At 71.0% G+C, this 55,601-nt stretch carries 54 protein-coding genes (2 of these 54 running past the window's edge); 39 read left to right on the forward strand and 15 right to left on the reverse strand.

Annotation, left to right across the window (positions count from 1 at the left end; all coding sequences use genetic code 11):
- A protein-coding gene (locus Q9R13_RS15200) for a DHA2 family efflux MFS transporter permease subunit (RefSeq protein WP_397218303.1) crosses the window boundary here: on the reverse strand, positions 1–47 show its start. Its footprint begins 1,498 nt before the window's first position; 47 of the gene's 1,545 nt are visible here — the first part of the coding sequence; the start codon lies at positions 45–47; its stop codon lies off the left edge, out of view.
- A gap of 24 nt (positions 48–71) precedes the next feature.
- Between Q9R13_RS15200 and Q9R13_RS15205 the strand changes: the two genes are divergently transcribed.
- From Q9R13_RS15205 to mctP, 3 genes are read left to right on the forward strand one after another with little or no spacing between them, the layout of a single operon-like run.
- Positions 72–494 carry a DUF3151 domain-containing protein gene (locus Q9R13_RS15205; protein ID WP_310962016.1) on the forward strand — a complete coding sequence of 141 codons (423 nt, stop codon included), beginning with the start codon at positions 72–74 and terminating at the stop codon, positions 492–494.
- A gap of 42 nt (positions 495–536) precedes the next feature.
- On the forward strand, positions 537–803 hold the full coding sequence (locus Q9R13_RS15210) for a DUF3311 domain-containing protein (protein WP_310962017.1): 267 nt from the start codon (positions 537–539) through the stop codon (positions 801–803).
- Positions 800–2,485: a monocarboxylate uptake permease MctP gene (gene mctP, locus Q9R13_RS15215; protein ID WP_310962018.1), complete on the forward strand. Its 1,686-nt coding sequence runs from the start codon at positions 800–802 to the stop codon at positions 2,483–2,485. Before Q9R13_RS15210 ends, mctP begins: the two co-directional genes overlap by 4 nt.
- 6 nt (positions 2,486–2,491) lie before the next feature.
- On the opposite strand, the gene Q9R13_RS15220 is transcribed toward mctP, so the two are convergent.
- Positions 2,492–3,412: a diacylglycerol/lipid kinase family protein gene (locus Q9R13_RS15220; protein ID WP_310962019.1), complete on the reverse strand. Its 921-nt coding sequence runs from the start codon at positions 3,410–3,412 to the stop codon at positions 2,492–2,494.
- 155 nt (positions 3,413–3,567) lie between these two features.
- On the opposite strand from Q9R13_RS15220, the gene Q9R13_RS15225 reads away from it, so the two are divergent.
- The 4 genes from Q9R13_RS15225 to Q9R13_RS15240 are packed head-to-tail and all read left to right on the forward strand — an operon-like array spanning position 3,568 to position 7,936.
- Entirely contained in the window at positions 3,568–4,851 is a 1,284-nt protein-coding gene (locus Q9R13_RS15225; RefSeq protein ID WP_310962020.1) for an adenylosuccinate synthase, read from the forward strand.
- The gene (gene purD / locus Q9R13_RS15230; protein ID WP_310962021.1) at positions 4,848–6,119 is read left to right on the forward strand and encodes a phosphoribosylamine--glycine ligase; all 1,272 of its coding nucleotides are present in this window, start codon (positions 4,848–4,850) and stop codon (positions 6,117–6,119) included. The genes Q9R13_RS15225 and purD overlap by 4 nt, the downstream gene beginning before the upstream one ends.
- Positions 6,120–7,538, forward strand: a complete 1,419-nt coding sequence (gene purB, locus Q9R13_RS15235; RefSeq protein WP_310962022.1) for an adenylosuccinate lyase — start codon at positions 6,120–6,122, stop codon at positions 7,536–7,538.
- 50 nt (positions 7,539–7,588) lie between these two features.
- Positions 7,589–7,936, forward strand: a complete 348-nt coding sequence (locus Q9R13_RS15240) for a hypothetical protein (RefSeq protein WP_310962023.1) — start codon at positions 7,589–7,591, stop codon at positions 7,934–7,936.
- Between the two features lie 58 nt (positions 7,937–7,994).
- On the opposite strand, the gene Q9R13_RS15245 is transcribed toward Q9R13_RS15240, so the two are convergent.
- Entirely contained in the window at positions 7,995–8,549 is a 555-nt protein-coding gene (locus Q9R13_RS15245) for a DUF421 domain-containing protein (RefSeq protein ID WP_310962024.1), read from the reverse strand.
- Between the two features lie 28 nt (positions 8,550–8,577).
- Positions 8,578–8,886 carry an antibiotic biosynthesis monooxygenase family protein gene (locus Q9R13_RS15250; RefSeq protein ID WP_310962025.1) on the reverse strand — a complete coding sequence of 103 codons (309 nt, stop codon included), beginning with the start codon at positions 8,884–8,886 and terminating at the stop codon, positions 8,578–8,580.
- A gap of 208 nt (positions 8,887–9,094) precedes the next feature.
- Between Q9R13_RS15250 and Q9R13_RS15255 the strand changes: the two genes are divergently transcribed.
- The 5 genes from Q9R13_RS15255 to purQ all read left to right on the forward strand — a co-directional run bounded on the left by Q9R13_RS15255 (position 9,095) and on the right by purQ (position 13,071).
- Positions 9,095–9,994 (forward strand): phosphoribosylaminoimidazolesuccinocarboxamide synthase, encoded by a 900-nt coding sequence (locus Q9R13_RS15255; protein WP_310962026.1) that lies wholly within the window; start codon positions 9,095–9,097, stop codon positions 9,992–9,994.
- 68 nt (positions 9,995–10,062) lie between these two features.
- Entirely contained in the window at positions 10,063–11,631 is a 1,569-nt protein-coding gene (locus Q9R13_RS15260) for a long-chain-fatty-acid--CoA ligase (RefSeq protein WP_310965104.1), read from the forward strand.
- Positions 11,628–12,101 carry an SRPBCC family protein gene (locus tag Q9R13_RS15265; protein ID WP_310962027.1) on the forward strand — a complete coding sequence of 158 codons (474 nt, stop codon included), beginning with the start codon at positions 11,628–11,630 and terminating at the stop codon, positions 12,099–12,101. Before Q9R13_RS15260 ends, Q9R13_RS15265 begins: the two co-directional genes overlap by 4 nt.
- Positions 12,102–12,142: 41 nt before the next feature.
- On the forward strand, positions 12,143–12,406 hold the full coding sequence (purS, locus tag Q9R13_RS15270; RefSeq protein ID WP_310962028.1) for a phosphoribosylformylglycinamidine synthase subunit PurS: 264 nt from the start codon (positions 12,143–12,145) through the stop codon (positions 12,404–12,406).
- A complete protein-coding gene (gene purQ / locus Q9R13_RS15275) occupies positions 12,403–13,071 on the forward strand; it encodes a phosphoribosylformylglycinamidine synthase subunit PurQ (RefSeq protein WP_310962029.1) in 669 nt (222 codons plus the stop codon). The genes purS and purQ overlap by 4 nt, the downstream gene beginning before the upstream one ends.
- Before the next feature lie 33 nt (positions 13,072–13,104).
- On the opposite strand, the gene Q9R13_RS15280 is transcribed toward purQ, so the two are convergent.
- Positions 13,105–14,493 (reverse strand): glycoside hydrolase domain-containing protein, encoded by a 1,389-nt coding sequence (locus Q9R13_RS15280; protein ID WP_310962030.1) that lies wholly within the window; start codon positions 14,491–14,493, stop codon positions 13,105–13,107.
- Positions 14,494–14,657: 164 nt separating this feature from the next.
- Here Q9R13_RS15280 and Q9R13_RS15285 point away from each other — a divergent pair, with 164 nt between their 5' ends.
- The 3 genes from Q9R13_RS15285 (at position 14,658) to purL (ending at position 17,960) form a co-directional block, all read left to right on the forward strand.
- On the forward strand, positions 14,658–14,972 hold the full coding sequence (locus Q9R13_RS15285) for a WXG100 family type VII secretion target (protein WP_310962031.1): 315 nt from the start codon (positions 14,658–14,660) through the stop codon (positions 14,970–14,972).
- On the forward strand, positions 14,972–15,634 hold the full coding sequence (locus Q9R13_RS15290) for a hypothetical protein (RefSeq protein WP_310962032.1): 663 nt from the start codon (positions 14,972–14,974) through the stop codon (positions 15,632–15,634). The genes Q9R13_RS15285 and Q9R13_RS15290 overlap by 1 nt, the downstream gene beginning before the upstream one ends.
- A gap of 67 nt (positions 15,635–15,701) precedes the next feature.
- Positions 15,702–17,960 carry a phosphoribosylformylglycinamidine synthase subunit PurL gene (gene purL / locus Q9R13_RS15295; protein ID WP_397218320.1) on the forward strand — a complete coding sequence of 753 codons (2,259 nt, stop codon included), beginning with the start codon at positions 15,702–15,704 and terminating at the stop codon, positions 17,958–17,960.
- Between the two features lie 162 nt (positions 17,961–18,122).
- Here the strand turns inward: purL and Q9R13_RS15300 are convergent, their stop codons facing one another.
- Positions 18,123–18,527, reverse strand: a complete 405-nt coding sequence (locus tag Q9R13_RS15300; protein WP_310962034.1) for an antitoxin — start codon at positions 18,525–18,527, stop codon at positions 18,123–18,125.
- A 286-nt stretch (positions 18,528–18,813) separates the two neighbouring features.
- On the opposite strand from Q9R13_RS15300, the gene Q9R13_RS15305 reads away from it, so the two are divergent.
- Genes Q9R13_RS15305 through Q9R13_RS15315 form a run of 3 tightly spaced genes read left to right on the forward strand, consistent with a single transcriptional unit; the run spans position 18,814 to position 22,332 of the window.
- Complete coding sequence (locus Q9R13_RS15305) at positions 18,814–20,646, forward strand: hypothetical protein (protein WP_310962035.1); 1,833 nt, start codon at positions 18,814–18,816, stop codon at positions 20,644–20,646.
- Positions 20,646–21,299 carry a hypothetical protein gene (locus tag Q9R13_RS15310; RefSeq protein WP_310962036.1) on the forward strand — a complete coding sequence of 218 codons (654 nt, stop codon included), beginning with the start codon at positions 20,646–20,648 and terminating at the stop codon, positions 21,297–21,299. The genes Q9R13_RS15305 and Q9R13_RS15310 overlap by 1 nt, the downstream gene beginning before the upstream one ends.
- A 28-nt stretch (positions 21,300–21,327) precedes the next feature.
- On the forward strand, positions 21,328–22,332 hold the full coding sequence (locus Q9R13_RS15315) for a hypothetical protein (protein WP_310962037.1): 1,005 nt from the start codon (positions 21,328–21,330) through the stop codon (positions 22,330–22,332).
- Between the two features lie 17 nt (positions 22,333–22,349).
- Here the strand turns inward: Q9R13_RS15315 and Q9R13_RS15320 are convergent, their stop codons facing one another.
- Complete coding sequence (locus tag Q9R13_RS15320; RefSeq protein ID WP_310962038.1) at positions 22,350–23,618, reverse strand: MFS transporter; 1,269 nt, start codon at positions 23,616–23,618, stop codon at positions 22,350–22,352.
- Positions 23,619–23,701: 83 nt separating this feature from the next.
- On the opposite strand from Q9R13_RS15320, the gene Q9R13_RS15325 reads away from it, so the two are divergent.
- The 3 genes from Q9R13_RS15325 to Q9R13_RS15335 all read left to right on the forward strand — a co-directional run bounded on the left by Q9R13_RS15325 (position 23,702) and on the right by Q9R13_RS15335 (position 25,746).
- The gene (locus Q9R13_RS15325; protein ID WP_310962039.1) at positions 23,702–24,301 is read left to right on the forward strand and encodes a helix-turn-helix domain-containing protein; all 600 of its coding nucleotides are present in this window, start codon (positions 23,702–23,704) and stop codon (positions 24,299–24,301) included.
- Positions 24,288–25,310: a hypothetical protein gene (locus Q9R13_RS15330; protein WP_310962040.1), complete on the forward strand. Its 1,023-nt coding sequence runs from the start codon at positions 24,288–24,290 to the stop codon at positions 25,308–25,310. The genes Q9R13_RS15325 and Q9R13_RS15330 overlap by 14 nt, the downstream gene beginning before the upstream one ends.
- 76 nt (positions 25,311–25,386) lie before the next feature.
- Positions 25,387–25,746, forward strand: coding sequence for a sterol carrier family protein (locus Q9R13_RS15335; protein ID WP_310962041.1), 360 nt, complete (start codon positions 25,387–25,389; stop codon positions 25,744–25,746).
- Here the strand turns inward: Q9R13_RS15335 and Q9R13_RS15340 are convergent.
- On the reverse strand, positions 25,727–27,532 hold the full coding sequence (locus tag Q9R13_RS15340; RefSeq protein WP_310962042.1) for a chloride channel protein: 1,806 nt from the start codon (positions 27,530–27,532) through the stop codon (positions 25,727–25,729). The genes Q9R13_RS15335 and Q9R13_RS15340 overlap by 20 nt on opposite strands.
- Positions 27,533–27,594: 62 nt before the next feature.
- Here Q9R13_RS15340 and Q9R13_RS15345 point away from each other — a divergent pair, with 62 nt between their 5' ends.
- The 5 genes from Q9R13_RS15345 to Q9R13_RS15365 all read left to right on the forward strand — a co-directional run bounded on the left by Q9R13_RS15345 (position 27,595) and on the right by Q9R13_RS15365 (position 33,562).
- On the forward strand, positions 27,595–28,032 hold the full coding sequence (locus tag Q9R13_RS15345) for a MarR family winged helix-turn-helix transcriptional regulator (RefSeq protein WP_310962043.1): 438 nt from the start codon (positions 27,595–27,597) through the stop codon (positions 28,030–28,032).
- Between the two features lie 10 nt (positions 28,033–28,042).
- A complete protein-coding gene (locus Q9R13_RS15350; RefSeq protein ID WP_310962044.1) occupies positions 28,043–29,386 on the forward strand; it encodes a dipeptidase in 1,344 nt (447 codons plus the stop codon).
- 7 nt (positions 29,387–29,393) lie between these two features.
- On the forward strand, positions 29,394–30,575 hold the full coding sequence (locus Q9R13_RS15355; RefSeq protein ID WP_310962045.1) for a PucR family transcriptional regulator: 1,182 nt from the start codon (positions 29,394–29,396) through the stop codon (positions 30,573–30,575).
- Positions 30,576–30,728: 153 nt separating this feature from the next.
- Complete coding sequence (locus tag Q9R13_RS15360; protein ID WP_310962046.1) at positions 30,729–33,077, forward strand: molybdopterin cofactor-binding domain-containing protein; 2,349 nt, start codon at positions 30,729–30,731, stop codon at positions 33,075–33,077.
- Positions 33,078–33,085: 8 nt separating this feature from the next.
- A complete protein-coding gene (locus Q9R13_RS15365; RefSeq protein WP_310962047.1) occupies positions 33,086–33,562 on the forward strand; it encodes a (2Fe-2S)-binding protein in 477 nt (158 codons plus the stop codon).
- A gap of 13 nt (positions 33,563–33,575) precedes the next feature.
- Here the strand turns inward: Q9R13_RS15365 and Q9R13_RS15370 are convergent, their stop codons facing one another.
- Positions 33,576–35,360 carry an ATP-binding protein gene (locus Q9R13_RS15370; protein WP_310962048.1) on the reverse strand — a complete coding sequence of 595 codons (1,785 nt, stop codon included), beginning with the start codon at positions 35,358–35,360 and terminating at the stop codon, positions 33,576–33,578.
- Positions 35,361–35,447: 87 nt separating this feature from the next.
- On the reverse strand, positions 35,448–36,650 hold the full coding sequence (gene rocD, locus Q9R13_RS15375) for an ornithine--oxo-acid transaminase (RefSeq protein ID WP_310962049.1): 1,203 nt from the start codon (positions 36,648–36,650) through the stop codon (positions 35,448–35,450).
- A gap of 137 nt (positions 36,651–36,787) precedes the next feature.
- Here rocD and purF point away from each other — a divergent pair, with 137 nt between their 5' ends.
- The 3 genes from purF to Q9R13_RS15390 all read left to right on the forward strand — a co-directional run bounded on the left by purF (position 36,788) and on the right by Q9R13_RS15390 (position 39,757).
- Entirely contained in the window at positions 36,788–38,338 is a 1,551-nt protein-coding gene (purF, locus tag Q9R13_RS15380; protein ID WP_310962050.1) for an amidophosphoribosyltransferase, read from the forward strand.
- The gene (gene purM, locus Q9R13_RS15385; RefSeq protein WP_310962051.1) at positions 38,335–39,393 is read left to right on the forward strand and encodes a phosphoribosylformylglycinamidine cyclo-ligase; all 1,059 of its coding nucleotides are present in this window, start codon (positions 38,335–38,337) and stop codon (positions 39,391–39,393) included. The genes purF and purM overlap by 4 nt, the downstream gene beginning before the upstream one ends.
- Positions 39,394–39,568: 175 nt before the next feature.
- Positions 39,569–39,757: a DUF3073 domain-containing protein gene (locus Q9R13_RS15390; protein WP_310962052.1), complete on the forward strand. Its 189-nt coding sequence runs from the start codon at positions 39,569–39,571 to the stop codon at positions 39,755–39,757.
- A gap of 32 nt (positions 39,758–39,789) precedes the next feature.
- Here Q9R13_RS15390 and Q9R13_RS15395 read toward each other — a convergent pair whose 3' ends face one another.
- On the reverse strand, positions 39,790–40,857 hold the full coding sequence (locus tag Q9R13_RS15395; protein ID WP_310962053.1) for a Glu/Leu/Phe/Val family dehydrogenase: 1,068 nt from the start codon (positions 40,855–40,857) through the stop codon (positions 39,790–39,792).
- Between the two features lie 233 nt (positions 40,858–41,090).
- Here Q9R13_RS15395 and Q9R13_RS15400 point away from each other — a divergent pair, with 233 nt between their 5' ends.
- Complete coding sequence (locus Q9R13_RS15400; RefSeq protein WP_310962054.1) at positions 41,091–41,306, forward strand: BldC family transcriptional regulator; 216 nt, start codon at positions 41,091–41,093, stop codon at positions 41,304–41,306.
- Positions 41,307–41,309: 3 nt separating this feature from the next.
- On the opposite strand, the gene Q9R13_RS15405 is transcribed toward Q9R13_RS15400, so the two are convergent.
- On the reverse strand, positions 41,310–42,074 hold the full coding sequence (locus Q9R13_RS15405; protein ID WP_310962055.1) for a crotonase/enoyl-CoA hydratase family protein: 765 nt from the start codon (positions 42,072–42,074) through the stop codon (positions 41,310–41,312).
- Between the two features lie 169 nt (positions 42,075–42,243).
- On the opposite strand from Q9R13_RS15405, the gene Q9R13_RS15410 reads away from it, so the two are divergent.
- A complete protein-coding gene (locus tag Q9R13_RS15410; protein WP_310962056.1) occupies positions 42,244–42,459 on the forward strand; it encodes a hypothetical protein in 216 nt (71 codons plus the stop codon).
- Positions 42,456–43,409 carry a TIGR03557 family F420-dependent LLM class oxidoreductase gene (locus tag Q9R13_RS15415; RefSeq protein ID WP_310962057.1) on the forward strand — a complete coding sequence of 318 codons (954 nt, stop codon included), beginning with the start codon at positions 42,456–42,458 and terminating at the stop codon, positions 43,407–43,409. Before Q9R13_RS15410 ends, Q9R13_RS15415 begins: the two co-directional genes overlap by 4 nt.
- A gap of 18 nt (positions 43,410–43,427) precedes the next feature.
- On the opposite strand, the gene Q9R13_RS15420 is transcribed toward Q9R13_RS15415, so the two are convergent.
- Positions 43,428–44,123 carry an HAD family hydrolase gene (locus tag Q9R13_RS15420; RefSeq protein ID WP_310962058.1) on the reverse strand — a complete coding sequence of 232 codons (696 nt, stop codon included), beginning with the start codon at positions 44,121–44,123 and terminating at the stop codon, positions 43,428–43,430.
- 58 nt (positions 44,124–44,181) lie between these two features.
- Here Q9R13_RS15420 and Q9R13_RS15425 point away from each other — a divergent pair, with 58 nt between their 5' ends.
- The 4 genes from Q9R13_RS15425 to Q9R13_RS15440 all read left to right on the forward strand — a co-directional run bounded on the left by Q9R13_RS15425 (position 44,182) and on the right by Q9R13_RS15440 (position 47,852).
- A complete protein-coding gene (locus Q9R13_RS15425; RefSeq protein WP_310962059.1) occupies positions 44,182–44,868 on the forward strand; it encodes a GAF and ANTAR domain-containing protein in 687 nt (228 codons plus the stop codon).
- A gap of 96 nt (positions 44,869–44,964) precedes the next feature.
- Positions 44,965–45,906, forward strand: coding sequence for a cytochrome P450 family protein (locus Q9R13_RS15430; protein ID WP_310962060.1), 942 nt, complete (start codon positions 44,965–44,967; stop codon positions 45,904–45,906).
- 216 nt (positions 45,907–46,122) lie between these two features.
- Entirely contained in the window at positions 46,123–46,893 is a 771-nt protein-coding gene (locus tag Q9R13_RS15435; RefSeq protein ID WP_310962061.1) for a sigma-70 family RNA polymerase sigma factor, read from the forward strand.
- On the forward strand, positions 46,890–47,852 hold the full coding sequence (locus Q9R13_RS15440; RefSeq protein ID WP_310962062.1) for an SDR family oxidoreductase: 963 nt from the start codon (positions 46,890–46,892) through the stop codon (positions 47,850–47,852). The genes Q9R13_RS15435 and Q9R13_RS15440 overlap by 4 nt, the downstream gene beginning before the upstream one ends.
- On the opposite strand, the gene Q9R13_RS15445 is transcribed toward Q9R13_RS15440, so the two are convergent.
- Complete coding sequence (locus Q9R13_RS15445; RefSeq protein WP_310962063.1) at positions 47,842–49,572, reverse strand: glycoside hydrolase family 15 protein; 1,731 nt, start codon at positions 49,570–49,572, stop codon at positions 47,842–47,844. The genes Q9R13_RS15440 and Q9R13_RS15445 overlap by 11 nt on opposite strands.
- A gap of 108 nt (positions 49,573–49,680) precedes the next feature.
- Between Q9R13_RS15445 and Q9R13_RS15450 the strand changes: the two genes are divergently transcribed.
- A complete protein-coding gene (locus tag Q9R13_RS15450) occupies positions 49,681–50,010 on the forward strand; it encodes a plasmid stabilization protein (protein ID WP_310962064.1) in 330 nt (109 codons plus the stop codon).
- 52 nt (positions 50,011–50,062) lie between these two features.
- On the opposite strand, the gene Q9R13_RS15455 is transcribed toward Q9R13_RS15450, so the two are convergent.
- Positions 50,063–53,083, reverse strand: coding sequence for an FAD-binding and (Fe-S)-binding domain-containing protein (locus Q9R13_RS15455; RefSeq protein ID WP_310962065.1), 3,021 nt, complete (start codon positions 53,081–53,083; stop codon positions 50,063–50,065).
- Between the two features lie 63 nt (positions 53,084–53,146).
- Between Q9R13_RS15455 and Q9R13_RS15460 the strand changes: the two genes are divergently transcribed.
- Both Q9R13_RS15460 and Q9R13_RS15465 read left to right on the forward strand, forming a co-directional pair.
- Positions 53,147–54,097, forward strand: coding sequence for a cation diffusion facilitator family transporter (locus Q9R13_RS15460; RefSeq protein WP_310962066.1), 951 nt, complete (start codon positions 53,147–53,149; stop codon positions 54,095–54,097).
- Between the two features lie 9 nt (positions 54,098–54,106).
- Positions 54,107–55,601 carry the 5' portion of a thiamine pyrophosphate-requiring protein gene (locus tag Q9R13_RS15465; protein WP_310962067.1) on the forward strand. The gene runs 293 nt beyond the window's last position, so 1,495 of the gene's 1,788 nt are visible here — the first part of the coding sequence; the start codon lies at positions 54,107–54,109; the stop codon falls past the right edge of the window.

Raw genomic sequence — 55,601 nt, forward strand, 5'->3', positions numbered from 1 at the left:
CGAGCAGGGACAATTAGTCCAGTCGAATTCCGCCGTGGCTCGCCCATGGTCGAGTGGCTACGGTGGGCGCCGTGACCCACGAAGACCTGATGGCCGGCCCGCCCCCCACCCTGCTGCCCGAGGACCCGGCCGCCGCCGAGCTCGCCGCGGACGAGCCGCCGCACGATGTCGTACGCCGGCACCCCGAGTCGCCGCTGGCCTGGGCGACCCTGGCGGAGGAGGCCCTCGCCGACGCGGACACCGACGACGTGACCGCCTACGCCTACGCCCGGGTCGGCTACCACCGGAGCCTGGACCTGCTGCGTCGCAACGGGTGGAAGGGCCACGGCCCGGTGCCCTGGAGCCACCTGCCCAACCAGGGCTTCCTGCGGGCGCTCGCCGCGCTGACCAGATCGGCAGACTCGATCGGCGAGACTGCCGAGGTCGCACGCTGCGCGGAGTTCCTCCGCGACTCGAGCCCGGAGACCTACGACACGTTGATCGGCCACCGCTGATCAAGGTGTGATCCAGGTCACCCCTGGAGTAGCGTGCCGGGCATGAGTCTCGGTGCGGACCGTGGGGACGGCGTCCCCACGTCGAACAAGGGGCTGCTCGTCGCAGCCGGAATCTGTCTGGTCATCCCACTGATCGGCCTGATGTGGGTGGGCAGCTACGCGAAGGTCGACCCCAAGCTGTGGGGCTTCCCCTTCTTCTTCTGGTACCAGTTCCTCTGGGTGATCATCTGCTCGGTGCTGACCTACACCGCGCACCGACTGGTGATCGCGGCCCGGCGCCCGCGCCCGGACCGGGACGGTGACCGGTGAGCGCGGCCCTGGTCCCGATGGTGGCTGACGACCACACCGGAGTGAACGGGGTGGCCCTCGCCGTCCTCATCGTGCTGTTCCTCCTCGTCACGGTGCTCGGCTTCATGGCCACCCGGTTCCGGCGCGGAGAGCATCTGAACTCACTCGACGAGTGGGGCCTGGGCGGGCGCAAGTTCGGCACCTGGATCACCTGGTTCCTGCTCGGTGGCGACCTCTACACGGCGTACACGTTCGTCGCGGTGCCCGCGGCGATGTTCGCGACCGGCGCCGTGGCCGGCTTCTTCGCGGTCCCGTACACGATCGTGCTCTACCCGATCGTCTTCGTCTTCATGGCGCGGCTGTGGTCGGTCAGTCACCGGCACGGCTACGTGACCTCCGCCGACTTCGTCCGCGGTCGCTACGGCTCGCGCGAGCTCTCCTTGGCGATCGCGGTGACCGGGTTCGTCGCGACGATGCCCTACATCGCGCTGCAGCTCGTCGGCATCCAGGCAGTGCTGGACGTCGCGGGCCTGGGCGGCAACAACGGCTTCGCCAAGGACCTGCCGCTGGCGATCGCGTTCGTCGTGCTCGCCGCCTACACCTACACCTCGGGGCTGCGCGCACCCGCGGTCATCGCCTTCGTCAAGGACGCGCTGATCTACCTCGTGATCATCGTCGCGATCGTCTACCTGCCGCACAAGTACGGCGGCTGGGAGCACATCTTCGGCGCCGCCCAGCACAAGATGGCCACCACCAGCCCGGTCACCCACAAGCCGACCGGCGCGTTCATCCCGGTCTCGCAGCAGTACTGGGCCTACGCCACCCTCGGCCTCGGCTCCGCGCTCGCGCTGTTCATGTATCCGCACTCGATCACCGCGACGCTGTCGTCGAAGAGCCGCAACACGATCCGGCGGAACGCGGCGATCCTGCCGGCGTACTCCTTCGTGCTCGGCCTGCTCGCGCTGCTCGGTTGGGTGGCCATCGCGGCGAAGACCAACCCCATCGGGCTGGACGGCAAGCCCAACGCCCAGCTGGTGATCCCGCAGCTGTTCGAGGACGCCTTCCCGAGCTGGTTCGCCGGCGTCGCGTTCGCGGCGGTGGCGATCGGTGCGCTCGTCCCGGCCGCGATCATGTCGATCGCTGCGGCGAACACCTTCACCCGCAACATCTACAAGGAGTGGATCAAGCCCACCGCGTCCGAGGCCGAGCAGGCGAAGGTGTCCAAGCTGGCCTCGTTGGTGGTCAAGGCCTTCGCGCTGGTCTTCGTGCTCAGCCTGGACAAGCAGAACGCGATCAACTTCCAGCTCCTCGGCGGCGTCTGGATCCTGCAGACCTTCCCGGCCGTGGTGTTCAGCCTCTACACGCGCTGGTTCCACAAGTGGGCCCTGCTGGTCGGCTGGGCGGTCGGCATGGTCTATGGCACGGTGGCGGCCTACCGGGTGGTCAATCCGGCAACCGGCAAGCACTTCGGCGGCTCGGTGGCCGACATCCCCGCGATCGGCCAGATGGGCTACATCGCGCTGACCGCGTTCGTGCTCAACGTGATCGTGAGCGTGGTGCTGACTCTGGTGCTCAACGCCACGAAGGTGGGCGCCCCGGTCGACGAGACGGCGCCGGGCGACTACTACGCGGACGCCGACGACCCGCGGGTGGCGCGCGACCTGATCGAGCACGGCGGCCCGGCGGCGGGGGAGCCCACGTAGGGGCCGTCAATCGACGCGGGGGAGCAGCAGCGAGTACGCCGCGGGCTCGACCCGCCACGCCCGCCGGCGCTCCGGCCCGCTGAGCTCGCCGTCGGCGCTCAGCCAGAAGTCCTCGCCGGCGACGCTGACCTGCTCGGCTCGGCGGAACACGACGTCCTCACGATCGTGGTGCTGTCCGTCCACCAGCTTGCGTAGGAACCCGATCCGCTGCAACGGTCCGGTCGCGTAGGAGATCATCACGTCGATCCTGCCGTCGCTCGGGTCGGCCCCGGGGGCGACCTCGGTGCCGCCGCCGATGCTGGCGCCGTTGCCGATCGCGAGCATCAGCACGTGCCGGTCGACGTCGGTGACGACCTCGCCGTCGACCTCGACCCGCAGCCGCACGAACGGAGGTCGCAGGGCGGTGATGGCGGCGCCGATCGGGTAGCCGAGCGCACCGAGCCGCACCGGCCCGACTCCGATGCTGCCCAGCCGGGACTTCCAGGTCGCGCCGTGCCGGCTCGCATGGGCGCTGGCGCCCAGGTGCACGTTGTTGACCACCACCTCGCCGAGCTCGTCGACGACCAGGTCCATCGGACGGGGCACGCCGTCGACCAGCACCTCAGCGGCCGCCTCGGGCTCCAACGGGAGCCCGAGGCCGCGCGCGAAGTCGTTGCCCGTGCCCAGCGGCAGCAGGCCCAGCACCCGGTCGCTGAGCTCGTGGCGGCGATACAGGGCCGCGACGACCGCATGCAGGCTGCCGTCGCCACCGGCGACCACGATGGGGCGGGAGCCCGCACGGTGGAGCACCCCGTCGAGCTCACCGGGGTTGCTGGTCTCGGCGACCTCCACGTCGGCGTGTCGGCGCAGCACCTCGAGCGCTTCCTCGAGCGTGCGTCGTTCGGCGGTGCCGGCGGAGGCGTTCGCGATCAACAGCATCGGGTCCATCCGGACAGGCTAGGAGATGGGCGCCCGGTGGTCCCCGGATCGCCGACTTGGTAACCTCTGTGCGCAAGAGCCCGGTGCCTGCAGCTGTTGCGCCGGGCTTCTTCCGTGCGGGCCCGGTCTGCGGACCGGGTGCGCCTGGGTCCAGGGAGTGACACATGCCGGCGATCGTGGTGCTCGGTGCCCAGTGGGGCGACGAGGGCAAGGGCAAGGCGACGGACCTCCTCGCCACCAGCGACCCCATCGACTACGTCGTCCGCACCAGCGGCGGCCACAACGCCGGTCACACGATCGTGATCGACGGTGAGAAGTTCGCTACCCACCTGCTCCCCAGCGGCATCCTGACCCCCGGGGCGACCTCGGTGATCGCCAACGGCGTGGTGGTCTCGCCGGAGGCCCTCTTCGAGGAGCTGGACGCGCTGTTGGAGCGCGGGGTCGAGATCGGTGGGCTCGTGGTCAGCGCGAACGCGCACGTGATCGCCTCCTACCACGGCGTCGTCGACAAGGTCTCCGAGCGGTTCCTGGGCAAGAACAAGATCGGCACCACCGGCCGCGGCATCGGCCCGGCGTACGCCGACAAGATCAACCGGGTCGGCATCCGGGTCGCCGATCTCTTCGATGAGGGCATCTTGCGGGAGAAGGTGGATGCCGCGCTGGAGGTGCGCAACCAGCTGCTCACGAAGGTCTACAACCGTCGCGGCGTCGAGGCGGAGGCCGTGGTCGAAGAGCTGCTCTCGTACGCCGAACGGCTCCGTCCGATGGTCGCGGACACCTCGCTGTTGCTGAACCGGGCGCTCGACGAGGGCTGCACGGTGCTCTTCGAGGGCGCCCAGGCGACCATGCTCGACGTCGATCACGGCACCTACCCGTTCGTCACCAGCAGCAACCCGATCGCGGGCGGGGTGTGCACCGGCGCGGGCGTCGGCCCGACCCGGATCGACCGGGTGATCGGCGTGATCAAGGCCTACACCACGCGGGTCGGCTCGGGACCGTTCCCGACCGAGCTGTTCGACGACGACGGTGAGAGGCTGCAGCGGATCGGCGGCGAGATCGGCGTCTCCACGGGTCGGACGCGTCGCTGCGGCTGGTACGACGCCGTCGTCGCGCGCTACTCGGCCCGGGTCAACGGGCTGACCGAGTTCTTCCTCACCAAGCTCGACGTGCTCGACCACTGGGACCGCATCCCGGTGTGCGTCGCCTACGAGATCGACGGCGTCCGGCACGACGAGATGCCGATGACCCAGACCGAGTTCCACCACGCCCGGCCGGTCTACGAGTTCTTCGACGGCTGGGGCGGCGACATCTCCGGGTGCCGCAGCTTCGCGGACCTGCCCAAGAACGCCCAGGTCTACGTGCACGCACTCGAGGAGATGTCGGGCGCGAAGTTCTGGGGCGTCGGCGTCGGCCCCGGCCGTGAGCAGACGCTGGTGGTGCATCCGTGAGGACGCTGGTCATCGGTACGGGTGGCCGTGAGCACGCGCTGGTGATCGCGTTGTCGCGCGACCCCGACGTCGAGGCGGTGCACGCCGCACCCGGGAACCCGGGCATGGCGGCCGTCGCGACCCTCCACGACGTCGACCCGATGGACGGCGACGCGGTTGCCGCGCTGGCCGTCGACCTCGGTGTGGACCTGGTGGTCGTCGGCCCCGAGGCGCCGTTGGTCGCCGGTGTGGCCGACCCCGTCCGCGCCGCCGGGGTCGCCTGCTTCGGGCCGTCCCGCGAGGCCGCCCGGCTCGAGGGCTCCAAGGCCTTCTCCAAGGACGTGATGGCCGCCGCCGGCGTCCCCACCGCGATGGCCAGGGTGTGCACCTCGGCGGCGGAGGTGGCGGACGCGCTCGACGTGTTCGGGCCGCCCTACGTGGTCAAGGACGACGCCCTCGCCGCCGGCAAGGGCGTCGTCGTCACGGGCGATCGGGCCGAGGCGGCGGCCCATGCCGCGACCTGCGAGCGGGTCGTGGTCGAGGAGTTCCTCGACGGTCCCGAGTTCTCGCTGTTCGCCGTCTGCGACGGGACCACGGCGTACCCGTTGCTGCCGGCGCAGGACTTCAAGCGCATCTTCGACGGCGGTCGCGGGCCCAACACCGGCGGCATGGGTGCCTACGCGCCCCTGCCATGGCTGCCGGACGACGCCGTGGCGCAGGTGATGCGGACCGTCGTCCAGCCCACGCTCGATGAGATGGCCCGCCGCGGTGTTCCGTTCGCGGGCTGCCTGTACGTCGGCCTGGCGCTGACCTCGGCCGGGCTGCGGGTGGTGGAGTTCAACTGCCGGTTCGGTGACCCCGACATCCAACCGGTGCTCGCGCTCCTCGACGGACCGGTCGGTGCGTTGTTGCTCGCGGCGGCCGAGGGTCGGCTCGCGGACGTGCCGGCGCCGCGCTTCCGCGACGGTGCCTCGGTGACCGTGGTGATGGCCAGCGCGGGCTACCCCGCGTCGTCGTCCCGCGGCGACGCGATCGCCGGGGCCGCGGGGCTCACCGGCAGGGCCGACCTCGACCTCGTCCACGCCGGCACCGCCCTCGCCGGCGACGACCTGGTCACGGCGGGCGGGCGGGTGCTCGCCGTACGCGCCGTCGGCGCCGACGTCGCCGACGCCCGGGCCCGGGCCTACGACGGTCTCGGCACGCTCTCGTTCCCCGGGGCGCAGTGGCGCACCGACATCGCCGCAGAACCGCTGGGTGCCGTCGAGGGCGCCGCGGTCAAGGAGTCCTAGATGACGATCCCCAACGTCCTCGCCGCGCGGTACGCCGGCGCCGACCTCGCCGAGATCTGGTCGCCCGAACACAAGATCGTGCTCGAGCGCCGCCTGTGGATCGCGGTCCTGCGCGCCCAGCGCGACCTCGGAGTCGCCGTACCCGACGGCGTGGTGGAGGCCTACGAGGCAGTGGTCGACCAGGTCGACCTGGCCAGCATCGCCGCACGCGAACGGGTCACCCGCCACGACGTGAAGGCACGGATCGAGGAGTTCTCCGCCTTGGCCGGGCACGAGCACATCCACAAAGGGATGACCTCGCGCGACCTCACCGAGAACGTCGAGCAGCTCCAGGTGCTCTCCTCGCTCCGGCTGGTACGGCAGCGGATGGTGGCGGCCCTGGCGCGGCTCGGACGGCTCGCGGCCGAGCACGAGTCCCTGGTGATGGCCGGCCGCTCGCACAACGTCGCGGCGCAGGCGACCACCCTCGGGAAGCGGTTCGCCACCATCGCCGACGAGATGCTGGTCGCGCTGGATCGCCTCGACGACCTGGTCGCCCGCTACCCCCTGCGGGGGATCAAGGGCCCGATGGGCACCGCGCAGGACATGCTCGACCTGCTGGACGGCGACGCCACGAAGCTGCGCGAGCTCGAACGTCGGGTGGCCGCGCACCTGGGGTTCGAGCAGGTGCTCACCAGCGTCGGCCAGGTCTACCCGCGATCGGTGGACTTCGACGTCGTCTCCGCGCTGGTGCAGGTCGTGGCCGGTCCGTCCAACCTGGCGACCACGATCAGGCTGATGGCCGGGCACGACCTGATCACCGAGGGGTTCAAGGAGGGCCAGGTCGGCTCCTCGGCGATGCCGCACAAGATGAACACCCGCTCCTGCGAGCGCGTCAACGGGCTCGCGGTGGTGCTGCGCGGGCACCTCTCGATGGTCAGCGAGCTGGCCGGCGACCAGTGGAACGAGGGCGACGTCTCGTGCTCCGTCGTACGCCGGGTCGCGCTGCCGGACGCGTTCTTCGCCACCGACGGGCTCTTCCAGACCTTCCTCACGGTGCTGGACGAGTTCGGGGTGTTCCCCGCGGTGGTCCAGCGTGAGCTGGACCGCTACCTGCCGTTCCTGACCACTACCAAGGTGCTGATGGCCGCGGTGCGCAACGGGGTCGGTCGTGAGGAGGCGCACGAAGCGATCAAGCAGCACGCCGTCGCGTCCGCCCTCGACCTGCGCGCCGGGCTCGAGCGCAACGACCTCTACGACCGGTTGGCCGCGGACCGCCGGCTCGGGTTGACCCGCGAGCAGATCGCTGCTCTGGTGGCGGACCCGGTCGCGTTCACCGGCGCCGCGGCCGAGCAGGTCCGCGAGATCGTCGGCAGGATCGAGGCGATCGTCGCCGGCGATCCCGAGGCAGCTTCGTACTCTCCCGGCGACATCCTCTGATCGGGCGTATCCTCAAGCCCGACCCGCTCTCCGGGAAAGGGAGGACAACCATGATCAGGAAGGCAATCGCCGGGGCAAGCCTGGTGGTGCTCGCCGTCGGCCTTGGTGGGGTGATGCCGAGCGCGAACGCCGCGACCACGGCCCCCGCCACCTCGCACAAGTGCGAGAACGCGAAGGCCGCCGCAGCGAAGGCGAAGGAGCACAAGGCCAACGCCAAGCGCGACCTCGCGCAGGCGCAGGTGGCGCTGCGCAAGGCGAACCACACCGACAACCCCAACAAGATCGCCAACGCCCAGAAGCGCGAGCAGCGCGCCGAGACCCGGCTCGCCAACGCCAAGACGCACCTGCACAAGGCCAACGCGCAGCGCAGGCACAACTGCACCAACGCTGACCTGTGAGCACCATGTGGTGAGCGGGCGCTGACCCGCTCACCACGTCGGCGCCGCAGCAGCTCGCTCAGCCCTGCTGCCGGGCCAGCAGCCGGTCCAGCTTCGCCTCGAGAGCGGCCAAGTCCGCCTTCGTCGCCGGGGCCAGATCGGGTCGCAAGGTGGCCACGATCGCACCGCCCGGCTCGATGGTGACCCGCTGCACGTCGGCGATGCTGGCTGCGTTCTGCCGTCGTACGGCGGCGTCCACGTCCGCCTGTCGCAGCCCCTCGCGACGCAGCGCCCGCAGGTCCCACCGACCCTCCGACGCGAGAGTCGTGGTGCTGCCTTCGAGCAGGCGCGCGGCCCGGTCGCTGCGGCGGACGGCCCGGACCACCGCCGCGTTCACGCCGAGGAGCACCACGGCGCCGATCAGGCCGCCCAGCAGCGAGTTGTCCGGACCGATGATCGCGTTCTGCACCACGTTGGACAGCAGCAGCATCACCACGAGGTCGAACGCGTTGAGCTGGGCGAGGTCCCGCTTCCCTGCCAGCCGGATGAGGATGGCGAGGACCACGTAGACCGCGACGGTGCGCAGGATCTTGTCGGGGACCGAGACGCCGAGGTTCATCAAGTCGTTCCACATGGGGGCATCGTTGCCCACCGGCGGGCCGTCAGGAGGCAGGCGCGACGTCCAGCACGACCTCGAACTCCAGCAGGTCCGCCCCCGTGGTCACGGTCGCGCCGTGCTCGCCCTTGTGCGCGGCGCGGGCGTCCCCGTCGCGCCATGCCTCGAAGGACGCGTCGTCCTCCCAGTGCGTGACCACGAAGTACCGGTCCTCGCCGGCGACCGGGCGCAGCAGCTGGAAGCCCAGGAACCCGGGTGCGCCGTCGACCGTGCCCGCGCGCGCCACGAAGCGCCGCTCCAGCTCGGCGTGCGCCTGGGGCGGCACGTTGATTGCGTTGATCTTCACGACGGCCATGCCTCCACCATAGGCGCGGCCACCTCGCTAGGCTCCGCCCGTGTTCCTCGCTTCGCTCGTCAACGGGTCGTCGCCCACTCGGCCACGCCGAGCAAGCTCGTCGGGCGCTCGCTAGGCTCCGCCCGTGTTCCTCGCTTCGCTCGTCAACGGGTCGTCGCCCACTCGGCCACGCCGAGCAAGCTCGTCGGGCGCTCGCTAGGCTCCGCCCGTGAGCCACGACCCCAACATTCCGCCCGCTCCCGCGATCGCCGGAGCCGAGCACATCCACTCCGGCAAGGTGCGTGACCTCTATCGGCTGACCTCGGGTGAGCACGCGGGTCGGCTGCTGATGGTCGCCAGCGACCGGCTCTCCATCTTCGACTTCGTGCTCGCCACCCCCATCCCGGACAAGGGCGAGATCCTGACCCGGATGTCGTTGTGGTGGTTCGACCAGCTCGCGGACATCGTCCCCCACCACGTCGTCTCGGTGGACGTCCCCCCGGAGCTCGCCGGTCGTGCGGTGATCTGCGAGCCCCTCACGATGTTCCCGGTCGAGTGCGTGGCACGCGGCTACCTGACGGGCTCCGGCCTGGTCGAGTACGACGAGCGCGGCTCGGTCTGCGGCGTCGCGCTCCCCCAGGGCCTGGTCGACGGGAGCCGGCTGCCGCAGCCGATCTTCACGCCGACCACCAAGGGTGAGATCGGACAACACGACGAGGCGATCACCTACGAGGACGTGGTGGCCGAGGTCGGCCCCGCCGACGCTGAGACGCTGCGCGATCTCACGATGGCGGTCTATGCGAGGGCGGAGGCGATCGCCCGCGAGCGCGGCATCATCCTGGCCGACACCAAGATCGAGCTGGGTCGCCGCTCCGACGGGGTGGTGCTGCTCGCCGACGAGGTGCTCACCCCGGACTCGTCGCGCTTCTGGCCCGCCGACGAGTGGGAGCCGGGTCGGGCGCAGCCGTCGTACGACAAGCAGATCGTCCGCAACTGGGCCCTCTCGCCCGAGAGTGGCTGGGATCGGAGGTCGGGTGAGGCGCCCCCCGCTCCGCCCTCGTGGGTCATCGACCGCACCCGAGCCCGGTACGTCGAGGCCTACGAGCGGCTCACCGGCGAACGGTTCTAAAGCCACGGGAGTGGCCGGGTCGGTAGGTTGGGCGCCATCCGAGCCCAGGAGGTTGCTTCGTGTTCAACATGTCGGTCCTGCTCGAGGACTCCGCCCGGAACCACGGGGACCGTGACGCGCTGGTCCTCGCCCAGCCGTCGGGAGACAGCCTCCGGCTCACCTACGCCCAGGTCGACGGCTTCGCCAACCAGGTGGCCAACCTGCTGGTCTCGCGCGGCATCCGGCCCGGCGACAAGGTGGCGCTGAGCTGCCCGAACCTGCCGTACTTCCCGGTCGTCTACTACGGGATCCTCAAGGCCGGCGCCGTCGTGGTGCCCTTGAACGTGCTCAACAAGGCCCGCGAGGTCACCTACTACCTCGACGACTCCGACGCTGCCGCCTACTTCTGCTTCGAGGGCACCGCCGACCTCCCGATGGGTGAGGAGGGCTGGAAGGGAGCCGAGCAGGCGAAGCGCGCACCCGAGTTCTTCCTGGTGACCGCCGACCCGGGCGCGGCCGGCACCATCGAGGGTGCGCAGACCCTGGCAACCGCGCTGGCCGGGCAGCTGGCCACCTTCGAGAGCATCGCGCGGGCAGAGAACGACACCGCCGTGATCCTCTACACCAGCGGGACGACCGGCCAGCCCAAGGGTGCCGAGCTCTCTCACAGCAACCTGATGATGAACGCGCTGACCTGCAACCGGCTGTTCGCCTCCCAGCCCGGCACCGACGCACACGTCGTCGCGCTGCCGCTCTTCCACTCGTTCGGCTCGTCGGTGCAGATGAACGCCGGCTTCTCGATGGCGGCGACGCTGTTCTTGGTGCCCCGCTTCGATGCCGCGCAGGTCGTCGACCTGATGCAGCGGGAGACGATCACCTTCTTCGCCGGGGTTCCGACCATGTGGTGGGGCATCCTCGGCGCGCTGGACCAGGCTGGCGAGGGCGCGGTCGACGTACGTCGGATCGCCGACAACCTGCGGGTCGGAGTGTCCGGTGGCGCCAGCCTGCCCGTGGAGATCATCCGCAAGGTCAAGGACCGCCTCGGGGTGACGGTCCTCGAGGGCTACGGCCTCTCCGAGACCTCGCCGGTTGCCACGTTCTCCGACCCTGACCAGGACCCCCGGCCCGGCTCCATCGGGGTGCCGATCTGGGGCGTCGAGTGCAAGCTGGTCGACGAGGACTGGAACACCGTCGAGGGCGCCGACGTGGTCGGAGAGATCGCGATCCGCGGGCACAACATCATGAAGGGCTACCTCAACCGGCCCGACGCCACCGACGAGGTGATGCGCGACGGCTGGTTCCGCAGCGGGGACCTGGCCCGCCGCGACGCGGACGGCTTCTACTACATCGTCGACCGCTCCAAGGACATGATCATCCGGGGTGGCTACAACGTCTACCCACGGGAGATCGAGGAGGTGCTGATGACCCATCCGGACGTCTCGCTCGCGGCAGTCGTCGGCGTGCCCCACGACAGCCACGGCGAGGAGATCAAGGCGTTCGTGATCCGCGCCGACGGCGGGGCCGTGACCGAGGACGAGCTGGTCGCGTGGGGCAAGGAGCAGATGGCGGCCTACAAGTACCCCCGCCTCGTGACCTTCGTCGACTCCCTCCCGATGACCGCGACCGGCAAGATCCTCAAGCGCGAGCTGGTCCAGTGACCGGCTGGTACGACGTCGCGGAGTCGCGGGTCGTCCCCGCGGGTGCCGAGGACGCGTTCCGCGCCGTCATCCCGATCCCGCTGACCCGGATCTTCGCGCACCGCTTCGGCCCGATCCCGCCGATCCGGGACGTGCTGGGCCAGGACGGCGAGTGGGGCACGCCGGGCCAGACCCGGACGATCGTGCTGGCCGACGGCGGCCGGATGCGCGAGGAGCTGACCGCGGTCGACGAGCCCTCGTCCTTCGACTACCGGATCACCGGGATCACCGGCCCGATGCGTCCGCTGGTCGCCGAGGTCGAGGGGCGTTGGGTCTTCGAGCCGGAGGGCACGACCACGCGGATCACCTGGTCCTGGCGGATCCGCCCGCGTCCGGCCGGCCGGCTGCTGATGCCGGTGTTCGGCTGGTTCTGGCGCGGCTATGCGCGCAGGGCGCTTGCCACGATCGAGGCCGTGCTGCACCGCGGATAGGATCACCTCGTCCCAACCTCCAGGCGGAAAGGGGCCGTCCCGTGGCCCGTGTCGTCGTCGACGTCATGCCCAAGCCCGAGATCCTCGACCCCCAGGGCAAGGCGGTGCAGGGTGCGCTGCCTCGCCTGGGGTTCACCGGCGTCACCGAAGTCCGACAGGGCAAGCGCTTCGAGCTCGAGATCGCCGGTGCGGCCACCGACGAGGTGCTCGCCGACGTGCACCGGATGGCCGAGACGCTGCTGTCCAACCCGGTGATCGAGAACTTCGCGGTCTCGGTGGTCGAGCCGGCGGAGGCCGACAGGTGAGGATCGGGGTCGTCACCTTTCCGGGCTCGCTGGACGACGTCGACGCCGCCCGCGCCGTACGTCTTGCCGGCGGTGAGGCGGTGTCGCTGTGGCACGGCGACGACGACCTGCACGGCGTGGACGCCGTGGTGCTTCCCGGCGGCTTCTCCTACGGCGACTACCTGCGCTGCGGTGCGATCGCGCGCTTCGCTCCGGTGATGACCTCGCTGGTCGCGCAGGCAGGCAGAGGGATGCCGGTGCTCGGCATCTGCAACGGCTTCCAGATCCTCTGCGAGTCCCATCTGCTGCCCGGCGCGCTGATCCGCAACGACCACCGCAGGTTCGGCTGCCTGGACCAGCGGCTGCGGATCGAGAACAACCGCACCGCCTGGACCTCGGCGTACGACGAGGGCGCGGAGCTCACCATCGTGCTGAAGAACGGCGAAGGGGCCTATGTCGCCGACGAGGCCACCCTCGACCGACTGGAGGGCGAGAGACGCGTGGTCGCGCGCTACCTCGACAATCCCAACGGCTCGCAGCGTGCGATCGCCGGAGTCACCAACGAGGCCGGCAACGTGGTCGGGCTGATGCCGCATCCCGAGCACGCGGTCGAGGACCTGTGCGGCCCGGGCACGGACGGGCTGGGCTTCTTCACCTCGGCGCTCAAGGCGCTCGCCTCCGGCTGAGCCCCGGCCGACCGGCCGCGGATCGACGTCGGGTCAGCGCTTGCCCTGGTGCAGCGCGCCCCACGTCAACGTGGCGGTCACACCGGTCGACGGGCCGATCACCTTCTTCTGGTAGGCGGTCACTGCGCGTCGGGTGTACCAGTTGTACTTCCCGGTGATCTTCAGCGTGGGCTTGGCCGCCGCGTTCATAGCGCGCTGCACCCGGACCACGTCGGGACCCCGGGAGCCCTTACTCAGCACGGTGTCGCTGGCGCCCGCGGTGATCAGTGCGACCCAGTCGCTCCGCGAGACCCGGTTGCGGGTGGGGTGGTGCACCGATCGCTGGAAGCGGTGCAGGGCCTTGACGGTCTTGGTGGTCCACCTGCCGGTGACCGGCCCGGTGTAGAGGCCCCGCTGCTTGAGCAGGCACTGGGCCGGGACGATCTGGGCGGTGTTCACTTGGCCGTTGGTACGCCGGTAGCGGGGCAGGTTGATCGAGGCGCTGGTGCACCGCGGATCGGCGAACGAACCGGGCGGCGGACCCATCGGAAGCTCGGCCCGGGCCGGTGGCACGGGACCGTTCCGCACGTCGAGGTAGTCCCGGTCGATGTTGATCGTCACGCCGCCCCAGGTCTCGTCGTGGCCGCCCTGGTACTGCTTGACCCGCTGGTGGTCCGCCCACCCGGTGTTCGACAGGTAGTGGGTGGCGCTGGTGCTGGCCCGGCCGTTCCAGCGAGCCAGCCAGATCAGGTCCGGCAGGACGTAGCCCGCCGGCGGGTTCTGGCGCACCTGGTCGAGCATCATGATGGCCGACCCGGCGCTGGAGTACACCCCGGAGAGATAGCCGTTGCGGTGCAGCGTGTTGCTCCACGTGCTCAGGAACCACTTGGCCGACTCGGTGCACCCGGTGGAGCTGTTCAGGTCGAAGGCCTCGATGTCGTAGAACAGCGTGCTGCCCGGGACGATGCCCAAGGACTTCGCGGTGGCGACCGCCGTGGCGGCCTCGGTCTGGGCCTGCCGGCGGGCGGCGGCGTAGGTGTAGGCGCTGTGCGGGTCGATGGTCGGGTCGACGTTGGCGCCGTACCGCGGGAAGCGCGGCTGACACGAGGCCTGAGGGCCGAGGGTGATCGGCAGCAGGTGCCAGCCGTTCTGCAACTGGTTCGTCACCCAGGTCGCGTTGAGGTTCGGCTGGTCGCGGCAGTAGCGGGAGTTGCCCGAGATGTATATCCCGACGGCGCGGTACGGCGACTTCGCGCGCCACCGGTCCATGGCGTACTGGCTCGGTGCGTTGCACTGGTCGAACCCCTTGCCGGTGAAGTTGCCCGGCGTCCGCGGGTTGGCCGCGACCCGGTGCGGGGCCGACTCGGCGGCTCCCTGGACGAGCAGGGCGGTCACCAGGGCGATGGTGCCGGCGAGGGCGAGCAGGTGCCTGCGGGGAAGCATCGGGGTCTCCAGCGGGTCGGTTCCAATCCGTGTCACTAGACCACAACTTTCACAGGAGTAACAGACGTTTCGCCGAACTACAGTTCTGTAATTCGGGTCATGGGTGTGAACCGTTCGCGGATGGGGGAGACTGGGCCGGGAACATGTGACATGAGGGGGAACGGGTGCCTGATCTCAAGGTCGACGTCGATGGGCTCGCCCAGGTCAACTCGTCGTTGCGCACGGTGGCCCACGGGCTCGACGACACCAGGTCGAACATCGATGCGGTGCGTGCCGATCTCGGTTCCGGCGACGTCTGGGAGGCGCTCGACCACTTCGAGAGCCACTGGGACGACGGCCGCGGCCAGCTGAAGAAGAACATGGCCGGGATCGAGTCCGCGATCGACGGGGCGGTGAAGGAGTACCGCGGCGCCGACCAGAAGCTCGCCGACGCACTGCACAAGCAGGCCACGACGAACCACAGCGTGGCGGCCAGCTGATGCCAGTCCCCGCTGCTGCGGGTCTCGAGGGCAAGCTGGCCTTCACCATCACCGTCCCCGACAGCTGGTATGAGCTCGATCTCGAGCCCGCCACCCGGCGTGAGTCGATCCGCCGACTCGTCGAGGAACGGGTGCGGGACACCGACTTGTGGGACCAGCGCCGCACCCTGCAGAAGCTGCTCGAGGAGCAGTCCGGCTTCGCCCACGAGTCGGGCGCGACGTACTGCGCGGCGTTCAGCATGCCCACCGATGCCGGCCCGGTGACCGGATCCGTGGTGGTCACCTTGGTGGAGAGCCCGGGCTCGGATGCCGCCGAGTCGTTCCGGGTGCTGGGCCGGTCCTTCACCGAGGTCCCACGCACCGGCGACCCGCTGGCGCCGTACGCCGAGACGGACATGGTCGATCTTCCCGGCAGCGGATCATGTCCGCGTACCAGCGGCATCGAGGACACCCCGGTCGGCGACGGCGGCTACGTCCGCAACGTGTTCAGCCTGACCGCGGTGCCGGTGCACGAGCTCAACCGGGTGTTCCTGGTCGCGGCGAGCTCGCCGGTGCTGCCCCTCGCCGACGTCCTGCTCGACCTCTTCGACGCGGTGACGGGCACCTTCCGCGTCGTCCGTCCCGACCGGCTCCGGGAGGACCCGACCGGTCCCTCTGACTGACAGGGGCCGCCCCGGCTCGATCACGGCCGACGTGAGCGCCGGCCCCACGGCTCCTTAGGATGTGTCCGTGCCGCAGCCACGCCTCGCCCTCGACGCCGTCGCCCTCGCCGCCACCGATCCCGATCGGGAGCAGCCGTGGGCCGACCTCGGCCTGAAGGAGGACGAGTACCTCCGGATCCGGGAGATCCTGGGCCGACGTCCGACCAGCGCGGAGCTGGCGATGTACTCGGTGATGTGGAGCGAGCACTGCTCCTACAAGTCGTCCAAGGTCCACCTCAAGCAGTTCTCGGAGCTGCCGCAGGAGACGCCGCTGGGCAAGACGTTGGCCGGCATCGGTGAGAACGCCGGGGTCATCGACATCGGGCAGGGCTATGCGGTCACGTTCAAGGTCGAGTCGCACAACCACCCCTCCTACGTCGAGCCCTACCAGGGTGCGGCGACCGGCGTGGGCGGCATCGTCCGCGACATCCTGGCGATGGGGGCCCGGCCGGTCGCGGTGATGGACCCGCTGCGGTTCGGCCCGCTCGACGCGCCGGACACGCACCGGGTGCTTCCCGGGATCGTCGCCGGAGTCGGTGGCTACGGCAACTGTCTGGGTCTGCCCAACATCGGCGGCGAGGCCGTCTTCGACGCGACGTACGCCGGCAACCCACTCGTCAACGCGCTCTGCGTCGGCGTGCTCCGCCACGAGGACCTGCACCTGGCCAAGGCGAGCGGTGCCGGGAACAAGGTGGTGCTCTATGGCGCGCGCACCGGCGGCGACGGCATCGGCGGCGTGTCGGTGCTGGCGTCCGAGACGTTCTCCGACGGCGGTCCCACGAAGCGGCCGAGCGTGCAGGTCGGCGACCCGTTCATGGAGAAGCTGCTCATCGAGTGCACCCTCGAGCTGTTCGCCGCTGGGGTGGTCGCCGGCATCCAGGACCTCGGCGGAGCCGGGCTGTCGTGTGCGACCTCCGAGCTGGCCAGCGCCGGCGACGGCGGTATGGCGGTCGAGCTGGACCGGGTCCCGCTGCGGGACTCCTCGCTCTCGCCCGAGGAGATCCTGATGAGCGAGTCCCAGGAGCGGATGATGGCGGTCGTCGAGCCCGCCGACGTCGACGCCTTCATGGCGATCTGCGCCAAGTGGGACGTCGAGGCGGTGGTGGTCGGCGAGGTCACCGACGGCGACCGGCTGGAGATCACCTGGCACGGCGAGGTCGTCGTCGATGTGCCCCCGCGCTCGGTCGCGCACGACGGACCGACGTACCACCGGCCGTTCGAGCGCCCCGACTGGCAGGACACCCTGCAGGCGGACGTCGCCGAGCGACTGCCGCGCCCGGCGACGGGCGCCGAGCTCCGGGACACCCTGCTGCGGTTGGTGGCCAGCCCGAACCTCTGCGACAGGTCGTGGATCACCGACCAGTACGACCGCTACGTGCAGGGCAACACGGTCCTCGCCCAGCCCTCGGACAGCGGGATGGTGCGGGTCGACGAGGACTCCGGCCTGGGCGTGGCGGTGTCGACCGACTGCAACGGCCGGTTCGCGCTGCTCGACCCGTACGCCGGTGCGCAGCTGGCGCTCGCGGAGTCCTACCGCAATGTCGCGACCGGGGGCGCCCGGCCGCTGGCGATCAGTGACTGCCTGAACTTCGGCTCTCCGGAGGACCCGGCGGTGATGTGGCAGTTCGCCGAGGCCTGCCGCGGGCTGAAGGACGCCTGCCGGGTGCTCGGCATCCCGGTCACCGGAGGCAACGTCAGCCTCTACAACCAGACTGGCGAGACCGCGATCCTGCCGACCCCGGTGGTCGCGGTGCTGGGCGTGGTCGACGACGTACGGCGTCGTACGCCGACCGGGTTCGTGGCCGAGGACGAGCACGTGCTGCTGCTGGGCACCACCCGTGAGGAGCTCTCCGGATCGGAGTGGGCCAGTGTCGTCCACGGCCACCTCGGCGGGGTCCCTCCGCAGCTGGACCTGGCCGCCGAACAGTCCCTCGGCGCGTTGCTCGTCGCGGCCTGCGGGCTGGTCACCTCGGCCCACGACCTGTCCGACGGCGGGTTGGCCCAAGCGCTCGCCGAGTCGTGCCTGCGCAACGGGGTGGGCGCGCACGTCGCCGTTGAGGGCGACCCGTTCGTCGCGCTGTTCTCGGAGTCGGCCACCCGCGCGCTGGTCTCGGTGGCGCGCGAGTCCGTCGCCGACTTCGAGGCGCTCGCCGCCGACCACGGCGTTCCCACCAGCCGGCTCGGCACCACCGGCGGAGCCGACCTGCGCGTCGAGGGCCAGTTCGCCGTACCTCTCGACGAGCTGCGTGCCGCCTGGACCGCCACCCTCCCCGCCGCCCTCGGGTAGCCGCCGGACTTTCCCAGGTTCAGAACCCAAGCGTCACCTTCACCCAGCAGAGTCGGTGTGTGAAGAGGGGCCTTGCCGTGGGAACCCAGCAACGTGGGCCAGCGGCTGGGTCCAGACGCACATCGGCCCGCCCCCGCGAAGGGACGGGCCGATGGCTGCAGGTCAGAGACCCTGCTGCTGACCGCCCTGCTGGTCGCCCTGCTGGTCGAATCCGCCGCCCTGCTGGTCGCCGGACTGGTCGCCCTGCTGGTCGAATCCGCCGCCCTGCTGGTCGTTGGACTGGTCGGCCTGCTGGTCGAATCCGCCGCCCTGCTGGTCGCTGGACTGGTCGCCCTGCTGGTCGCCGCCGGACTGGTCGGCCTGCTGGCCGCCGCCCTGCTCAGAGACGCCCAAGCGCTCCTCGACCATGTCGCCACCTTGCTGGATCTGGTCGCCGAAGCGACCACCCGTGGCACCGTCGAGTGCCTGCTCCGCCTTGTCCAGGCCCTCGCGGACCTGGTTGGGGTGCTCGCCGGCGAACTGCTCCGCCTTGTCGGCCAGCCCACCCAAATCTGACATGTCGGTCATGTCGATCACTCCTTCCCGAGATGTGATACTTCGCCAACTACGCAGGGTCGAAATGGTCACGCATGGCCCTCTACCGGGACGGCTGACCCGGCTGGTGAGCGGTGCGGGATCTGGCCGTTCCTGCCCGCGGCGGCCCCCGACCACGACACGGGGCCCGGCCACGGGAAGGGCGGCCGCCGTCGGCCGCTCGACGGTTTCCGGGCTCCGCACGATGGGTAGGACTTGCCTGCCCAGTGGGTTGTGGGATGTTCTTGTCCTGGTTTGCTTGAGTTTCGGGGGTGTGTCGGTGGTTCGGCCGTCTGACTGGCAGGTGGTGTTCGGGTTCGGCGATCCGACACCGGGGGACCCGTACTCCATTCGCGCGGTGGCTCGTCGGTGGTCGGGGATCGCGGAGAGCGCGGGGTATGCGGAGACCCGGCTGCGGGGGCTGCTGGGCGACGAGGCATTCGCCAGCTGGATTGGGAAGGCGGGGGAGAAGTTCCGGTCGCGGTCCTCGGACCTGCCCGATCAGCTGCGCAAGACCAAGGACTCCTACCACGACGCGTCAGGGGCGTTGTCGTGGTGGGCGGGTCAGTTGGAGTCGCACCAGGGCACGGCGGACCGGGCGTTGGTCCAGGGCAGGGCGGCGCGCGCAGACCTGTTGTCGGCGCAGCAGCAGCTGAGCTCGGCGTCCGGCTCGGTCTCGTCGGCGTCGCACGCAGGAGCGCTGAGCTTCCATGGCGATCTGAGCTCGGACCTGGCCCCGACGCCGCAGCAGATCTCGGCCGCTCGGGGTCGGTTGGCCAGTGCGCAGGCGGCGGAGTCGCACGCGCAGGGTCTCGTCAACGATGCGCAGTCGCGGCTGGACGCCGCGCGACGGCTGGCAGTCGAGGCGGGTCATCTGCGTGAGTCCGACGGGCGTACGGCGGCGCAACGGTTGCATGATGCGGCTGATGCGGGGATCAAGCCTCGTTCGTTCTGGGACAAGGTCGGGGATGCGATCGCCGACTCGTGGCACGTGGTGGTGGCGATCGCGAAGGTCGTCGTGGCGGTGCTCGGCGTCGTGGCGCTGATCATCGGTGGTCCGATCGCCTGGATCGTGTTCGCGGCCGCGTTGATCGTGTTGGCCGACACGTTGATGAAGTACGCCAACGGGCAGGCGTCGCTGTTCGACGTGGGGCTGGCCCTGCTCGGCTGCATTCCGGGCACCAAGGGGCTGACCACGCTCTCGGAGCTGTCCACGGCGTTCAAGGCCGGCGGCATGCTCGGCGCGGGCGCCCATCTGCTCGGCGCGGGCAAGACGGCGATCGTCGGTCTGGGTGCCGCCGTACGCAGCATCGGCCGGTCGGCCAACCTGATGCGCCAGGGCCTGGTGCCGGGCGTGCGGGCGGCGGTGTCGGTCCTGGGCCGGGAGCGAGCCTTCGTCCTCCCCGAGCTGAGGACCTCGCTCACCGACGCGATCTCGGCCTTCCGCACCTCGATGCGCGACGGCAACAGCCTGGTGAAGGAGGCACGGTCGTGGCAGGGCAGTGGTGCATTCCCCGGCCGCGACACCTACGCACCGACGTTCCTGCCCAAGGGCACCGACCTCGAGGCCGGGTTCCCGGGCCTCTCCAACTATGCGACCGACGCCGGTACGGCGGCCGCCGCCAACCACGAGGCCTCGACCGTGTGGGAGGGGCTGCAGGTCGGCCCGATGCCCGCGGGGGGCGACATCCCGGCCGGCTACCGTGGGTCGATGGTGCAGCTGCACCTCAACTCCGACATGACGGTGGCTTCGGGGACGACCCTGGCCAACGCGCAGTACGGCGCCGGCGGCACCGTCCAGCACTTCTTCGACATCAAGAGCGCGATCGCCAACGGCGATGTGTCGGTGATCGATCATGCGGGCAGCCCGATCCACATCCCCGACGGGATGACACCGCAGGAAGTCAACGCGTTCCTCGCCTCCGAGATGAAGGGACATGGGCCCATCGCGTTGAACCACCCCACGCACATCAACCTCGGGATCGCCGATCAGTCCCAGATCGCGCACTACGACTTCCACCTGCCGCCCGACGAATGGGGCACCCGAAAGGACGTTCTCGACGTGCTCAAGCAGACTGGCTCCCTCATCGGCTCCGCGGGCACCTACCTCTGATGGCGGCGCCGTTCCCCACCAGGTGGGACTTCATCCTGGCCACCGTGCTGATCGGGGTGAACCGCACCGACGGCACCTTCTACTCCGTGCCCGGCACGGGTGGGGAGCCCACCGTCGGGGTGTTCACCACCGAGGAGGCCGCGCTCAGCGCGCCGGACGAGACCTTCGACAAGCAGGCCATCGCGGTCAGCCGGCTGCTCGCCATGCTGCCCGCGGGCATCGGTGTCACGGTCAACCCGGGGTCGCCGGGCGGCGATGCGGGCGAGTCCATGCACGTCGACCCGAGGATGGTCCAGGGTCTCAGGGCGATCCTGCCGCCCCTCCCGGCCGGGACGAGCCTGGAGTTCAGGCCGTGGCTCGCGCTCCCGGCCGAGGTCGGTTCGGCGGTGCGCGACGCCGTCTCCGGCGTCCCGGGCATCCGCGCGGTGTGGGCCCTGACCTACACCATCGACGACAGCCCGCACCTGGGCCTGTTCGCGTACGACGCCGACGACGCCGACTCCGCGACCGTGGACGCCATCGCGCAGGCGCTCGACGCGACCGCCGACCTGGCGAGGCTCGACGTGGCGAGCGTGCAGATCGTCGGCTATGCCGACCTGCCCGACGACGTGCGTGATCGGTTCGCCACCACCTCCCAGGTGTTCGCCGCCTGAGCGCCCCGAGAGCGCGGAGGGGTCGACGATGGTGACGGTCGCTGAGCGTGGTGGTCCGCTGGGAGTGATCCAGCCGGTCGTCGACGCCTGGCAGGCGCGCGGCGAGCTGCTCAAGGTGATCTACAACGACGGCCGAGGCGACCCCGCAGAGGTCTGGCTCCGCGGGTGGCCCGACCGCGATGCCGTCGACGCGGAGTTCGACGTCGGCCCGCTGCTGGAATGGGTGGTGGACGCGCAGGGTCACTGGTGCCTGGTCGACAAGACCACCGGCACCCGGACGACCACGACCCTGGACGCGGTCGGTCCCGTGGGAGGACCGTGGTCGGCGGGCACTGAGCGCACGCGCGTCGGCTACGCCGACCTGCATCCCCCGCTGGCCGCGTCCTCGTGGCAGGCACCGGAGCCCGACGTCGAGCTCGGCCGGTTGGCCGGCGAGATCCACGAGGGGGACGGCGAGCAGCGGTTCGTGTCGCTGGCGGACGGCGTGACGGCCGCGCACCTGCGAGAGCGGGTGCACGAGGTGCTCACGGCGGTCCTGCCGGCGCTCGCTGCGGGTACTCCGCCCGAGGAGGCGACACGACTGCTGCCGGGTTGGTTCCGGGACGCGTGCGCCGCGCCGTACGTCGCCGGCACGTCGCCGTTGGCGGGCCAGCTGTTCACCGATGCCCAGTCGGCGCACGTCGGTCGGTGGGCGCTGAGCTGGACCCCCGAGCGCTGGCTGCTCGCGATGTCACCGGCCGAGCGCACCTGGGCGTGGGTGGGCAGTCTCGCTGTGTCGCCCTCCGTGATCGAGCTGTGGTTCGAGAGGCGTGCGCGTGGCGCGCCGATCGGCTCACTGAAGTGGCTGCTGCACGCATGTGGTGCTCGCGAGTGCGTGGCCCCGCCCTACCCGGTCGACCAGCGAGGACGGCGGATCGAGCCTGCCGCGGCGACGCCGCCCGCCTCCCAGCAACCTCGGCCGGGGCCCGCGTCGGGGCCGCGGGCGAGCGGGTGGAAGCGGTTCGTGGGGCAGTTCCGTCGGCCCCCGGGCTGACGTCACCCGATACCGGCTCAGGGCACGCCTGCGAGAGGGCGCTGGACCTGCTCCACCTGCTGCCACTTCGCGGGGCGCGGGATCGAACGCACCGACCGGGCGAGCGTCGGGATCAGGGCGACCAGCGCGGTCAGCGCGGTGAGGGCGAACACCGCGTCGCGACCCCCGAAGCCGGCGAGGAGTACGCCGGCCAGGACCGGTGCCAGCGGCATCGACACCATCGACACGAACTGCATCGCCGACTGGACCCGGCCGACCAGGTCCGCAGGCGTGACCGCCATCCGGTAGGAGCCGACTCCCGCGTTGCCGGCGGGATTGAGGAAGATCCCGACAGAGGCGGCGAGCGCCATCACCGCCGGGTTGTTCCAGAGTGCCAGCGGGACCGACAGCGGCACGAAGCTCCAGGCGACTGCCACCGTGAGTCGGCCGGTCGGCAGCCGGTCGATCAGCCGAGGAGCGGCGAGGGCGCCCAGGATCCCGCAGCCGCCGATCGCCGTCTCGACGAGGCCGATCTGCCAGGCGGGGAAGCCTGCGGTGACCAGCCGGAGCAGGGCGACGAAGAAGAGCGCGTTGACGGTGAGGTTGATCAGCGGCGACCAGATCAGCAGCACGCGGAAGAACGGGCGCGACCACGTGTAGCGGATGCCGTCGCCGAGGTCGCGCATCGGCCGGCCGGCTCCGGCCCCGAGTGCCCGTGGCTCGGGGGACAGGTCCGCGCGGACCCGGCCGAGCAGCAGCCAGCCTGCGGCATAGGTCAGCGCATCGGCGAGGAACGGTGCCCATCGCGCCACGCCGAGCAGCGCGCCGCCGACCGGGCCACCGAGCAGACCGGCCACATGCTGACGGGCCTGCTGCTGGCTGAGTGCGGTGGGCAGCTCCTCGGTGGCGACGACCGTGCGGATCGCCGAGCTCTCCGACGGTCCGAACATCCCGCTCGCCAGGCCGCTGACCAGCGCCACCACGAGCAGGTGCGGCATCGTGAGCGCGCCGAGGAGCCCGGCTGCCACGACCGAGCCCTGCAAGAGCAGACCAGCGAGCAGGGAGAGCCGCATCAGCCGGAGTCGGTGCCACCGGTCGGCCAGCACTCCCGCCGGTAGCAGCGCGAGCACCATGCCCCCGAGCTGGACGGCCTCGGCCGTGGCCGCCCAGAACGTCGACCGGGTCATCGCGAAGGTCACCAGAGGCATCGCGAAGGCGCTCACCCTGGTGCCGAGCTCCGAGGCCGTCGCACCGACCCACAGCGCGGTGAAGTCGCGGTTCCGGGAGAGCTGGCGGAAGGTCGTCACCGCAGCACTCTAGATCCCGCACCATTCCTTGCGCAATAGTTATTGCGCAAGGAATGGCGGGCGCTTCCGGCTACAGTGTCCGCGTGGCAGGCGAGACGACCGGGACCCCGATCGGTGACCCCACCGTGCTGCGCGCCATCGCGCACCCGGTGCGCAACCGGGTGCTCGCCGAGCTGTACGCCGCCGGGCCGATGCGGGCCGCCGACGTTGCCGAGGCGATCGACGTACCGGCCAACCAGGCCTCCTTCCACCTGCGCCAGCTCGCCAAGTACGGCCTCGTCGAGGAGGCCCCCGAGCTGGCCCGCGACGGTCGGGATCGAGTCTGGCGACCCGTCCACGAGCACGGGCTGAACGTCTCCCTCGACAACCTGGAGCAGGCGCCCGGGGGTCGAGCCGCGGTCACGGTGTTCCGACGCCAGTCGATCGCGCACGCTCAGGAGTTCGTCGCCCGGGCCTTCGCGAGCAGCGGCGGCCCGGATCGGCACGTGATGATCAGTGACAGCTCGGTCCGGCTCACCGTGGACGAGGCGCGCCAGCTGGGCGCGGAGCTCGCCGAGCTGGTCGAGGGCTGGCGCGGGCGCACCCAAGGAGCCTCGACGGGCGAGCGGCGCACCTACGAGTTCATCGCGATCCTGCAGCCGGCGGACCCCGATCCGGAGGATCCGTCCGATGCTCGGGCCTGACCTGCCGCCCACCACGCTCGGGCTGTTGTTGCGCCCCGTCACGGTCGCGGTCAACCGGGACAGCGGCGACCTGTTGTGCGGGACGGGCGCCGGCGGCGAGACGCTGCTGCACCTGTGGACCGCCCCGGAGCTGGTGATGGCAGTTCCCGACGGGTTCGTCACCCGCTCGGCTCGCGCCGTCGACGTGGTGGCCGAGCTCATCGACGGCATGGCCGTCGTGGTCGACGCCGGGACGTCCCGCGCGGTGTACTTCTCGCCGGCCAACGCGATGCGACTGCGCCGCTGTGCCACCGCTCTGCGCTCCGGCGAGATCGGTGTCTGGAGGTCGCCGCCCGACGCGGTCGTCAAGGCTGTTCGCGCCGTCGCGCAGGCACAGGCTCAGGTCGAGCGGGTGTGGCTGATGGCGGCGAGCGGTCATGGCGCGCAGCCCTGCGTCTTCGTGGTGTACGACGCGGCCACCGGGACGCTCCGCCGCGCCACGGACCGCGCGCCGGTCGACCGGGAGCTCGCGGGTGCGATCGGCAAGGTCGGCACTCCCGAGCAGCTGGGCCTGGCCGTCCTGGAGGTCGGTGCGCTCGCGGTTCAGCCTCGGATGGTCACCGTCGCCCTGTCCGGGCTGCCACCGCTGTTCGAGCGCAGCCCGACCGTCCCGGACTCTCCGGCGATGGTGGACTGCACGGCCGACGACTTCGCGCCGGTGCTGCTCGTCGAGAAGGCCGGTCGGGGCAATGGTCGTGCCCAGGCATGGACCGGCGACCCGGACGGTGCGCCGTCCGCGCCGTACCCGCTCGACGTGGAGGCGATCCGCGCCGAGTTCGACCTGCCCGGGTGCATCGTCGTGCACACCTGGCCTGATGGCGGCAACGCGATGTGGTGCACCCGGACCCGGGTCGGAATCTCCGGAGACCCCGGGCGAAGGGGCCGCCTCGAACGGCTGATGCTGCGCAACTGGTGGAAGCGCTGGGAGAGGAAGCCTCGGGAGCGGCAGGTCTTCGCGCACCGGAGCTGATCCCCAGCGGGTCCGCCGGCCGGCAACCCACCCTCCTGACGGAGAATGGCGCCATGGAGGAGTTCGGAGGTGACCGGTGCCGCGTCGCCTGACTCCGCTGTCTGCCGAGCCGCTGGCCCGGGCGGTCGCCGACCGGGACCTGCGGCTGCTCACCAAGCACTACCTGGCGCTGCTCCAACAGCGGGCGCCCGGCAACTCCGTCGAGGTGCGGGTGCCGCCGTACGCCGCGGTCCAGGTGGTGCCCGGGGTCCGGCACACCCGCGGCACCCCACCGGCCGTCGTCGAGACCGACGCGCAGACCTGGCTGGCCCTGGCCCGGGGCGAGCTTGACTGGGCCGAGGCGCTGCACGTCGGTCGGATCAGCGCGAGTGGGGAGCGGACCGACCTGTCCGGCTACCTGCCGTTGGACGAACCGCTCAGCGACCCACCAGCCTGATCCGCAGCACCCGCTCGCGCTCGCGCGCCTCCTGCTGGTCACGGGCGCGGCCGAACAGCAGCTGCGGCAGCGAGACGATCCCGACGGCCCGGGTCGGGTCGTCGCGATCGACCACCGGCATCGTGGTCACCCCGGCCACCGCCATCAGCTCGGCGACGTGGCGCAGCGTCTGGTCCGCGTGGGTCACCACCGGGTCGCTGGTGACCAGCTCTCCGACCGTGGTCGCCTCCTTGTCGCCGTGCGTGGCGGCGAACAGCTCGCCCCGGGGCACCACTCCGGCCAGCGTGCCGTCGGCAGCGACCACCGGGTAGAGCTGCTGACGCCAGGCCGCGTAGTTGTCGTCGGGCGCCTCGAGGGCGGCGTACGCCGTGGCGACGTCGAGGCCCTCGGTGAACTCCACGACATCGGTGGTCATCACCTCGCCGACGAACAGGATCTCCAGCGGGTCCACGTCGTACTCCCGGCTGAGGTGGTAGCCGCGCCGGGCGATCTTCTCGGTGAGGACCGATCGTTTGAGGATCAGCACCGAGATCCCGGTGGCGGTCATCGCGGCGATGATCAGCGGCAGCAGGGCGTCCCACTGGTGGGTCAGCTCCAGCGCGAACACGATGCCAGTGAAGGGCGAGCGCATCACCCCGCCGAGCACGCCGGCCAGTCCGATCAGGGCCCAGAAGCCGAGCCCGACCTCGGGGAAGACGTGTGCCTCCAGCGCGCCGATGGCGCCGCCGATCATGAACATCGGCGCGAGCACGCCGCCCGACGTGCCCGAGCCCAGCGAGAGCGACCAGATCAGCGTCTTGGTGATCAGGATCCCGACGACCAGGCCGAGCCCGATCGAGCCGGTCAGCTCCATCCGGATGATGTTGTAGCCCACGCCCAGTGCCTCCGGGGTGAACAGGCCGCCGATGCCGATGATCACGCCGCCGATCGCCGGCCACCACATCCAGTGCACGGGCAGGCGCCGGAAGGTGTCCTCGGAGGCGTAGACCAGCGCGGTGGCGAGCACCGCGAGGATGGCCGAGATGACTCCGGACACCAGGCAGAGGAGGTACGTCGAGAGGTCGATGTGCAGGGTGGCGTTGGCCAGGAAGATGGCCCCGGAGCCGAGCAGCGGCTGGCGGATGATCGTGGCGACGCACACCGCGCCGGCCACGGGGATCAGGCTGCGCGGCCGGAACTCGAAGAGCAGCATCTCCGCGGCCAGCAGGATCGCGGCGAGCGGTGAGTTGAAGGTCGCGGCCATGCCCGCCGCCGAGCCGGCCACCAGCAGCGTCTTGCGTTCGTCGGCGGTCAGCCGCAGGAACTGTGCGAACAGCGAACCGAGGGCGCCGCCGGTCATGATGATCGGGCCCTCGGCGCCGAACGGGCCGCCGGTGCCGATCGCGATCGCCGACGAGATCGGCTTGAGTACGGCGACCCGCGGCTCCACCTTGCTGCCGCCCAGCAGGATCGCCTCGATCGCCTCGGGCATGCCGTGCCCCCGGATCTTCTCGGAGCCGTAACGGGCCATCACGCCGATGACCAGACCGCCGAGGGTGGGCGCGAGCAGGATCACCCACCACGGACTGTGTCCCGAGCCCGGCGCGACGAGCTGGGTGTCGACACGGTGATAGAAGATCGCGTTGGTGATCAGCCCGATGAGCCGGAGCAGCGCCCAGGCGGTGACGCCGGCGACCGCGCCGACGGGCAGCGCGAGCGCGGTGATCACCAGGATGCGAGGAGTGGTGGAGAAGTCGCCGAGGTGGCGGACATCGCGCACCTGGGGCTGGTCGGAGATCGGTTGCAACGTGAGCCTTGCCGGTTCGAGGGTCTTCGGTTAGATCGTGCCGCGACATATTATCCTGAACCATGCCGACAGATGCCGAGTACCAGCGACTGCTCGCCTTTCGGACGCGGCTGCGCCGGTTCGACCAGTGGAGCAGGCAGGCCGCGGAGCAGCGCGGACTCACCCACGCGCAGCACCAGCTGCTGCTCGCGGTCCGGGGCAGCGGCACCGGTCGTGGTCCGACGATCGGCGACGTCGCCGACGCCCTGATGGTCAAGCACCACACCGCCACCGGATTGGTGGACCGGACCCAGGAGCTCGGGCTGGTCGAGCGCGTCCGCGACGCGGACGACTCCCGGCGGGTGCATCTCCGGCTCACCCGCAAGGGGCACCGGATCCTCCGTGAGCTGACCGACGTACATCTCGAGGAACTGCGCCGGCTCGGGCCGATGCTCGGTCCGATGCTCGACCCGCTGGCCGAGCCGATCCCTGGTTCGGAGCAGGTGGGCACGCCGGACTAGTGTCCCCTGCATGCCGCTGACAACTGAGGAGATCCGGGCCCGCGTGGCCGACGTACTGCCCGACGTACGACGTGACCTGGAGGATCTCGTTCGGATCCAGTCGGTGAGTGCCGACCCGGCCCGTCGTGCTGAGGTGGAGCGTTGCGCCGAGGCGGTTCGGGCGCTGCTGGAGGCAGAGGGAGCAACCGCCCGGGTCGTGCGGCACGGCGACGACGGACCGCCGGCGGTGATTGCGCACAAGCCGGGCCCGGAGGGTGCGCCCACGGTGTTGCTCTACGCCCACCACGACGTCCAACCCGAGAACGACCACGCCGACTGGGACACCCCGCCGTGGGAGCCGACCGAGCGTGGGGAGCGTCTCTACGGTCGCGGCGCCGCCGACGACAAGGCGGGCATCGCGACCCACCTCGCCGCGCTCAGGGTCTTCGGCGACGACCTTCCGGTCGAGGTCGTCGTGTTCGTCGAGGGCGAGGAGGAGGTCGGCTCCGACACCCTGCCCGACCTTCTGCGCGCGCACCGCGACGAGCTCGCCGCCGACGTGATCGTCATCGCCGACAGCGGCAACTGGGACATCGGCGTGCCCGCGCTGACCACCAGCCTCCGCGGCTTGGTGCGCGTGGACATCGAGATCCGCACGCTGACCCATGCCGTGCACTCGGGCATGTGGGGCGGCCTCGTGCCCGATGCCCTGATCACCCTCGCCCGGATGATCGCCACCCTGCATGACGACCAGGGCAACGTTGCGGTCGAGGGCCTGCACGGCGGACCGGCCGCCGACGTGGAGTACCCCGAGGAGCGGCTGCGCGCGGAGTCCGGCGCGGTGCCGGGCATCGAGTGGATCGGGTCCGGCCCGATCGTCGAGCGGCTGTGGACCAAGCCGGCGCTGTCCATCACCGGCATCGACGCCCCGAAGGTCGACGGTGCCTCCAACACCCTGACCCCGGCGGCGCGCGCGAAGATCTCGCTGCGGGTGGCGCCCGGCGACACGACTGCGAACGCGCTGGACTGCCTCCGTCGGCACCTCGAGGCCCGAGTGCCGTGGGGGGCGCAGTTCGCCCTGACCGTCGTGGACACCGGCGAGGCGGCATCGATCGACACCACCGGTCCGGCGTACGACGCGGCGCGCGCGGCCTTCAAGGAGGCCTGGGACGGCACCGACGCGGTCGACATGGGAGTCGGCGGGTCGATCCCCTTCATTGCCGAGTTCCTGGAGAGCTTCCCGGACGCGAGCGTGCTGGTGACCGGGGTCGAGGATCCCGACACCCGTGCCCACGGCGCCAACGAGGGCCTGCACCTGCCCGAGTTCGAGCGGGTGCTGCTCGCCGAGGCGCTGATGCTGGCGAAGCTGGCCTGAGCCGACCGTGTCCGCGACGTCGCGCGGCTTCCTCGCCGGTCACCGAGCGGCCCGGCTCGAGGCGCTGACCGACCTCCTGGTCGCGGCGATCGTCGACGAGAACGCCGGCTACCGGACCGTGCCGGTGGTGCCGCTCGACGACCTGCGCAGGTCGTGCCACGACAACGTCGACCGGGTCCTGGAGTTGCTGGGCCGCAGTGTCGCCGGCGAGGACGTCGCCGAGGGACCGTGGTACGACGCCGCCGTACAGACCGGGCATCGGCGGGCCCGCCAGGGCTTCCCGCTCGACGACGTGCTCGGCTCCTTCCGGATCGGCGGCCGGCTGATCTGGCAGGACCTCGTCGAGCAGGCCGACGGCGATGCCGACCTCGACGCCGACGAGCTGCGCGGCATCGGCACCCGGCTGTGGGAGGTCGTCGACCGCACCTCCTCCCACGTCGCACGCGCCTACCACGAGGCCGAGCGTGACCTCGTGCGCGCGGACGAGCAGCGTGGCGCCGCCCTCTGGGAGGAGCTCCTCCGCGGTCGGGCGCGGGAGCCGGCCTTCGCGGCCAGCGCGGCGCAGACCCTCGACCTGCCAGCCGCTGGACCCTACGCGGCGGTCGCACTGTCCGGCTCCGTCGACGACCCCTCCGCGCACCTGGGCCGGGTCGGACTGGTCTCGGCCTGGCACCGGCGGACCGACGCGGTGATCGGTGTCGTCGCGCTCGGTCGGCACGGCGTGTCCGTCGTCGTCTCCGCGCTCGTCTCGTCCGGTGCCCGGGGCGGGGTCTCCGGGCGGGTCGCCGATCTCGCGGAGATCGACACCGCGTTCGACCAGGCCGCGGTCACCCTGCGGACCGTCCCGCGCGGAGTCGCCCAGGTCGCGGCGTACGACGACCGCCTGCTCGCGGCCCTGCTGCTCGACTCCCCGAAGGTCGCCGACCGCCTGGTACGCCGGTGGCTCCAGCCGCTGCTCGACCTGCCCCCGGCCGAGTCGCGGGTGCTGCTGACCACCCTGCGTGCCTGGGTGGACTCCGGCGGTGCGATCACCAGGACCGCCGAGCTGGCCCACTGTCACCGCAACACCGCGATGAACCGGATCGCCAGGATCGGCACCCTGCTGGACATGAACCTCGGTGAGGGCTCGGTGCCCGTGGAGATCCCGATCGCGCTGGTGTGGCTCGACCTCTCGACGCCGGCGTCCTGAGCCGGGGTGGGCAGTCTGCCCAGCCAGGCGTCGGCCCTTCTGGGCGCTGCGCCTCTGTGCGCCCGACGTGACCCGTGCCACAGTGGGGGCAGGGAGGGCAGACCAGGGCGGCGTCTCGGGAGCGACGTGGCCGCGACGGAAGGACTGCCCGCAATGGCCACACGGCACGACGGCGACCAGGCTGCCTCGGGCGCGGACACCGGCCCCGCTCCGGTCGGACGACGCACGTTCCTCGGCTACGTGCTCGGCGGGGCCACGCTCGCGGTCGCGGTCGACCTCGGCGCCGGCGTCGTCGGCGGCGCACCGGCGTACGCATCGGTGCCCTCACTGCCGCAGATCGCCGAACTGTACGACCTCGAGGACGCCCAGACCGATGCGGCCCGACCGACCGCGAACCTGATCACCGTGGTCGTCGACGACCACGGCGATGCGCACTTCGCGATCCCGAGGATGGAGGTCGGTCAGGGGATCACCACCTCGACGACGATGATCATCGCCGAGGAGCTCGACCTGCCGCTCGACAAGGTGCACGTCACCCTTGCGCCGGCCCGTCCGGAGCTGGAGTTCAACCAGCTCACCGGTGGGTCGAACAGCACGGTCTCGACGTACACGCCGATCCGGGTCGCCGCCGCGATAGCGCGCAAGGCGCTTCTGGATGCCGCCGCGATCGAGCTGGGTTCGGTGGTCGCGCTGCTGAAGTCGAAGGACGGCGTGATCACCGCCCCGGACGGGACGTCGACGACCTATGCGGCGATGGCCGCGAAGGCCGCGAGTCCGACCACGAAGGAGGTGTCGGTCGCGCTGAAGCAGCGCAGCGCCTTCACGATGGTGGGCACTCCGCAGAACCGGGTCGATGCGCTGGACATCGTCACCGGCCGGAAGAAGTTCTCGATGGACCTCGACGTGCCGGGCGCCCTGCCGACGATGCTGTGCCGGCCGCCGACCCTGAACGGCAGCCCGAAGGCGGTGCGCAACAAGGCCGAGGTGCTCTCCATGCCGGGAGTGACCGACGTGGCGATCATCCCCACGGGGGTGGCGGTGCGCGCGCAGACCTTCGGTCAGTGCATCGACGGCGTCCGGGCGCTGCAGGTCGACTGGAATCCCGGCACGGTCGAAGGAGAGTCCGACGACACGATCCTCGCCGAGCTGAGGAAGGCAGAGCTGCCGCTCGCGGCACCGAAGGTGCCGGTGCTGGCCAAGACCCTCGACGCGCGCTTCGAGTTCATGTTCAAGTCGAGCGCGGCGCTCGAGCCGTACTGCGCGATCGCCGACGTGCGTCCGGACTCCGCCGAGGTGTGGGCCGGTCTGAAGGTGCCGATCGTGGCGCAGGTCGATGTCGCCCACGCGGTGGGGCTGCCCCAGCACAAGGTGAAGGTCAACGTGATCACCGGCGGCGGGTCGTTCGGGCACAAGCTGTTCGGCAACCACGCCATCGAGGCGGCGCAGGCCTCCAAGGCGATCGGCAAGCCGGTCAAGCTCATGTGGCACCGGGCCGACGAGCCACGCCAGGGCCGGGCCCACCCGATGACCACGTCGCGGATCCGGGTGACCCACCTCGGGGCCCAGGTGCTCACCTTCGAGCAGCGACACACCAGCGTCTCGACCGACTTCTCCCACGGGTTCGGCGAGATGGTGTCCTCGCTCGGCTCCAAGCTCCCCGGCGGCCTGGGCAATCTCGGCTACGCGGAGATCATCTTCAACCTGACCCAGGAGCTGCCCTACAACTTCGGCGTGGTCAGCCAGTCGCTGACCGAGACCGACAGGCGGTTCAACACCGGCAGCATGCGCAACATCTACTCGCCCGACGTCGCCACCGCGAACGAGCTGGTGGTCGACCAGCTCGCGGCGGCGATGAAGAAGGACCCGGTGGCGTTCCGGCTGGCGTTCCTGAAGGACGACCGCACCCGTGCCCTGCTGAAGAAGGTCGCCGAGGTCGGCAAGTGGGGTCGTCCGATGGCACCGGGCACGGCGCAGGGCATCGCCATCCACAAGGAGTACAAGGGTGCGACCGCCGTACTCGTCGAGATCGACTGCCGTCCGGCCACGGTGAACCGGAAGATCTACCACGCCGTCACCGGCCCCCGGGTGACCCGGGCGGTGTTCGGTGTGGATGCCGGTCTGGTGATCAACCCGCGCGGACTCGAGGCCCAGATGATGGGCGGGCTCAGTGACGGGATGGCGCTGATCCTGACCAGCAGCCTGCACCTGCAGGACGGCCACTTCCTGGAGGCCAGCTGGGACAACTACTTCTACACGCGGCAGTGGAACACGCCGCTGGAGTTCCAGTGCATCGTGATGCCCTCGGACTCCCAGCAGCCGGGTGGCGCCGGCGAGGCTGGGGTGGCGGCCTCGGCGGCGGCGACCGCGTGCGCCTACGCCCGCGCCACCGGCACCCTGCCCACTCGCTTCCCGATCAACCACGACACGTTGTCGTTCGAGGTCAAGCCCTTCGTCCCGCCGCTGCCGGAGTCCCCGACGGACGGCCTGAGCCACACCTACTGAGGAGCGACATGCCCCAGCACACCTTCATCCTCAACGGCAAGACGGTCACGGTGGACGTCGACGACGACGTCCGCGTGCTCTGGGTGTTGCGCGACGTCCTCGGCGTCACGGGACCCAAGTACGGCTGCGGGATCAACGTCTGCAAGGCCTGCACCTCGCACATCAACGGCAAGGCGTTCAACCCGTGCTCGGTGCGGGTCGCCGACCTCACGCCCACCGACGAGGTCACCACGATCGAGGGCCTGCCGGCGACGGTGGGCAAGGATCTGCACCCGATGCAGCAGGCCTGGCTGGACCGCGACGTCGCCCAGTGCGGCTACTGCCAGCCGGGCCAGATCATGGCCGCGGTCGCCAAGGTGCACCAGGCCCGGGCCGAGGGTCATGAGATCACCGATGCCGACCTCGATGAGATCCGCAACGTCTGCCGCTGCGGCACCTACGTACGAATCCGCGAGGCGATCAAGGAGGGGGCAGCCGGGATGTGAGGTCCGCGGGCGGTCACCGCAGCGGGAGGCGTACGACGAACTCGCTGCCGCGTCCGGGCTCCGAGCTCACCGCGATGGTCCCCTCGTGGCGCTCGACGACCTTGGCCACGATCGACAGGCCAAGGCCGGTGCCCGGCCGGTTCAGCGCCTCGACGTTGTTGGTCCGGAAGAACTCCTCGAAGAGCCTGGGCTGGTCGGCCTCGTCGATGCCGAGCCCGTTGTCGATGAAGCGGACCACCGCAACGCCGTCCTCGATGCCCACCACGACCCGGATGGCACCGCCGTCGGGTGTGTACTTCAGGGCGTTGCTCAGCAGGTTCACACAGACCACGTCGAGCTCGACGGCGGAGCCTGCGATCCGCACGGGATCCGGGGCGTAGACCGCCGTGAGGTCCTGCGCATGTGACCTGGCCTGGACGGTGAGCACGTCGACGGCATCGCGGACCCGCTCGTTCAGGTCGACCGCCTCGACGGTCCGCGGTCGTGCCGGATCGCTGACCCGGCGCAGCTCGAGCAGCTGCTCGACCAGGGCGTTCAGCCGGTCCGCCCCACGGGAGATCGCCGCGAACGACGGGTCCTCGGGCGCGCCCTCCTCGCGGTGCCGGTCCTCCAGCAGCTCGAGGTGGCCCACGATCATGGTGAGCGGGTTCTTGAACTCGTGCGCGACCATCGCGATCAGCTGGCTCTTGTAGGCATCGACGGCCCGCAGCTGGTCGACCAGCCGCTGGTCCCGCTCGAAGTTGCGCGCGTTCAGGATCGCGCCGCCCAGGTCGCGGCCGATCTCGAGGGCCGCGGACGCCTCGGCAGGGGTCCACAGGCCGTGGCTGCCGTCGCGGGTCAGAGCCAGGTTGCCGACGCACTCCTGGCCGACGCCCAGCGGGACCAGCATCACCGACGACAGGCCGAGCCCCTCGATGAAGGCCAGCACCTCTGCGGTCTCGGTCTCGCCGATCAGGTCCGTCGGCCGTGAACGGGACAGGATCGCGGTGCGCTGCTCGCGCCAGGCCCGGTTCGCGGCCCGCTCCGCGATCGCGATGAGGCGGGCCGGCACCCGCGTGGTTCGGATCGACGGCCGGGCCGTTCCGCTGCCGGGCTCGGTCGGGTCGTCGAAGACGTGCAGCCACATGCTCTGCGCGCGGAAGGCCTCAAGGATGGTGGGCTCGGTCTCGTGCAGCAGCTGGTCGGGGCCGAGCCGGGCGCTCGCGCTGCGCACGATGCTGCGGGCGGCGTCGGCCAATCGGATCTGCTCGTTGAGTCGCTCGCGTTCGAGCGCCCGCTCCAGCGCTCGAGCAGCCTGCTCGGCGTACAGCTCGAGGACCCGGCGCCGTTCCGGGTCCGGCCGGCGGCCTCCCTCGGGCAGGTCGACCGACAGCACGCCGATCCACTCGCCCTGCTCGTTGCACAGGGGGGCGAGGAGCATGTCGAGCGGATGCCAGGCATCAACACCGTCCAGCGGCACCAGGTCGGGGATCCAGGCCGCCTGGAGGTCAGGCGACAGTCGTTGGTGGGGCACGAACTTCAAGGCGCCCCAGTCCTCCGAGGCGGCGACCTCGGCCTCGATCCGCCACCGCGGCGTGACCGTGCCGACCAGCTCGCGGACGCCCGGCTGGTCGCCGGCCACCGCGACGATCTCGAACTCCTGGGGGTCACGCAGCACGTTGAGCGCGGCAACGCCGAACCCGGCCACCTTCGCGACGCCCTCGACGATCACCTGGAGCACCTCGGGGAGGCCGCCGCCGTACCAGGCGCCGGCAAGGGCCTGCTCGACGCGCGGCGGCGCTTCGTCGTGGTCGGTCATGGGTCTCCCCCCGGAGTCAACCGATCCTAACCGCGGGGGGCCCGGGGCGTGGCCGGACCGCGGAGTTGCTGCACGCGCGGTGGGGCGTCAGTGCTGCGCCACGGTGGTGCAAGCCTCGATCAGTACGTCGATGTCCTCGACGGTCGCCACCAGCGGCGGGGCCAGCCGGACCGTCTGGCCGTGCGCCTCCTTGGCGAGCACGCCCTGCTCCATCAGCCGTTCACAGAACTCGCGCCCGGTCATCAGGGTCGGGTCGATGTCGAGCCCTGCCCACAGCCCACGGCTGCGGACCTCCTCCAGTCCGTGCCCGAGCGACTGGCGCAGTCCCGCATCGAGGCGCTCGCCGAGCTCGGCCGACCGCTGCTGGAACTCGCCGGTCGCCAGCATCGCGACGACCTCGTGGCCGATCGCCGCGGCGAGCGGGTTGCCGCCGAACGTCGAGCCGTGCGTGCCGGGCGTGATCACGCCCAGCACGTCCGCGTCGGCGGCCACCGCCGAGACGGGGTAGAGGCCGCCGCCCAGAGCCTTGCCGAGCACATAGACGTCGGGGACGACGTCCTCGTGGTCACACGCGAAGGTGCGTCCGGTGCGGGCCAGGCCCGACTGGATCTCGTCGGCGACCATCAGTGCGCCGTGCTCGTCGCACAGCGCGCGGACCTCGCGCAGGTAGCCGGCGGGCGGGATCAGCACACCGCCCTCGCCCTGGATGGGCTCCAGCAGCACCGCGACCACGTCGGGGCCCATCGCTCCACGCAGGGCGTCGACGTCGCCGTACTTCACCATTGTGAAGCCGGGCGTGAAGGGGGCGTAGTCGTTGCGCGCGTCGACGTCGTTGGAGAAGCTCACGATCGTGGTCGTGCGGCCGTGGAAGTTGCCCTCCATCACGACGATCCGCGCCTTGCCCTCGGGCACGCCCTTGACGCGGTAGCCCCACTTGCGGCTGAGCTTGAGTGCCGTCTCGACGGCCTCGGCGCCGGAGTTCATCGGGAGCATCATCGACTTGCCGGTGAGGCCGGACAGCGCCTCGGCGAACGGACCGAGCTGGTCGTTGTAGAACGCCCGGCTGGTCAGCGTCAGGGTGCGCAGCTGTCGCTCTGCGCGGGCCAGCAGCCGGGGATGGCAGTGGCCGAAGTTCAGCGCGGAGTACCCGGCCAGGCAGTCCAGGTAGCGCCGACCGTCCACGTCGGTGACCCAGGCGCCCTCGCCGCTGGCGATGACCACCGGCAGCGGGTGGTAGTTGTGGGCGGCGTACCGCTCGGTCAGGTCGATGTGCTGCTGCGTGGCGTCCACGGCTGCCTCCCTCGGGGAACGGTCGAAAGATTGTCTGACAATCTGGCAACCAACCTACCTCGCGATGGGACCAATCGCACAACGAATCCCCGGGCGGCAGTTCGCTGCGCCGCAGATCTCGCCCGTAGACTCCTCGCGTGGCCAGCAATCCGAGTCGCCCCACCGGCCGTCGACGTGGGGACGGCCGCTTGACGCACGACCTCGACCCGCAGGATCTCGGACCGCAGGACGCCTGTGGGGTCTTCGGTGTCTGGGCCCCCGGCGAGGACGTCGCCAAGCTCAGCTACTACGGCCTCTACGCACTGCAGCACCGCGGCCAGGAGTCCGCCGGCATCGCGGTCAGCAACGGTCGGCAGATCCTCGTCTACAAGGACATGGGCCTGGTCTCGCAGGTCTTCGACGAGTCCACGCTCGAGGCGCTCAAGGGTCACCTCGCGGTCGGCCACGCGCGCTACTCCACGACCGGCGCCAGCACCTGGCACAACGCTCAGCCGACGTTCCGCCCGACCGCCGACGGCTCCATCGCGCTGGCCCACAACGGCAACCTGACCAACACCCGTGACCTGCTCGCGATGGTCGACGACCTCTCCCGCGAGGGTGAGCTGGACATCCACGCACGCAGCCTCGAGACCAGCACCAACGACACCTCCCTGGTCACCGCGCTGCTGGCGCACCACCCGGACACCAGTCTTGAGGAGCGCGCCGCCGAGCTGCTCCCCCTGATCCGCGGCGCGTTCTCCTTCGTGTGGATGGACGAGAACACCCTGTACGCCGCCCGCGACCCGCAGGGGATCCGACCGCTGGTCCTGGGTCGCCTCGAGCGTGGCTGGGTGGTCGCCTCGGAGACCGCGGCACTCGACATCGTCGGCGCGTCGTACGTCCGCGAGATCGAGCCCGGCGAGATGGTCGCCGTCGACGAGGACGGACTGCGGACCCGCCGGTTCGCCGAGGCCGCGCCCAAGGGCTGCCTGTTCGAGTTCGTCTACCTGGCCCGGCCGGACACCCGCATCTCCGGCCAGCGGATCCATAGCGTGCGCGTCGAGGTCGGCCGCCGGCTGGCCGCCGCCGAAGCCGTCTTGCACAGCCCCGCAGACGCCGACCTGGTCATCCCGGTGCCCGAGTCCGGCACCCCGGCCGCGATCGGGTACGCCGAGGCCAGCGGGATCCCGTACGGCATCGGGCTGGTCAAGAACTCCTACGTCGGTCGCACGTTCATCCAGCCCAGCCAGACCATCCGCCAGCTCGGCATCCGGCTGAAGCTCAACCCGCTGCGTGACGTCATCGAGGGCAAGCGGCTGGTCGTGGTGGACGACTCGATCGTGCGCGGCAACACCCAGCGTGCGCTGGTGCGGATGCTCCGTGAGGCCGGCGCCCGCGAAGTGCACGTCCGGATCTCCAGCCCTCCGGTGAAGTGGCCCTGCTTCTATGGCATCGACTTCGCCACCCGGGCCGAGCTGATCGCCAACGGCCTGTCGACCGACGAGATCTGCGAGTCCATCGGCGCCGACTCGCTGGCCTACATCTCCCTCGAGCAGCTGGTCGAGGCCACCTCGGTGCCCGGCGACCAGCTGTGCCGGGCCTGCTTCGACGGTGTCTACCCGGTGGCGCTGCCCGAGCCCGAGAACCTCGGCAAGCACCTGCTCGAGGTGACCACGCCCGAGCTCGACGCGGAGTTGGTGCGCCCGTGAGCACCTACGAGGCCGCGGGCGTCTCGATCGAGGCGGCCGACCGGGCGATCGACCTGATGAAGGACTGGGTCGAGAAGGCCCGCCGGCCCGAGGTCCTCGGCGGCCTGGGCGGCTTCGCGGGCCTCTTCGACGCCTCGGCGCTGAAGGCCTACGAGCGGCCGCTGCTGGCCACCTCGACCGACGGCGTCGGCACCAAGGTCGCCATCGCGCAGGCCCTGGACAAGCACGACACCATCGGCTTCGACCTGGTCGGCATGGTCGTCGACGACCTCGTGGTCTGCGGCGCCGAGCCGCTGTTCATGACCGACTACATCGCCACGGGGCGCGTCGTACCCGAGCGGATCGCGGCGATCGTCCAGGGCATCGCCGAGGCCTGCGCGGAGGCGGGCTGTGCGCTCGTCGGCGGGGAGACCGCCGAGCACCCCGGGCTGCTCGCCCCGGACGAGTACGACGTCGCGGGCGCGACCACCGGCGTGGTCGAGGCCAGCCGACTGCTCGGCGCCGACCGGGTGCGCCCGGGCGACGTCGTGGTCGCGATGGCCTCCAGCGGGCTGCACTCCAACGGCTACTCCCTGGTCCGGCACGTGCTGCTCGCCGAGGGTGGGCGGTCGCTCGCCGAGCACGTCGACGACTTCGGCCGCAGCCTGGGCGAGGAGCTGCTGGAGCCGACGCGTCTCTACACCCTGCCCTGCCTCGAGCTGGCCAGGTCGACCGGCGTGCACGCGATGTCGCACGTCACCGGCGGCGGGCTGGCGGCCAACCTCGAACGCGTGCTGCCGGCCACGGTCGCGGCGACCGTCGACCGGGCGACCTGGGCGCTGCCGCCCGTCTTCGAGCTGGTGCAGCGCGTCGGCGGCGTCGAGCTCACCGAGCTGGAGCGCACCCTCAACTGCGGTGTCGGCATGGTCGCGCTGATGCCGGCGGATGAGGCCGACGCCGCGGTGAGGCTGCTCGGCTCGCACGGCATCCCTGCGTGGCCGGCCGGCGAGGTGACGGCCGCCGCCGGCGATGCCGGCGGTCGCGTGACCCTGGTCGGGCAGCACGCCGCCTCCTGAGCCCGGCAGCGGCGCGGGGATCGCCGGCGCCCGGCGCCCGGCGTACGGCGCGTCACACCGGACCGATGTGCGGGAATGACCACTCAACGGGTACGGTTGGGCTTACGAAGAGACGGAAAATCCGACCGGACGCCCGGAACAGGCGCCGGCCCAGTTTGCGAGGGGGTCGACCCGTATGGGACGCGGCCGTGCTAAGGCGAAGCAGACCAAGGTTGCCCGTGACCTGAAGTACCGCACTCACGAGACGGACTTCGGCGCATTGGCCCAGGAGCTCCACGGGGGCGAGTCCGCGGAGGATGAGCTGGACCCGGTCGAGCTCGACAAGTGGTCTGACTACGTCGACCCCCGCTCTGCGCGGGACTGACCCCTCGACCGTCCGGACGAGCGGTCGGCTCCTCAGCGCGTCGGCAGCCACATCCCGCGGAGCCGGGTGACCTCGGCGATCCGCTGCTCGGCCAACCGGTCGGCGGCGACGGCGGGCGGTACGCCGTCCTCGGCGGCCAGCGCGAACACCCGGCGGGTGGTATCGAAGATCCCGCCCGCACGCATCTTGGCGCGATCGAACGAGAAGCCCTCGAGCTCGTCGGCCACCTGGATCAGCCCGCCGGCGTTGACGCAGTAGTCGGGGGCGTAGAGGATGCCGCGGTCCGCCAGCTGCTTCTCGATGCCCGGGTGGGCCAGCTGGTTGTTCGCTGCGCCGCAGACGACCTTGGCGGTGAGGGTCTCCACGACCTGGTCGTCCAGCGCATCGCCCAGGGCGCAGGGCGCGTAGACGTCGAGGCGCGAGGAGACCAGCGTCGCGGTGTCGGCGACCACCCGCACCGTGGGGTACTGCTGCTCCAGCGCACGCAGCGCGGCCTCAGAGACGTCGGTGACGACCACGTCGGCGCCGTCCTCGACCAGGTGGCCGACCAGGTGACGACCGACCTTCCCGACCCCGGCCACGCCGACGGTGAGTCCGCCGAGACGGGGCGATCCCCAGGCTGCCTCCGCGGCCGCCCGCATCCCTTGGAACACGCCGTACGCCGTCAGCACGGAGCTGTCGCCGGCGCCGCCGTGCTCGACGGTGCGCCCGGTCACGAAGGCGCACTCCCGCGCGATCACATCCATGTCGGCGGAGTAGGTGCCCACGTCACAGGCGGTGAGATAGCGGCCGGCCAGCGACTGCACGAAGCGGCCGTAGGCCCGCAGCAGTGCCTCGGACTTCACCGCGGCGGGGTCGCCGATGATGACGGCCTTGCCGCCGCCCAGGTCCAGCCCGGCGAGCGCAGCCTTGTAGGTCATCCCGCGGGACAGGTTCAACACGTCCCGGACCGCGTCGGCCTCCGCGGCGTACGGAAAGAAGCGGGTGCCACCCAAGGCCGGGCCGAGGGCGGTGGAATGGATGGCGACGACGGCGCGCAGACCGCTGCGCTCGTCGGAGCAGAAGACCACCTGCTCGTGGCCGTGGAGGTTCTCGAACACGCCTGCAGAGTGCTGGGCCACGGTGGTGACCTTTCTCGGACGGTCCCACCATGGGTGGCGGTGGGATACTGGTGCTGCACCGACGGGTGTGTGGTGCAGATCCCACATTACGAGAAACCGCGGCCGACCTGCGCGGCGCCACCGGCACCGTGCGTGCCGGTGGGCCAGAACCGGTGTGAACCGGGTCAGAATGGGCATCAATGAAGGAAGCGGTCGCTGAAGAAGGGGAACCGATGGATGACCAGGCGCCTGACGTCGAGTCGCTGCTGACGCCTGCCGAGGTCGCCGCCATGTTTCGCGTCGACCCCAAGACGGTGACGCGCTGGGCGGACTCGGGCAAGCTCACACCACTACGGACGCTCGGTGGCCACCGCCGCTACCGGGAGTCGGAGGTCCGAAGGCTTCTCGACCAGCAGGTGATACCCGGGCCGCGCAAGCCCTCGGAGTAGCTCTCAGCTCTCGAAACTGCCGTGCCGGCCGGCACCGGTGGCAAACTGCTGCGCGCCCTCGACCGCTCCGGCTGCCAGCGAGCGGATGCCGTGCTCGTACTCCTGGGCGAGCCCGGTGGCCTCGTCGGCACCCCACTGCGCGAGCGCGCTGAGCCGGTCGTTGCGCAGGCACTCCTGCGGGAAGGCGGACAGTGCGCCGGCCAGCTCCACCGCGGCGTCCCGCGCCGCCCCGTGGTCGACCACCCGGTCCACCAGGCCGATCCGCTCGGCTTCGACGGCTCCGACCGGGCGACCGGTGAGGATCAGGTCCATCGCGCGGCCGTGGCCGATCAGCCGGGGCAGCCGCACCGTGCCACCGTCGATCAGCGGCACCCCCCAGCGCCGGCAGAACACCCCGAGCACCGCGTCCCGGGCGGCGACGCGCAGGTCGGCCCAGATCGCCAGCTCCAGCCCGCCGGCCACGGCGTACCCCTCGATCGCGGCGACCACCGGCTTGCCCAGCACCATCCGGGTCGGCCCCATCGGCCCGCTGCCGTCGGGCTCGACCCGGTTCGGGTCACCGGCCGCGACCGCCGCCAGGTCCGCCCCGGCGCAGAAGGTCCCGCCCGCGCCGGTGAGGACGGCGACCGCCAGCCGCGGGTCGGCGTCGTACTCCTCGAATGCGGAGACGAGCTCCTCGGCCGTCGCCCGATCCACCGCGTTGCGCACCTCCGGACGGTCGATCGTGACCACGCAGACCGCCCCGTCGCGCTCGACTCGTAGGTTCATTGCGTCATTCTCCCCCTGATCCGACCCGCCCCGCGTGGTCCGTGCTCGCCAGGGGCGGGAATGAGGGGTCGGGGTGGGGGTACCGATCCGTTCGGTCCCGGCCGGTCGGCCAGGACACCCGCGAGCAGCCAGGCGAGCACCCACACGGCGGCGCCGACGGAGGTCTGTGATGAGCAACCACGAACCCACCCCCGACGAGATCGAGCAGGGGCAGATGGTCGATCCCCACGATGCCGATCTGACCGGCACCCCCGAGGACGACGACGGGCCGGTCGGGCCCGACCTGGACCGGGAGGCGGACGAGGCCGACCAGATCGAGCAGGCCACACCGGCGCGCCCGGCCTCGGAGATGCCCGACGACCCCGACGAGGAGGTGGACCGGTGAAGGTCGGCTACTTCCTCTCGTGCGAGGAGTTCGGACCGGCCGAGCTCGTGGAGCAGGCGCGGCTGGCGGAGCAGGCGGGCTTCGACTCGCTGTGGATCAGCGACCACTTCCATCCCTGGAACGACGCCCAAGGGGAGAGCCCGTTCGTCTGGTCGGTGATCGGGGCGGTGTCGCAGGTCTGCTCGCTACCGGTGACGACGGCTGTCACCTGTCCCACCGTGCGGCTGCACCCGGTGATCGTCGCCCAGGCGGCGGCCACGTCGGCCACGATGCTGGACGGACGCTTCGTCCTCGGTGTGGGCAGCGGTGAGGCGCTCAACGAGCACATCCTGGGGGATCCGTGGCCCTCGGCCGACGTACGCCTGGAGATGCTGGAGGAAGCCGTCGCACTGATCCGCAAGCTCTGGGGCGGTGGCTTCGTCACCGAGTACGGCCACCACTACGACGTCGACCACGCACGGATCTACACGATGCCCGCCACGCCGCCGCCCATCTACGTCTCGGGCTTCGGCCCGAAGGCGACCGACCTCGCGGCCCGGATCGGCGACGGGTTCATCGCCACCATGCCCGACCCCGAGCTGGTGGGACGCTTCCGCGAGGCTTCGAAAGGCAAGCCGGCGGTCGCCGGCGCCAAGGTGGCCTACGCCGACACCGAGCAGCAGGGCGTCGAGATCGCCCATCACCTCTGGGCCAACGCGGGCCTTCCGGGCGAGCTGTCCCAGGTGCTGCCCTCTCCCGTGCACTTCGAGCAGGCGTCCACCCTGGTGACCGAGGAGATGACCCGCGAGTCGGTCGTCGCCGGGCGGGACGTCGAGGCCCACCTCTCCCAGCTCCGCGAGTACGCCGACGCCGGGTACGACGAGCTCAACATCGCCAACATGGGACCGCACTACCGGGAGATGATCGCGTTCTACGCCAGCGAGGTGTTGCCGCGGTTCCGCAACGGGTGAGGTCCGCTGAGCACCTGGTCAGATCGACTCGGCGGCGAGCAGGAGCCGATCGAGGCTCTCCACGAGGTCCGCGATCGTCTCGAACACCTCCTCGGCCCCGGCGTCGGTGAGCTCGGCCGCACCGAAGCCACCGGTCAGCACACCGACCATCCGGACCCCCGCGCGCTGGGCGGCCTCGGCGTCCCAGACCGAGTCGCCGACCACGAGGGCGGTGGAGCCGTCCACCTCCTCGATCGCCTTGTCGATCAGGTCCGGCGCGGGCTTGGTCGGTGCGTCGCCGCTGGTGGTCACCTCGTCGACCTGCTCATCGGCGTCGAGAAGGTCCATCGAGTGTCGGGTGTGCTCGGGCTTGCCGGAACTGGCCAGCACCACCCGGACCCGGGCGTCGCGCAGACGGGCGAGCAGGTCGCGCGCGTGCGGCAGCGGCCGGATCTCGGGCAGCAGCTGGTCGACCTCCTGCGTCCAGGCGTCGCGGGCCCGATCCCCGACCTTGGCGTCCGCCGACTCCCCGATGAGCCGCGGGACCAGCCGATCCCCACCCATCCCGATGCTGCGATGGATCCGCCACAGTGGTACGTCGTACCCGACGGAGCCGAAGGCCCGCGCCCACGCGATCACGTGGTGGTAGTTGGAGTCGACGAGGGTGCCGTCCACGTCGAGCACCACCGTGTCCACGCTCGCACGGGCATCCGGGTCGCCACCTTCGTCGCTCATGACGAGGGCTTACCCGCCCACGGTGCCGCCACACCCGCGCGGGACTACGATCGTGGCCATGGAACGCGACTCGTTGCTCTCGACGTTGAGCGAGCTGGCGGTGCTCACTCTCGACGAGAGCGACATCGAGAACACCGCTGAGGCCGTGGTCTCGATCGCGATGCACACCATCGGCTGCGAGTACGCCGGCCTGACCGTCTTCGAGCCGAACGGGTTCGCCAGCCTGGCGCCCAGCGACCCCATCGTCGAGAAGGTGGACAAGCTCCAGCACCACCTGCAGCAAGGACCGTGTGTCGAGGCTGCGTGGGAGGGCGACACCTTCATCAGCGGCGACCTCACCGCCGAGCCACGGTGGCCGGAATGGTCGAAGCAGGCAGCCGCCGAAGGCCTACGGAGCATGCTCGCGACCCGCCTGGTCAGTGGCGACCACGTGCTCGGCGCCCTCAACCTCTACTCCTCCGCGCCGCGGGACTTCACCGCCGACGACCGGGACTTCGCGCGCGTCTTCGCCGTGCACGCCACTACTGCGCTGCTTGCGGTGCGCGAGCGGGAGAGCCTCCGCGTCGCGGTCGACGCCCGCACCCTGATCGGGCAGGCACAGGGCATCCTGATGGAGCGCTTCGACATCGACGCCGACCGCGCCTTCTCGGTTCTGCGCCGCTACTCCCAGACCCGGAACGTCAAGCTGCGGGTCATCGCCGAGGACGTGGTTGCCAGCCGCACGCTGCCCCCCGAGGAGCGCTGACCCGACCCGGAGTAGCCCATCGCCCGGGATTGCCCGGCCCGGACCACGGGTACCTCCTCGTCGTCCCACCAGACGAGCCGGGAGGAGGGCACATCGATGTCGACCCGCGACGCTCCCGGACTGCGACTGGTTCGCCACGGCTACCCGACGATCCCCGCCGGACGCGAGCAGATCGAGCGCACCGCGACGGCGGCCACGCTCCGGACCCGACCCCTGGCCCGGCCGGCACTGGTGGGCGACGCTCTCGACGGATCGGACCACCGGCACCGCACGGCGATGTTCCTCGACGTCCTCGATGGCGATGCGGTGGCGGGACTGCGGGAGCGGGCCCGCCGAGAACTGCTCGACCTGACCGGCCGACGCTGGGCGGAGGGCGAGACCCGTGGGGCGTTCGACCTCCTCGTCGAGGCGTACGGCATCGCGGCGCTCGACTGGGCCGGCATCGACCTGGGTCGTGCGGACGCCATCCGGCTCAGCCACCGGCTCGCTGCGATCGTCGACGGCTTCGGGCTCGCCGGTACGGCGGACCCGCGGGCCTGGTCAGCCCGTTGGCGGATGAACCGCTGGGGACGCGGTCAGGTGCGTCGTGCGCGCCGGCACCCGGAGAAGGTCCCCGCCGGCCCGCTGCGCGCCATCGCCGCAGCCACCGACCGTGACGGAGCCCCGCTCGACCAGACGGTCGCCGCCATCGAACTGCTCAACGTGCTGCGTCCGGCGGTGGCCGCGGCCTACCTCGGCGCGTTCGCGCTGCTGGCCCTGCACCAGCACCCGCACTGGCAGGACCGGCTCGCGCCCGCGGAGGCGAGCGAGCTGCGGACCTCCTTCGCCCACGAGGTACGACGTACCGCCCCGCCCGTGCCCGCCCTCGCGGGCCGGCTGGTCGACCACGGCCGCCGCTGCCCCGGCGAGCCCACGACGGTCGCCCTGCTCGAGGCCACCCTGGAGGTGTTCTCGGGACTCGCCTGGCACGCGGTGGGCGAGGGGCACGACCCGGCGCCCATCCCGGCGCGCGAGCGGCTGCGGTTGGTGCAGGCCTGACCGTTTGACGGCAATGGCCGGAAATTTCACTCAGCGACCCTTCTGTCCGGTTGATGAGACGCTGGGGGTTGGCGGGCTCGCGTTGGAGTGCTTGACTCAGATCTGAGTGGCCGAGACATGTGCCACGCAGAACTCAGAGGCCGGAGAAACTCGGTGAAAGCCTCAGGTGTTCTTGGCGCTCCTCCGTCTGGACGAGCAGCCAGCCAAGCAAAAAACATGCAGTCAAGAAGTCGACGCGATGCGGAGACCGCGCAGCTCTTGCGCCGTCTCGAGAAGGCACGGGGCAAGACCCGGGTCGCGCTCACCCAACGCATCGTGGAAGTAAACATGCCGGTAGCCAGGATGCTGGCCCGACACTATGCCGGTCGCGGGCTCCCCGTGGCCGACCTCGAACAGGTTGCCTACCTCGGTCTGGTGGCCGCGGCGAAGAGATACGACCCCTCACGGGGCGCCGACTTCCTCGCCTACGCCGTGCCGACGATCAAGGGCGAGCTGCGCAAGCACTTCCGCGACGCCGGATGGGTGGTCCGTCCACCCCGCCGGCTGCAGGAGCTGCAGGCGCGGCTGTGGGCCGCCGAGGCAGAGCTGACGCAGTCCCTGCAACGGTCGCCGACGACCTCGGAGATCGCCGCCCACCTCGAGGTCGAGGTGGACGACGTGATCGAGGCGCTGGGGATCGACGGGTGCTTCGCGCCGAGCTCGCTCGACGTACCCCTCGGCGATGGAGATGCCACCACCTTCGCCGATCGCCAGGGCAGCCTGGATCACGCCTTCGAGAGCTGTGAGGCTCGCACCGTGCTCGCACCTGCGGTTCGACGCCTCGGCGCCCGGGACCGGAAGATCCTCGAGTTGAGGTTCTTCAAGGGCTGGTCGCAGCAGCAGATCGGGGACGAGATCGGAGTGACCCAGATGCAGGTCTCCCGGCTGTTGACCCGCATCCTGGGCGATCTCCGGGAGGCTCTCAACGGCCCGCCCCAGGCCGCATGAGCGCATCCATCGGCAGCAACCAGCCGGTGGCCGTGGTCACCGGAGCCAGCGCGGGGGTCGGCCGAGCGGTCGCCCTCGAGCTGGCCCGGCACGGCTACCGGCTGGGCCTGCTCGCCCGCGGCCGCCATGGCGTCGAGCAGGCCGCCGCGGAGGCGGTCGGGCTCGGGACGACGGCGGTGGCGATCGTCTGCGACGTCTCGGACGCGGAGGCCGTCGAGGCGGCCGCGGTCCGGGTCGAGGCCGAGCTGGGTCCGATCGACGTCTGGGTCAACGTGGCCTTCGCGTCCGTGTTCGCGCGCAGCTGGGAGATCGAGCCGGCTGAGTACGAGCGGGTCACCAAGGTGTCCTACCTCGGGTTCGTGTACGGCACGCTGTCGGCGCTGCGGCGGATGCGCCCGCGCGACCGCGGCGTGATCATCCAGGTCGGCTCCGCACTCGCCTACCGAGGGATCCCGCTGCAGGCGGCGTACTGCGGCGCCAAGCACGCGATCCAGGGATTCAACGAGTCGCTGCGTTGCGAGCTGCTCGCGGAGCACAGCGGCGTCCGCACCGTGATGGTGCAGCTGCCCGGTGTGAACACCCCGCAGTTCTCCTGGGTGCGCTCCAAGCTCGACAAGGTGCCGCAACCGGTCCCGCCGATCTACCAGCCCGAGGTGGTCGCCCGCGCGGTGCACCACGCCATCGAGCACCCCCGTCGACGGGAGCGCTGGGTCGGCGGCAGTACGGCGGCGACGCTGATGGCCAACGCGGTGGTGCCCGGCCTGCTGGACCGCTACCTGGCCCGCACCGGCGTCACGTCCCAGCTGACCGACCAAGCGGTCGACGACCACCCGCTGTCCAAGCAGGGCAACCTCGATGAGCCGGCGGACCGGGACCGCGACTTCGGCAGCCACGGCGCCTTCGACGACAAGGCCAAGCGCTGGAGCCTGCAGCAGGTGATCGCGCGACTCACCGGCTGAGCCGGGCGGACGCCTCGATCAGGGCGCCATGCACGAACGCCTGCGGCAGGTTGCCCCGCTGCTGGCGCTGCCCGACGTCGTACTCCTCGGTGAACAGCCCGGAGGTGCCGCAGGCGGCGCGGTTGCGCTCGAACCAGCGGGTCGCCAGGGTCCGCTCGCCCAGCTTCTCCAGGGCCATCGACATGTGGAAGCCACAGAGAACGAAGGCACCCTCCGCGCTGGCCAGGGGCGTGTCGCCGTGCCGGAACCGGTAGCAGAACTCCTCGTCGGTGAGGTCGTCCAGGATCGCCTCGACCGTACGCCGAACCCGCGGGTCGTCCGCCGCCAGCGACGTGCTCCGGAAGATCGGGATCAGCAGGGCGGCGTCCGGGCGCGGGTCGTCGGGCGCCCGTTGCCAGCGCCCGGAGGGATGCAGACAGTCGTCGTCCACGCTGCGCACGAGGTCGTCGCCCAGCTGCTGCCAGTCGCGTCGCTGGGAGGCGGGCGCGAGGAGCGCGACGGCGTGTACCCCGCTCGCCGTGATCAGCCGTGAGTGCGCCCACCGTTGGTCGTCGAGCTCCCAGATGCCGGCGTCGGGCCGCTGCCAGCAATCGGCCACCGCCCGCACGGCGATCTCCACCGCCTTCCAGTCCTCCCGGGACAGCGCACCGTGTCGCGCGGCGGCGGCGAAGAGCAACAACGCCTCGCCGAAGGCGTCGAGCTGGAACTGCTCGCCGGCCCCGTTGCCCACCCGGGCCGAGCCGCCCGGGTAGCCGGGCAGGCTCAGCGTGCGCTCCGACGGGACGGGATCGCCGGTGACCGTGTACGCCGGCCGCAGCCGGGACCCATCCTCACGGAGCCGGGCGCCCACGAAGCCGACCGCGTTGTCGAGCAGCCGGCTTGGGCCGACCGCTGCCGCGGCCTGGCCGACCATGGCCTGGTCCCGGATCCAGGCATAGCGGTAGTCATAGTTGCGGCCCGCTTCGGCCCGCTCGGGCAGGGACGTCGTCGTCGCGGCGACCAGAGCGCCGCTGCTGGCGGACATGCCGTGCAGCACCGCGAAGGCATGCCGCACGTCGCGACGAGCCCACAGCCCGGTGGCATCGGGCACGTCCTCGTGCCAGCTCTGCTCGGTCCGGGACCACAGCTGCTCCGGGTCGGGCGGCGGTCCTGAGGGGCGGTCGGTGGAGATCTCCACGACAAGATGCCGGCGCGCCCCTTCGGCGAGAGTGAGGTCGAAGACCAGGCCGCCGCGGTCGGGTCTCGCCGCGGCGAGACCGGTGCACCGCATCCACAGCGGGCCGACCCGGCCCTCCCACACGCCGTCGTGGCAGTCGAGCTCGGACAGGGGGTGGGCGCCGAAGCCGGCCTGAGGGTCGAGGACCACCCGCACCCGGTTCGTGCCGTCCACACCGACCACCTCGCGCAGCAGTACGGCGGTGGACGGGTCGGCCGGTCGAGCCAGCGCCTCCCGACACTCGACCACCCCCGCGGTGGTGATCCAGCGGCTGCGCCAGATCAAGGTGCCCTCCTCGTAGTGCCCGCCCCACACGTAGCGCTCGCCGACGGGCGAGACGGCGTACACGCCCCCGCCGCCGATCAGCGACGCGAACACGGCGTCGTCGTTCCAGCGCGGCGCGCACATCCACGCGAACTCGCCGCGCGGTCCGACCACGACCCCGCGCTCGCCGTCCGCGAGCACGGCATAGTCGCGCAAGGTGTGCGGCGGGAACCTGCGCATCCAGTGATCCATGGGGGAGAGGTGCCCCCCTCGCGTCCCGGCATGCCCGGCTGCCGCCCGGGGTACCGCACCGGCAACGCCAGTGCACGATGAGGTCTGGAGGTCGAGATGCCGCAACAGGCATGGAGCGCCAAGCGCGAGCGCGAGTACCAGCACATCAAGGACGGTCTGAAAGAGCGCGGCCACAGCGACTCCGAGGCGGAGGAGATCGCCGCCCGCACGGTCAACAAGGACCGGGCCCGCGCCGGGGAGTCGAGTCAACGCAGCCGCACCTCCACCCGGGACATCTCCTCGAGCCGGCGCGGGGGGCTGCGCTCACATCGTGGTGAGGGGGGCCGGACGAAGGACCAGCTCTACGCGGAGGCCCGTCGGCGGGGCATCAAGGGCCGCTCGTCGATGAGCAAGGCTCAACTGGAGCGCGCCCTCGGCGGTCGCTGAGCGCGTCCGGGCGAGGACTCGCGCGCTCCTGCTCCTGGCCACACGCTCGGGGTCACAATGCTCGGGCGAGAAGCTCTGCCAGGTGGATCGGGTCGTGGCCGGGAGCGAACTCCTCGACCTGGGTGCGGCAGGAGAAGCCGTCGGCGAGCACGGCGGTGCCGGGTGCGGACGCGCGCACCCGCGGTGCCAGCACCTGCTCAGCGAGCGCCTCACTGACCTCGCCGTGGCCGCCGGTGAAGCCGAAGTTCCCGGCCAGCCCGCAGCAGCCCGAGTCGAGCCGCTCCACGTCGGCGCCGGCCCGGGAGAGCAGCTCGGAGTCGTCGTCCCAGCCCAGCACCGCGTGCTGGTGGCAGTGCACCTGCGCCAGGGCGCGCACCCCGGCCAGGGACGGCGGCTCCCAGCCCGGGCTGTGCTCGGTGAGCAGCTCGGCCAGGGTAACGGTCTGGTCGGCCAGTCGGCGCACGTCCTGGTCCTCCGACATCAGGTCGGGGGCATCGCTGCGGAAGACCGTCGTACAACTGGGCTCGAGACCGACCACGAGGCCACCGCGGTGCAGGTGCGGGGCCAGCGCCGCGACGGTACGTCGGAGTTGGCGGCGCGCCACCCCCAGCTGACCTGTCGAGATCCAGGTCAACCCGCAGCAGACCGGCTCGGTCGGGATCGTCACGGTCCACCCCGCGTCTTCGAGCACCGCGACCGCGGCCTGCCCGATCGCGGGAGAGAACCGATTGGTGAACGTGTCCGGCCACAGCAGCACGGTGCCCCGGCCGGTGCCCTCCGGCCGCTCCGGAGCGGCCGGACGCTGCTGCCACCACGCCTGCAGTGACTGCTCGGCGAACTTCGGCAGCGTCCGATCCTCGAGGCCGGCGGCTCGGGTGGCCAGCCGGCGCAGCGGCGGCACCGCGCCGAGCCGGTTGATGACCTTGCTGAGCCCGGCGCTCTGGACACCTCGGGCGAGCGTGGGCAGGTAGCCCATCGCGTAGTCGGCCCGGGGGCGGAGTCGGTGCGCGTAGTGCTGGGCCAGGAACTCGGCCTTATAGGTCGCCATGTCCACGTTGACCGGGCAGTCGCTCTTGCAGCCCTTGCAGGCCAGGCACAGGTCGAGGGCGTCCTTGACCTCCTCGGAGCGCCAGCCGTCCTTGATCGGGCCATCGCCGTGGCCGTCGAGCATCTCGAAGAGCAGCCGGGCCCGTCCCCGCGTGCTGTGCTCCTCTGCGCCGGTGACCTGGTAGGACGGGCACATCACGTGGTGCCCGTCGTGGCTGTGTTGCCGGCACCGCCCCACCCCGACACAGCGGTTGGCGGCCTTGACGAAGGAGCCGTCGTCCTCGGGATAGGCGAAGTGCAGCTTCCGGTGCTGCTGGGGGGCCCAGTGGCCGCCCAGCCGGAGGTGCTCGTCGAGGCGCGCGGGGTGCACGACCTTGCCGGGGTTCATCCGGTTGCCCGGGTCGAAGATCGCCTTCATCTCCTCGAAGGCGCCGACCAGCCGCTCTCCGAACATCAGGGCGAGCAGCTCGCCGCGGCTCTGGCCGTCACCGTGCTCGCCGGACAGCGAGCCGCCGTACGAGACGACCAGGCGAGCTGCTCGCTCCATGAATCGACGGTAGGTGGCCACCCCGTCGGCGGTGAACAGGTCGAAGGGGATCCGGGTGTGCACGCATCCTTGGCCGAAGTGTCCGTACAGGCTCGGTCCGGCATCGCTGAGGTAGCCGAACTCGTCGTACAGCTGGTGCAGGTCGCGCAGGTAGTCACCGAGTCGGTCGACCGGGACCGCGGAGTCCTCCCAGCCTTCGAAGGTGTCAGGGTGCGCGGGCACGTGTGCGGTCGCGCCGAGACCAGCCTCGCGAACCTGCCAGAACGCGTCTTCTTGACCCGGGTCGTCGAGCACCTTGTGGGTGGCATGGTGAGACTTCTCGAGGGCCTTGACCATCGCATCGGCCCGCTCCTCGACCTGGTCCTTGTCGTCGCCGCCGAACTGCACCATCAAGAAGCCGTCGCCTTCGGGCAGCTCTTCCAAGGTGACGCCGTGCATGTGCTTGATCCGCTCGTCGCGGATCAGGTAGTGGTCGACGCCCTCGAGCGCGATCGGGTCGTGCTCGAGCACGGCCGAGGTGGCGTCGGCCGCGTCCTCGATGGTGGGGAAGCCGAGCACGACGAGCACCCGCTCGTCGACGACCGGCACGAGCTCGAGCTCGGCGCGCAGCACGGTGACCAGGGTCGACTCGCTGCCGACGAGAGCCTTGGCCAGGTTGAATCCCTGCTCGGGCAGCAGCGCGTCGAGGTTGTAGCCGGAGACCCGGCGGGGGATGTCGGGGAACTTCGCGCGGACGTCGTCGGCGTACTCGTCGCGCAGCCGACGCAGCGCGCGGTAGACGGCCGCCCGGCGGTCACCGCGCGCCTCGATCTGGTGGTATTCCTCGTCGGTCGTCGGACCGCACCAGAACCGGGTGCCGTCCGCGAGCAGCACTTCCAGCCGGACGATGTTGTCCGAGACCTTGCCGTAGGCCTGTGCGGTGGCTCCGCAGGAGTTGTTGCCGATCATCCCCCCGAGCGTGCAGTTGGGGTGCGTGGCGGGCTCCGGACCGAACCGCAGGTGATGCTCGCCCAGCTGCGCATTGAGATGGTCCAGCACGATGCCGGGCTCGACGATGCAACGGCGCGCTTCGGGGTCGACCGAGACCAGCGCGTCGCAGTGTGTGCTCCAGTCGAGCACCACGGCCTCGTTGCAGCACTCGCCGGCCAGGCTGGTGCCACCACCGCGGGACAGCACCGGCACGTCGTACTCCCGACAGACGGCCATCGCCTCGACGGCGTCCTCGACGGAGGCGGGGATGACCACTCCGATCGGCACCTGCCGGAAGTTCGAGCCGTCGGTGGAGTACGCCGCCCGCGCGCCGTCGTCGAACCGGACCGTGCCCCGGACCCGGGCGGCGAGCGCCTCGCTCAGGGCCTCCTCCCGACTCAGGGCCTCCTCCCGCGCCTCTCCCGAGGCCGCCCCTCCGGATTCTCCCTGAGCGTCGGAGTCGGTCGCTGGCCGGGCGGGTTCGGGCACGGGTCGAGTCGTCTGATCCACGTCGGGGGACTACCCGCAGCGACAGCCGCTCATGCCCCGACCGGCGCCGGGTACTGGGCCGCGATGGGCGACGAAGGGAGGCGCCGATCGCTGGCGACCGTCCTGGTCGCCGGCGTCGCCAACCTGCTGATCGCACTGGCCAAGCTCACCGCCGGCGTCCTGTCCGGGTCGGCCGCGATGCTCGCCGAAGGCGCGCATTCGGTGGCCGACACCCTCAACCAGGTCTTCCTGCTCGCCGCGCTGCGCCGCAGCGACCGGCCCGCCGATGCCCAGCACCCCTTCGGCTACGGCATGGAACGCTACTTCTGGGCGCTGCTCGCCGCGGTGGCGATCTTCGTGCTCGGTGCCGGCTTCTCGGTGTTCGAGGGCGTGCATGGGCTGATGCACCCCGAGGCGCAGACCGAGCTGCCCTTGGTGTTCGCGGTGCTCGGCATCGCGGTCCTCTTCGACGGGACCTCGCTGCTGCGCGCACTGTGGCAGGTCCGCAGGGAGGCCCGATCCGGCGGGCACGGCTTCGGCGAGCAGCTGTTCCAGCTCAGCGAGCCGACCGTGCGGGCAGTGGTCTTCGAGGACTCTGCTGGGGTGTCCGGGGTGCTGCTGGCTGCGCTCGGCATCGGCGTCGGCGCGCTGACCGGGAGGCCGGTCCTCGATCCGATCGCCTCGCTGCTGATCGGCGGGGTGCTGGTCGCGATCGCCTACGGGCTCGGTGCGCAGAACCGGACCTTTCTGATCGGCCGTGCGGTGACCGAGGAGGTGCTCGCCGAGATCCGGTCCGACATCGAGTCCTCCGACGGCATCGAGAGCGTTGTCCAGCTGCTCACCATGCAGCTCGGGCCCGATGAGGTCCTGGTCGCGGCCCGGGTCGAGATGGACCCGGACGCTCCGGGACGCGACCTGGAGCAGGTGGCCGACGAGGTCGACGAGCGGATCCGGACCAGCCGTCCCGAGGTGCGCCATGTCTTCCTCGATCCGACGCCGGCACGGGCGCGGCATGAAGGACCTACGCCCGGGTAAGGCCCTCCCATGAGCCAAACCGTTGCTGACTACCTGCTCGAACGACTCCGTGACTGGGGTGTCAAGGAGGTCTTCGCCTATCCGGGTGACGGGATCAACGGGATCCTGGCCGCCTTCGGGCGCGCCGACAACCAACCGCGATTCATCCAGTCGCGCCACGAGGAGATGTCCGCCTTCGAAGCGGTCGGCTTCAGCAAGTTCACCGGCCGGATCGGGGTCTGCATGGCCACCTCCGGGCCCGGTGCGGTGCACCTGCTCAATGGGCTCTACGACGCCAAGCTCGACCACGTCCCGGTGGTCGCGATCGTCGGCCAGACGAACCGCTCCGCGATGGGCGGCTCCTACCAGCAGGAGATCGACCTCCGGTCGCTCTACAAGGACGTGGCCGAGTACGTCGAGACCGTCACCGTTCCCGAGCAGCTGCCCAACGTGCTCGATCGGGCCATCAAGGTGGCCACCGGCCGACGCGCAGTCGCGACCGTCATCATCCACGCCGACGTGCAGGAGCTTGAGTACTCAGCGCCGACCCACGAGTTCAAGATGGTGCCGTCGAGCATCGCCGCGCCGTCCTCGCCCGTCGTCGTACCCGAGGACGCGTCGGTGCGGCAGGCAGCCGACGTACTCAACGCCGGCAAGAAGGTCGCGATGCTCGTCGGGGCGGGCGCCGCCGGTGCCCGTGCCGAGGTCGAGCAGGTGGCCGAGCTGCTCGGGGCCGGGGTGGCCAAGGCGCTGCTGGGCAAGGACGTGCTCTCCGATGAGCTGCCCTACGTGACCGGCTCCATCGGCCTGCTGGGCACCCGCGCGAGCTATGAGCTGATGGAGGGCTGCGACACCTTGCTCACCGTCGGCTCGAGCTTCCCCTACACACAGTTCATGCCGGAGTTCGGGCAGGCGCGAGGGGTGCAGATCGACCTCGACCCGACCTTCATCGGGATGCGGTACCCCTACGAGGTCAACCTCGTCGGTGATGCCGCGGCCACGCTGCGAGCGCTGATCCCGATGCTGGAGCGTCAGGAGGACCGCAGCTGGCGCGAGAAGGTCGAGCTCAACGTGCACGACTGGTGGGAGAGCATGGCCGCCGAGGCTGCCGTCGAGGCGGAGCCGATCAACCCGATGCGGCTGTTCAGCGAGTGCTCCACGCGGTTGCCCGACGACGCCATCATCGTGGCCGACTCAGGTTCGGCGGCCAACTGGTACGCACGCCAGCTGAAGTTCCGTGGCCAGATGCGTGGCTCGCTGTCCGGCACCCTCGCGACGATGGGCCCGGGCGTTCCGTACGGCATCGGTGCCAAGTTCGGTCACCCCGACCGGCCGGTCGTGGTGTTCGAGGGTGACGGCGCGATGCAGATGAACGGCATGGCCGAGCTGATCACGATCTCGCGCTACTGGAAGGACTGGGCAGATCCGCGGCTTGTCGTCGCGGTCCTCCACAACAACGACCTCAACCAGGTCACCTGGGAGATGCGGGCGATGGGTGCGGCTCCGAAGTTCGTGGAGTCCCAAA

It is taken from the genome of Nocardioides marmorisolisilvae (genome assembly GCF_031656915.1).
GTDB lineage: Bacteria > Actinomycetota > Actinomycetes > Propionibacteriales > Nocardioidaceae > Marmoricola > Marmoricola terrisoli.

What these genes read in the sequence shown, in the direction of transcription:
- Q9R13_RS15410 (WP_310962056.1), top strand. Translation starts at nt 42,244, where the DNA reads ATGAGCAACCACGAACCCACCCCCGACGAGATCGAGCAGGGGCAGATG.
- Q9R13_RS15460 (WP_310962066.1), top strand. Translation starts at nt 53,147, where the DNA reads ATGGGCGACGAAGGGAGGCGCCGATCGCTGGCGACCGTCCTGGTCGCC.
- Q9R13_RS15430 (WP_310962060.1), top strand. Translation starts at nt 44,965, where the DNA reads ATGTCGACCCGCGACGCTCCCGGACTGCGACTGGTTCGCCACGGCTAC.
- Q9R13_RS15245 (WP_310962024.1), bottom strand. Translation starts at nt 8,549, where the DNA reads ATGTGGAACGACTTGATGAACCTCGGCGTCTCGGTCCCCGACAAGATC.
- Q9R13_RS15220 (WP_310962019.1), bottom strand. Translation starts at nt 3,412, where the DNA reads ATGGACCCGATGCTGTTGATCGCGAACGCCTCCGCCGGCACCGCCGAA.
- Q9R13_RS15315 (WP_310962037.1), top strand. Translation starts at nt 21,328, where the DNA reads ATGGTGACGGTCGCTGAGCGTGGTGGTCCGCTGGGAGTGATCCAGCCG.
- Q9R13_RS15290 (WP_310962032.1), top strand. Translation starts at nt 14,972, where the DNA reads ATGCCAGTCCCCGCTGCTGCGGGTCTCGAGGGCAAGCTGGCCTTCACC.
- Q9R13_RS15360 (WP_310962046.1), top strand. Translation starts at nt 30,729, where the DNA reads ATGGCCACACGGCACGACGGCGACCAGGCTGCCTCGGGCGCGGACACC.
- Q9R13_RS15310 (WP_310962036.1), top strand. Translation starts at nt 20,646, where the DNA reads ATGGCGGCGCCGTTCCCCACCAGGTGGGACTTCATCCTGGCCACCGTG.
- Q9R13_RS15445 (WP_310962063.1), bottom strand. Translation starts at nt 49,572, where the DNA reads ATGCGCAGGTTCCCGCCGCACACCTTGCGCGACTATGCCGTGCTCGCG.
- Q9R13_RS15405 (WP_310962055.1), bottom strand. Translation starts at nt 42,074, where the DNA reads ATGAACCTACGAGTCGAGCGCGACGGGGCGGTCTGCGTGGTCACGATC.
- Q9R13_RS15240 (WP_310962023.1), top strand. Translation starts at nt 7,589, where the DNA reads ATGATCAGGAAGGCAATCGCCGGGGCAAGCCTGGTGGTGCTCGCCGTC.
- Q9R13_RS15425 (WP_310962059.1), top strand. Translation starts at nt 44,182, where the DNA reads ATGGAACGCGACTCGTTGCTCTCGACGTTGAGCGAGCTGGCGGTGCTC.
- Q9R13_RS15225 (WP_310962020.1), top strand. Translation starts at nt 3,568, where the DNA reads ATGCCGGCGATCGTGGTGCTCGGTGCCCAGTGGGGCGACGAGGGCAAG.
- Q9R13_RS15300 (WP_310962034.1), bottom strand. Translation starts at nt 18,527, where the DNA reads ATGACCGACATGTCAGATTTGGGTGGGCTGGCCGACAAGGCGGAGCAG.
- Q9R13_RS15435 (WP_310962061.1), top strand. Translation starts at nt 46,123, where the DNA reads ATGCAGTCAAGAAGTCGACGCGATGCGGAGACCGCGCAGCTCTTGCGC.
- Q9R13_RS15250 (WP_310962025.1), bottom strand. Translation starts at nt 8,886, where the DNA reads ATGGCCGTCGTGAAGATCAACGCAATCAACGTGCCGCCCCAGGCGCAC.
- Q9R13_RS15440 (WP_310962062.1), top strand. Translation starts at nt 46,890, where the DNA reads ATGAGCGCATCCATCGGCAGCAACCAGCCGGTGGCCGTGGTCACCGGA.
- Q9R13_RS15420 (WP_310962058.1), bottom strand. Translation starts at nt 44,123, where the DNA reads ATGAGCGACGAAGGTGGCGACCCGGATGCCCGTGCGAGCGTGGACACG.
- Q9R13_RS15345 (WP_310962043.1), top strand. Translation starts at nt 27,595, where the DNA reads ATGCCGACAGATGCCGAGTACCAGCGACTGCTCGCCTTTCGGACGCGG.
- Q9R13_RS15400 (WP_310962054.1), top strand. Translation starts at nt 41,091, where the DNA reads ATGGATGACCAGGCGCCTGACGTCGAGTCGCTGCTGACGCCTGCCGAG.
- Q9R13_RS15450 (WP_310962064.1), top strand. Translation starts at nt 49,681, where the DNA reads ATGCCGCAACAGGCATGGAGCGCCAAGCGCGAGCGCGAGTACCAGCAC.
- Q9R13_RS15390 (WP_310962052.1), top strand. Translation starts at nt 39,569, where the DNA reads ATGGGACGCGGCCGTGCTAAGGCGAAGCAGACCAAGGTTGCCCGTGAC.
- Q9R13_RS15210 (WP_310962017.1), top strand. Translation starts at nt 537, where the DNA reads ATGAGTCTCGGTGCGGACCGTGGGGACGGCGTCCCCACGTCGAACAAG.
- Q9R13_RS15370 (WP_310962048.1), bottom strand. Translation starts at nt 35,360, where the DNA reads ATGACCGACCACGACGAAGCGCCGCCGCGCGTCGAGCAGGCCCTTGCC.
- Q9R13_RS15350 (WP_310962044.1), top strand. Translation starts at nt 28,043, where the DNA reads ATGCCGCTGACAACTGAGGAGATCCGGGCCCGCGTGGCCGACGTACTG.
- Q9R13_RS15280 (WP_310962030.1), bottom strand. Translation starts at nt 14,493, where the DNA reads ATGCTTCCCCGCAGGCACCTGCTCGCCCTCGCCGGCACCATCGCCCTG.
- Q9R13_RS15365 (WP_310962047.1), top strand. Translation starts at nt 33,086, where the DNA reads ATGCCCCAGCACACCTTCATCCTCAACGGCAAGACGGTCACGGTGGAC.
- purB (WP_310962022.1), top strand. Translation starts at nt 6,120, where the DNA reads ATGACGATCCCCAACGTCCTCGCCGCGCGGTACGCCGGCGCCGACCTC.
- Q9R13_RS15260 (WP_310965104.1), top strand. Translation starts at nt 10,063, where the DNA reads ATGTCGGTCCTGCTCGAGGACTCCGCCCGGAACCACGGGGACCGTGAC.
- Q9R13_RS15330 (WP_310962040.1), top strand. Translation starts at nt 24,288, where the DNA reads ATGCTCGGGCCTGACCTGCCGCCCACCACGCTCGGGCTGTTGTTGCGC.